The 56,675-nt window shown below is 70.0% G+C and carries 48 protein-coding genes and 1 pseudogene (2 of these 49 only partly in view); 27 read left to right on the forward strand and 22 right to left on the reverse strand.

Features of this window, described 5'->3' with window-relative positions:
• Positions 1-1,484, forward strand: partial view of a tetratricopeptide repeat protein gene (locus tag ABVN73_RS03415; RefSeq protein WP_353858934.1) — the 3' portion only. Its footprint begins 289 nt before the window's first position; 1,484 of the gene's 1,773 nt are visible here — the last part of the coding sequence; its start codon lies beyond the left edge, outside the window; it ends in the stop codon at positions 1,482-1,484.
• On the opposite strand, the gene ABVN73_RS03420 is transcribed toward ABVN73_RS03415, so the two are convergent.
• The 5 genes from ABVN73_RS03420 to ABVN73_RS03440 all read right to left on the reverse strand — a co-directional run bounded on the left by ABVN73_RS03420 (position 1,468) and on the right by ABVN73_RS03440 (position 6,459).
• Entirely contained in the window at positions 1,468-2,838 is a 1,371-nt protein-coding gene (locus ABVN73_RS03420) for a flagellar hook-basal body complex protein (RefSeq protein ID WP_353858935.1), read from the reverse strand. The genes ABVN73_RS03415 and ABVN73_RS03420 overlap by 17 nt on opposite strands.
• A 198-nt stretch (positions 2,839-3,036) precedes the next feature.
• Positions 3,037-3,729 carry a carbonic anhydrase gene (locus ABVN73_RS03425; RefSeq protein ID WP_353858936.1) on the reverse strand — a complete coding sequence of 231 codons (693 nt, stop codon included), beginning with the start codon at positions 3,727-3,729 and terminating at the stop codon, positions 3,037-3,039.
• Between the two features lie 57 nt (positions 3,730-3,786).
• On the reverse strand, positions 3,787-4,380 hold the full coding sequence (locus ABVN73_RS03430) for a UbiX family flavin prenyltransferase (RefSeq protein WP_041810970.1): 594 nt from the start codon (positions 4,378-4,380) through the stop codon (positions 3,787-3,789).
• A 145-nt stretch (positions 4,381-4,525) separates the two neighbouring features.
• The gene (locus ABVN73_RS03435; protein WP_014239918.1) at positions 4,526-5,143 is read right to left on the reverse strand and encodes a DUF1013 domain-containing protein; all 618 of its coding nucleotides are present in this window, start codon (positions 5,141-5,143) and stop codon (positions 4,526-4,528) included.
• Positions 5,144-5,451: 308 nt separating this feature from the next.
• Positions 5,452-6,459: an NAD(P)H-quinone oxidoreductase gene (locus tag ABVN73_RS03440; protein WP_353858937.1), complete on the reverse strand. Its 1,008-nt coding sequence runs from the start codon at positions 6,457-6,459 to the stop codon at positions 5,452-5,454.
• 200 nt (positions 6,460-6,659) lie between these two features.
• Here ABVN73_RS03440 and ABVN73_RS03445 point away from each other — a divergent pair, with 200 nt between their 5' ends.
• Complete coding sequence (locus ABVN73_RS03445) at positions 6,660-6,848, forward strand: DUF1192 family protein (RefSeq protein WP_353858938.1); 189 nt, start codon at positions 6,660-6,662, stop codon at positions 6,846-6,848.
• A gap of 54 nt (positions 6,849-6,902) precedes the next feature.
• Here the strand turns inward: ABVN73_RS03445 and ABVN73_RS03450 are convergent, their stop codons facing one another.
• Together ABVN73_RS03450 and ABVN73_RS03455 are read right to left on the reverse strand one after the other, a co-directional pair.
• The gene (locus ABVN73_RS03450; RefSeq protein ID WP_353858939.1) at positions 6,903-7,742 is read right to left on the reverse strand and encodes a DUF2189 domain-containing protein; all 840 of its coding nucleotides are present in this window, start codon (positions 7,740-7,742) and stop codon (positions 6,903-6,905) included.
• Between the two features lie 144 nt (positions 7,743-7,886).
• Complete coding sequence (locus tag ABVN73_RS03455) at positions 7,887-8,102, reverse strand: DUF4169 family protein (protein WP_353858940.1); 216 nt, start codon at positions 8,100-8,102, stop codon at positions 7,887-7,889.
• A 178-nt stretch (positions 8,103-8,280) separates the two neighbouring features.
• On the opposite strand from ABVN73_RS03455, the gene ABVN73_RS03460 reads away from it, so the two are divergent.
• From ABVN73_RS03460 to ABVN73_RS03510, 11 genes are all read left to right on the forward strand, one after another.
• Positions 8,281-11,781 carry an AsmA family protein gene (locus ABVN73_RS03460; protein WP_353858941.1) on the forward strand — a complete coding sequence of 1,167 codons (3,501 nt, stop codon included), beginning with the start codon at positions 8,281-8,283 and terminating at the stop codon, positions 11,779-11,781.
• A gap of 164 nt (positions 11,782-11,945) precedes the next feature.
• A complete protein-coding gene (locus ABVN73_RS03465) occupies positions 11,946-12,281 on the forward strand; it encodes an accessory factor UbiK family protein (RefSeq protein ID WP_353858942.1) in 336 nt (111 codons plus the stop codon).
• Positions 12,282-12,482: 201 nt separating this feature from the next.
• A complete protein-coding gene (locus tag ABVN73_RS03470; protein ID WP_109068036.1) occupies positions 12,483-12,986 on the forward strand; it encodes a YbjN domain-containing protein in 504 nt (167 codons plus the stop codon).
• 5 nt (positions 12,987-12,991) lie between these two features.
• Positions 12,992-13,819 carry a pyrroline-5-carboxylate reductase gene (gene proC, locus ABVN73_RS03475; protein ID WP_353858943.1) on the forward strand — a complete coding sequence of 276 codons (828 nt, stop codon included), beginning with the start codon at positions 12,992-12,994 and terminating at the stop codon, positions 13,817-13,819.
• 6 nt (positions 13,820-13,825) lie between these two features.
• A complete protein-coding gene (locus ABVN73_RS03480; RefSeq protein ID WP_353858944.1) occupies positions 13,826-14,308 on the forward strand; it encodes a YbaK/EbsC family protein in 483 nt (160 codons plus the stop codon).
• Between the two features lie 150 nt (positions 14,309-14,458).
• On the forward strand, positions 14,459-16,114 hold the full coding sequence (locus tag ABVN73_RS03485; RefSeq protein WP_353858945.1) for an acyl-CoA synthetase: 1,656 nt from the start codon (positions 14,459-14,461) through the stop codon (positions 16,112-16,114).
• Positions 16,111-17,343, forward strand: coding sequence for a GNAT family N-acetyltransferase (locus ABVN73_RS03490; protein ID WP_353858946.1), 1,233 nt, complete (start codon positions 16,111-16,113; stop codon positions 17,341-17,343). Before ABVN73_RS03485 ends, ABVN73_RS03490 begins: the two co-directional genes overlap by 4 nt.
• Before the next feature lie 181 nt (positions 17,344-17,524).
• Positions 17,525-19,867 carry a methyl-accepting chemotaxis protein gene (locus ABVN73_RS03495; RefSeq protein ID WP_353858947.1) on the forward strand — a complete coding sequence of 781 codons (2,343 nt, stop codon included), beginning with the start codon at positions 17,525-17,527 and terminating at the stop codon, positions 19,865-19,867.
• A 144-nt stretch (positions 19,868-20,011) separates the two neighbouring features.
• The gene (locus ABVN73_RS03500) at positions 20,012-21,235 is read left to right on the forward strand and encodes an O-antigen ligase family protein (protein ID WP_353858948.1); all 1,224 of its coding nucleotides are present in this window, start codon (positions 20,012-20,014) and stop codon (positions 21,233-21,235) included.
• A complete protein-coding gene (locus tag ABVN73_RS03505; protein WP_353858949.1) occupies positions 21,232-22,176 on the forward strand; it encodes a glycosyltransferase family 9 protein in 945 nt (314 codons plus the stop codon). The genes ABVN73_RS03500 and ABVN73_RS03505 overlap by 4 nt, the downstream gene beginning before the upstream one ends.
• Before the next feature lie 60 nt (positions 22,177-22,236).
• Positions 22,237-23,208: a lysylphosphatidylglycerol synthase transmembrane domain-containing protein gene (locus tag ABVN73_RS03510; protein WP_353858950.1), complete on the forward strand. Its 972-nt coding sequence runs from the start codon at positions 22,237-22,239 to the stop codon at positions 23,206-23,208.
• Here the strand turns inward: ABVN73_RS03510 and queG are convergent.
• The 9 genes from queG to ABVN73_RS03555 form a co-directional block, all read right to left on the reverse strand.
• On the reverse strand, positions 23,171-24,241 hold the full coding sequence (queG, locus tag ABVN73_RS03515; RefSeq protein WP_353858951.1) for a tRNA epoxyqueuosine(34) reductase QueG: 1,071 nt from the start codon (positions 24,239-24,241) through the stop codon (positions 23,171-23,173). The two genes, ABVN73_RS03510 and queG, sit on opposite strands and share 38 nt — an antisense overlap.
• A gap of 66 nt (positions 24,242-24,307) precedes the next feature.
• Positions 24,308-24,772, reverse strand: coding sequence for a preQ(1) synthase (queF, locus tag ABVN73_RS03520; RefSeq protein WP_353858952.1), 465 nt, complete (start codon positions 24,770-24,772; stop codon positions 24,308-24,310).
• Positions 24,765-25,967 (reverse strand): tRNA guanosine(34) transglycosylase Tgt, encoded by a 1,203-nt coding sequence (tgt, locus tag ABVN73_RS03525; protein WP_353858953.1) that lies wholly within the window; start codon positions 25,965-25,967, stop codon positions 24,765-24,767. The genes queF and tgt overlap by 8 nt, the downstream gene beginning before the upstream one ends.
• Positions 25,967-26,986 (reverse strand): tRNA preQ1(34) S-adenosylmethionine ribosyltransferase-isomerase QueA, encoded by a 1,020-nt coding sequence (queA, locus tag ABVN73_RS03530; RefSeq protein ID WP_353858954.1) that lies wholly within the window; start codon positions 26,984-26,986, stop codon positions 25,967-25,969. Before queA ends, tgt begins: the two co-directional genes overlap by 1 nt.
• A gap of 57 nt (positions 26,987-27,043) precedes the next feature.
• Positions 27,044-28,390 (reverse strand): AarF/UbiB family protein, encoded by a 1,347-nt coding sequence (locus tag ABVN73_RS03535; protein ID WP_353858955.1) that lies wholly within the window; start codon positions 28,388-28,390, stop codon positions 27,044-27,046.
• 72 nt (positions 28,391-28,462) lie between these two features.
• Positions 28,463-29,887 (reverse strand): FAD-binding oxidoreductase, encoded by a 1,425-nt coding sequence (locus ABVN73_RS03540; protein WP_353858956.1) that lies wholly within the window; start codon positions 29,885-29,887, stop codon positions 28,463-28,465.
• 179 nt (positions 29,888-30,066) lie between these two features.
• Entirely contained in the window at positions 30,067-30,468 is a 402-nt protein-coding gene (locus ABVN73_RS03545; protein WP_353858957.1) for a hemerythrin domain-containing protein, read from the reverse strand.
• A gap of 81 nt (positions 30,469-30,549) precedes the next feature.
• A complete protein-coding gene (locus tag ABVN73_RS03550; protein ID WP_353859455.1) occupies positions 30,550-32,355 on the reverse strand; it encodes a M3 family oligoendopeptidase in 1,806 nt (601 codons plus the stop codon).
• Positions 32,356-32,525: 170 nt separating this feature from the next.
• Positions 32,526-32,882, reverse strand: coding sequence for a hypothetical protein (locus ABVN73_RS03555; RefSeq protein WP_353858958.1), 357 nt, complete (start codon positions 32,880-32,882; stop codon positions 32,526-32,528).
• A gap of 295 nt (positions 32,883-33,177) precedes the next feature.
• Here ABVN73_RS03555 and ABVN73_RS03560 point away from each other — a divergent pair, with 295 nt between their 5' ends.
• Positions 33,178-34,239, forward strand: coding sequence for a PHB depolymerase family esterase (locus ABVN73_RS03560; RefSeq protein ID WP_353858959.1), 1,062 nt, complete (start codon positions 33,178-33,180; stop codon positions 34,237-34,239).
• Between the two features lie 183 nt (positions 34,240-34,422).
• On the forward strand, positions 34,423-36,345 hold the full coding sequence (locus tag ABVN73_RS03565) for a propionyl-CoA synthetase (RefSeq protein ID WP_353858960.1): 1,923 nt from the start codon (positions 34,423-34,425) through the stop codon (positions 36,343-36,345).
• A 76-nt stretch (positions 36,346-36,421) separates the two neighbouring features.
• On the opposite strand, the gene ABVN73_RS03570 is transcribed toward ABVN73_RS03565, so the two are convergent.
• On the reverse strand, positions 36,422-36,718 hold the full coding sequence (locus tag ABVN73_RS03570) for a hypothetical protein (RefSeq protein WP_353858961.1): 297 nt from the start codon (positions 36,716-36,718) through the stop codon (positions 36,422-36,424).
• Between the two features lie 325 nt (positions 36,719-37,043).
• Here ABVN73_RS03570 and ABVN73_RS03575 point away from each other — a divergent pair, with 325 nt between their 5' ends.
• The 5 genes from ABVN73_RS03575 (at position 37,044) to ABVN73_RS03595 (ending at position 41,975) form a co-directional block, all read left to right on the forward strand.
• Positions 37,044-37,553, forward strand: coding sequence for a sigma-70 family RNA polymerase sigma factor (locus tag ABVN73_RS03575; protein ID WP_014239953.1), 510 nt, complete (start codon positions 37,044-37,046; stop codon positions 37,551-37,553).
• Entirely contained in the window at positions 37,553-38,503 is a 951-nt protein-coding gene (locus tag ABVN73_RS03580) for an anti-sigma factor (RefSeq protein ID WP_353858962.1), read from the forward strand. The genes ABVN73_RS03575 and ABVN73_RS03580 overlap by 1 nt, the downstream gene beginning before the upstream one ends.
• 173 nt (positions 38,504-38,676) lie before the next feature.
• Positions 38,677-39,342, forward strand: a complete 666-nt coding sequence (locus ABVN73_RS03585) for a hypothetical protein (RefSeq protein WP_353858963.1) — start codon at positions 38,677-38,679, stop codon at positions 39,340-39,342.
• Positions 39,343-39,381: 39 nt separating this feature from the next.
• Entirely contained in the window at positions 39,382-41,052 is a 1,671-nt protein-coding gene (locus ABVN73_RS03590; protein WP_353858964.1) for a hypothetical protein, read from the forward strand.
• Positions 41,049-41,975: a hypothetical protein gene (locus tag ABVN73_RS03595; RefSeq protein ID WP_353858965.1), complete on the forward strand. Its 927-nt coding sequence runs from the start codon at positions 41,049-41,051 to the stop codon at positions 41,973-41,975. The genes ABVN73_RS03590 and ABVN73_RS03595 overlap by 4 nt, the downstream gene beginning before the upstream one ends.
• A 57-nt stretch (positions 41,976-42,032) precedes the next feature.
• Here the strand turns inward: ABVN73_RS03595 and ABVN73_RS03600 are convergent.
• From ABVN73_RS03600 to ABVN73_RS03610, 3 genes and pseudogenes are all read right to left on the reverse strand, one after another.
• Positions 42,033-45,551 (reverse strand): annotated as a pseudogene (locus ABVN73_RS03600) (indolepyruvate ferredoxin oxidoreductase family protein); the annotation flags it as partial.
• Positions 45,552-45,972: 421 nt separating this feature from the next.
• Positions 45,973-46,980, reverse strand: a complete 1,008-nt coding sequence (locus ABVN73_RS03605; protein ID WP_353858966.1) for a response regulator — start codon at positions 46,978-46,980, stop codon at positions 45,973-45,975.
• A 181-nt stretch (positions 46,981-47,161) separates the two neighbouring features.
• Positions 47,162-47,599, reverse strand: coding sequence for a CBS domain-containing protein (locus tag ABVN73_RS03610; protein WP_353858967.1), 438 nt, complete (start codon positions 47,597-47,599; stop codon positions 47,162-47,164).
• Positions 47,600-47,773: 174 nt separating this feature from the next.
• Between ABVN73_RS03610 and ABVN73_RS03615 the strand changes: the two genes are divergently transcribed.
• The 3 genes from ABVN73_RS03615 (at position 47,774) to ABVN73_RS03625 (ending at position 51,959) form a co-directional block, all read left to right on the forward strand.
• Positions 47,774-48,712 carry a cation transporter gene (locus tag ABVN73_RS03615; RefSeq protein WP_353858968.1) on the forward strand — a complete coding sequence of 313 codons (939 nt, stop codon included), beginning with the start codon at positions 47,774-47,776 and terminating at the stop codon, positions 48,710-48,712.
• 157 nt (positions 48,713-48,869) lie between these two features.
• The gene (locus ABVN73_RS03620; protein ID WP_353858969.1) at positions 48,870-49,490 is read left to right on the forward strand and encodes a cation transporter; all 621 of its coding nucleotides are present in this window, start codon (positions 48,870-48,872) and stop codon (positions 49,488-49,490) included.
• A 237-nt stretch (positions 49,491-49,727) separates the two neighbouring features.
• Entirely contained in the window at positions 49,728-51,959 is a 2,232-nt protein-coding gene (locus tag ABVN73_RS03625; RefSeq protein WP_353858970.1) for an anthranilate synthase, read from the forward strand.
• Between the two features lie 21 nt (positions 51,960-51,980).
• On the opposite strand, the gene ABVN73_RS03630 is transcribed toward ABVN73_RS03625, so the two are convergent.
• Complete coding sequence (locus ABVN73_RS03630) at positions 51,981-52,229, reverse strand: DUF2312 domain-containing protein (protein WP_014239966.1); 249 nt, start codon at positions 52,227-52,229, stop codon at positions 51,981-51,983.
• 423 nt (positions 52,230-52,652) lie between these two features.
• Between ABVN73_RS03630 and ABVN73_RS03635 the strand changes: the two genes are divergently transcribed.
• The 4 genes from ABVN73_RS03635 (at position 52,653) to ABVN73_RS03650 (ending at position 56,043) form a co-directional block, all read left to right on the forward strand.
• Positions 52,653-53,810, forward strand: coding sequence for a Re/Si-specific NAD(P)(+) transhydrogenase subunit alpha (locus ABVN73_RS03635; RefSeq protein ID WP_353858971.1), 1,158 nt, complete (start codon positions 52,653-52,655; stop codon positions 53,808-53,810).
• A gap of 29 nt (positions 53,811-53,839) precedes the next feature.
• A complete protein-coding gene (locus ABVN73_RS03640) occupies positions 53,840-54,262 on the forward strand; it encodes an NAD(P) transhydrogenase subunit alpha (protein WP_353858972.1) in 423 nt (140 codons plus the stop codon).
• Positions 54,263-54,264: 2 nt separating this feature from the next.
• Positions 54,265-55,659, forward strand: a complete 1,395-nt coding sequence (locus ABVN73_RS03645; protein WP_353858973.1) for an NAD(P)(+) transhydrogenase (Re/Si-specific) subunit beta — start codon at positions 54,265-54,267, stop codon at positions 55,657-55,659.
• A 96-nt stretch (positions 55,660-55,755) separates the two neighbouring features.
• Positions 55,756-56,043, forward strand: a complete 288-nt coding sequence (locus ABVN73_RS03650) for a DUF1330 domain-containing protein (RefSeq protein WP_353858974.1) — start codon at positions 55,756-55,758, stop codon at positions 56,041-56,043.
• Positions 56,044-56,113: 70 nt separating this feature from the next.
• Here ABVN73_RS03650 and panB read toward each other — a convergent pair whose 3' ends face one another.
• A protein-coding gene (gene panB / locus ABVN73_RS03655; protein ID WP_353858975.1) for a 3-methyl-2-oxobutanoate hydroxymethyltransferase crosses the window boundary here: on the reverse strand, positions 56,114-56,675 show its 3' portion. 263 nt of this gene lie beyond the right edge of the window; 562 of the gene's 825 nt are visible here — the last part of the coding sequence; its start codon lies beyond the right edge, outside the window — the gene reads right to left on this strand; the stop codon is at positions 56,114-56,116.

Consider the following 56,675-nt stretch of genomic DNA (forward strand, 5'->3'; position numbering starts at 1 on the left):
GCGCCCTGCGGCTGGACCCGCTGCTTGCCGACGCCCACGCCAGCCGGGCCGCCGCCCTGCGGGACCTGAACCGCGTGCCGGAGGCCGCCCGTTCGGCGCGACGGGCCTTGGCCCTGCTCCCGGCCTCGGCGGACGCCCTGGTGAATCTCGCCGAAACGGCGCTGGCCGGACAGCGGGTGGACGAGGCGGAGCGGGTGGCCCGCCGTGCCGCCGCGCTGGCGCCGGGATTGTCGGCGGCCCGGATGATGCTCGGCTCCGCCTGCGCGGCGCAGAGGCGCTGGGACGAGGCGGAGGCCGCCTACCGCGCGGCGCTGGACCGCGCTCCCGGCTATGGCGCGGCCTGGGGCAATCTCGGATCGCTGCTCGCCGGGCTGGGCCGCTTCGAGGAGGCGCTGGCGGCCTTCGCCAAGGCGGCGGAGCGCGGTCTCTCCGGGCCGTCCCTGTGGTCGGCGCGCGGCAACGCGCTGCTCGCCATGGCCTGCCCGGTGGAGGCGCTGGCCGACTTCGACCGGCTGCTGGAGGTCCGCCCCGACGACGCCGGGATGCGCTGGAACCGCGGCTTCGCCCGGCTTCTGGCCGGCGACTGCGAGGGCGGCTGGCCTGAGTTCGACTGGCGCCGGCACGACGCGCGGGCGGAGCCGCCCTGGCGCCGCTTCGCCCAGCCCACCTGGACCGGTGGCGACATCGCCGGGCGCACCATCCTGCTCTACGCCGAGCAGGGGTTGGGCGACACGCTGCAGTTCGTCCGCTACGTCCCGCTGGTGGCGGAGCGCGGGGCGCGGGTGATCTTGGAGGTTCAGCCGCCCTTGATGAGCGTCCTGTCGGGCCTGCCGGGGGTGGAGCGGCTGATCGCCCGTGGCGATCCGTTGCCGGACTTTGATCTCGAATGCCCGCTGATGAGCCTGCCCCGCGCCTTCGGCACAAAACTGGAAGATGTTCCCGCCGCCGTGCCCTATCTGCGCCCCGATCCGCAGCGCGTTGCCGCCTGGGGCGCGCGGTTGGCGCAGGGGCCGGGATTGCGGGTTGGGTTGGTCTGGGCGGGCAACCCGCGCTTTCCCGGCGACGCGCTGCGTTCGCCCCGGCTGTCCGGGCTGCGGCCGGTTCTGGACGTTCCGGGCTTGCGGTTCTTCGGGCTCCAGAAGGGGCCGGGGCGGGAGGATCTGGAACGGGTGCCGATGCCCGCGACCTTCACGGATCTCGGGCCGGACATCGCCGATTTCGCCGACACGGCGGCGATCATGGCCAACCTGGACCTCGTGATCTCCTCCTGCACCGGTCCGGCCCATCTGGCCGGGGCGCTGGGGGTGCCGCTCTGGGTGGTGCTTCCCCTGTCGCCGGACTGGCGCTGGCTGCTGGGGCGGGAGGACAGCCCCTGGTACCCCACCGCCCGCCTGTTCCGCCAGACGCGGGTCGGCGACTGGACGGCGGTGGCCGGGCGCGTCGCCGACGCGTTGCGTGCCGCGGCTCTTACGACTTCAGGGTGATCGTCGTCTGGGTCATCTCGTCGGCGGTGGACACCAGCTTGGAGGCGGCGGAGTAGGTGCGCTGCGCCTGGATCAGCGTGGTGAACTGTTCTTCGATCTTGACGTTGGAGCCCTCGACGCTGGCCGTGTTCAGCGACGCCCCGACGGTCTTCGGCGCGTTGGTGCCGGTCTCGTTGGTCAGGTTGCCGAAGGAGTTCAGGCGGATGGCGCCGGAATTGGCGGTGGTCCGGAACATGGTGCCGGACACGCTTTCCAGGTCGGTCGGGTTGACCACCGTCGCGTCGGGGATGCGGTAGATGTAACGCTGCTTCCCACCCTGGAAGTTCGCGGCGACGAAGCCGTCGGCGGTCAGCTCCGACCCCTGGTAGGTGCCGGCGCGGATGCCGTTGTTGCCCTGGACGATCCCCAGGTCCATGCCGGCGATGGTTGTGACGGAGTTGGTCATCTTCCCGTAGGATCCGAGATCCAGCGTCGTCTGGGCGAAGTCGCCGCCGGGGTTCAGGGTCAGGGTCACCGGGGCACCGGTGGGGCCGCCGGTCAGCGTGCCGTTGCGGGCGAAGTTCAGCGTGCCGAGCGACTTCCAGGTGGTCGGATCGTTCACATTGCCGTTGCCCACGGGCTTGCCGTCGGCGCCGATGACCCCGGCGTTGAAGACCTGCCACGTCGAGGTGCCGTCCTCCGCCTGCCCGGTCTTCAGGAAGCGCAGAGCCATCGCCCCGTCGGCGCCGTTCTTGTCCACCATGTTCAGAACGACGCCGGTGGTGTTGGCCGTGGTGATCTCGCCGGTCACCGGGGCCTGGTCGTAGGGCAGATTGAGGTTCAGCGACGCCTGGGTCGAGGCTTCGCGGTAGTCCTGCAGCCCGCTTAGCGAGACCGGGGTCATGCTGCTGAGGCTGCCGAAGGAGCCGGTGCCGCTGGCGGGGTCGAGCTTGAAGCCCATCAGCGCCTTGCCGGCGCCGTTCACCAGACGGCCCTCCTTGTCGGGGGAGAAGTCGCCCGAGCGCGTCAGGAAGACCGTGTCGTCGCTCGTCCGGGGGGCGGTCGCGGTCGTGCCGGTCTGGGCGTCCAGGTCCTGGACGAGGAAGAAGCCGTTGCCGACGATGGCCGCGTTGGTGGTGACATCGGTCCGGGTGATCGTGCCGCCGCTGTGATCCAGCCGTTCGAAGGCGCGCACCCCGTTGCCGGGATCCTTGTTGCCGGTGCGGTCGCTCAGCACGAAGTCGGCGAACTGGGTTTCCGACGCCTTGAAGCCGGACGTGGAGGCGTTCGCGATGTTGTTCGAAATGGTGCCCAGGGCGCGGTTCTGCGCCGTCAGCCCGAGAACGCCATTGTTGAAGATCGTGGTGATGCCCATGGTCCGGCCGCCTCATTCCCGTCCGTGCGCGTCCGCCGGAACGCGCCGAACTAGGAGTCTGCAACCATCGTGCCAAAGGGCGGGGTAGGGACTTGCCCAGGCCGCAGGGCGAAGGGATGGGCAGAAATTTCCCGGCGGATGCGGCTCCTCACCGTCCGCTGGGCAGCTTTCGCCCACCCGGCCCTCAGCCGACCGGTCTCAATCGACCGGTTCAAACATCTTGGTCTGGGAATTGATGGCCCACAGGTCGCCGCTGTCCAGGTCGAACCACCAGCCGTGCAGCTCCAGCGTCCCGGCCTCCACCCGCTCGCGGACGAAGGGGAAGGTCATCAGATTGTCGACCGAGGTGCGGACGGCGGCGCGCTCGATCACGTCGGGCTTCTGCTGGAGACGCTCGAACTCGGCCTTGCGCCGCTCGTCGTCGGTGTCCCCGCTGGCGGGCGGGATGTAGGGATCGAGCGCCGCGCTGGCGATGGACACCCAGGGCGACACGAAGTCGTTCTGGTCCGGCTCGCCCTTGCGCAGGCGGATCAGCCCCTGGATGCCGCCGCACAGGGCGTGGCCCAGCACGATGACATGGCTGACCTGAAGCACCCGCACGGCGTACTCGATGGCCGCCGAGGTGCCGTGGTAGCTGCCGTCCGGCTGGTAGGGCGGGACGAGGTTGGCGACGTTGCGGACGACGAACATCTCGCCCGGCTCGGCCTCGGTCAGCAGCGCCGGATCGACGCGGCTGTCGGAGCAGCCGATCATCAGGATCTTCGGCTTCTGCCCCTGCTCGACGAGCTGGCGCATGCTGTCGGGCCGGCGCTCGTAGTAGCGCGCTCGGAAGCCTTTCATCCCGGCGAGAAGCTGACGAATCGGAACGTCCTGGTCGCGGGTGTGTGGCATCGTTCTGATACCCCTCATCGGTCGGGATTTAGCGGATGCGGTATAGCCCAGGCCGGGTCATGTTTCCAGAACCTCCGCAGGCGCCGGCTCGCCCCAGCGGCGGACGATGCCCGCGTCCAGCCCGAACAGGTCGAGCGCGCGCCCCACGGCGTGGTCGACCAGATCGTCGATGGTCTGCGGGCGGCTGTAGAAGGCGGGGACCGGCGGGGCGATCACCGCGCCCATCTCGGCCAGCTGGGTCATCGTGCGCAGGTGCCCGAGATGCAGCGGCGTCTCGCGCACCATCAGCACCAGCGGACGGCGCTCCTTCAGCGTGACATCGGCGGCGCGGGTCAGCAGGGTGGAGGTCACGCCCGTGGCGATCTCGCTCATCGTGCGGACGGAGCAGGGGGCGACGATCATGCCCATGGCGCGGAAGCTGCCGCTGGCGATGGCCGCGCCGATGTCGGCGGCGGCGTAGGACACGTCGGCGAGAGCGCGCAGCTCCGCCACCTTCATGTCCGTCTCATGGGCCAGGGTGACCTCGGCGGAGCGGCTGACCACGAGGTGCGATTCGACGCCGATCCGGCGCAGCACGGACAGCAGCCGGATGCCCAGGATCACGCCCGAGGCTCCGCTGATGCCGACGACAAGACGGGAGGGTGCAGTCATGGCGAAGAAGTAGCGCGCGGGCGGGGTGTCGTCCAGAGCGCGGTCTTCGCGGCCCGGACGCCGGGGATGGAGGGACGGCCATCCCCGGGGGCGCACAAGCGAAAAGCCCCCCTCCCGCCGGGGGAGAGGGGCCGGGACAGCGGCGTCAGCGCGCCTCTTCCTGTTCCGAATAGGGCGACTCGTCGCCGTAGCCGTCCTCGCCGTCCTGGGCCTCGCGTTCCTCCTGCGACAGCGGGACGCCGCCGCGGCGCACGGCCAGGGCCAGGGCCTCCTCCAGCTCGCGCTGGGTGCACAGGCCGAGCAGAACGGGGTTGCGCGGCTTGATGTTCGGGGCGTTCCAGTGCGTGCGGTCGCGCACCGCCGCGATGGTCGGCTTGGTCGTGCCGATCAGGCGGCAAAGCTGGGCGTCCGACAGCTCCGGATGGTGCTTCAGCAGCCAGGCGATGGCGTCCGGCTTGTCGCCGCGCTTGGTGATCGGGGTGTAGCGCGGCCCCTTGGACCGGGCCGCCGGCAGCGGCAGGTCGGGGACCAGCAGCTTCAGGCGCAGATCCTGGTTGCGCTCGCAGCGTTCGATCTCGCCCTTGGTCAACTGACCGTTGGCCACCGGGTCCAGCCCGACCATGCCGACCGCCACCTCGCCATCGGCGATGGCCTGGACCTCCAGAGAATGCAGGCCGCAGAAGGCGGCGATCTGCTCGAAGGTCAAGGATGTGTTCTCGACCAGCCAGACGGCCGTCGCTTTCGGCATCAAGGGCAGTGCCATCGTCCCTCCTGACAACTCCAACCCGACCGCACCCGCTGGCGGGTGGCGCGATCGGCCATACTTTACCGGATGGTCCCGAGCTTCGCCCTCCATATAGGGCCGGAACCGGTCGATGTAAGCGTGCTCGGGCAGGCGGCCGGGAAAACCCGGACGCCGATCCTTCTGCTAACCGTCTTGGCGCGCTTTAGCAAGCCCACCCGGCTGTCCGGGAGCAGGAATGAAGCGAAAAAAATGCTTGAAAGGGAATTCCAGGCTGTGCTGCCGGGGAATTCCCTTCGCAATCCAACGGTTCGCAGCGGCGTTGACGATCAGCGGCCGACCGTCATGACGATCTTGCCGATGTGCGCGCTGGATTCCATCAGGGCGTGCGCCTCGGCCGCCTGCTCCAGCGTGAACACCTTGTGGATCACCGGCTTGACGGTGCCGCCTTCCAGAAGCGGCCAGACCTTCGCGCGCAGAGCGGCGGCGATGCGGCCCTTCTCCTCGACCGAGCGGGCGCGCAGGGTGGAGCCGGTGAGGGTCAGCCGCTTGGTCATCACCGGGAACATGTTGATGGAGACCTTCGGCCCCTGCAGGAAGGCGATGGAGACGTGCCGCCCGTCCGGGGCCATGATTCCGATGTCGCGGGCGATGTAGTCGCCGCCGACCATGTCCAGCACCACGTCGACGCCGCGCCCGCCGGTCTCCTTCTGGATGACCGCGGCGAAATCCTCGGTCTTGTAGTCGATGGCGCGGTCGGCGCCCAGCTCCTCGCAGGCGCGGCACTTCTCGGCGCTGCCGGCGGTGGTGAAGACCCGTGAGCCGAAGGCCTTGGCGAGCTGGATGGCCGTGGTGCCGATGCCGCTGGAGCCGCCATGGACCAGCAGCGTCTCGCCGGGCTTCAGCGCGCCGCGCTCGAACACGTTGGTCCAGACGGTGAAGAAGGTCTCCGGCACCGCGGCGGCCTCGACCATGCCGTAGCCCTTCGGCACGGGCAGGAGCTGGGGCGCCGGGACCACGCAATACTGGGCGTAGCCGCCGCCGGAGATCAGGGCGCAGACCGCGTCGTCGGCGGCCCACTCCGTCACGCCCTCGCCCAGGGCGACGACGCGCCCGGCGATCTCCAGGCCGGGCAGGTCGGAGGCGCCCGGCGGCGGGTCGTAGCGGCCCTGGCGCTGCAGCATGTCCGGACGGTTGACGCCCGCCGCCTCTACCGCCACCAGAACCTCGCCGGGGCCGGGCACCGGGGCGGGGCGCTGCGCGGTGCGCAGGACCTCCGGGCCGCCGGGTTGCGAAATCTCCACGCAGGTCATGCTGTCCGGCAGGGCGATGCCCATGGTGTCTCCCCCATTCCTCGTTGACGCGGCGTCTGCCAATCCGGCCGTCGCCGCTCCGGGCGGCCGGGCCGTTTGTGTCCGCAGGCGTCCAAAGTTAGAATTCCGCACCGGCGCTGACAAGCACGCCCCGCCGGCCTTTCCGACGGGCGGGAAGCGGACGGCGCGGGGCAGGGATGCGCGGAAGCGGGAGGAGAAGCCCTATGGACATCGACGATCTGGAGCCGCGCAAGGCCAAGCCGGCGCTGAAGGACCTGACCGCGCTGGGCGTGGCGGAGTTGAAGGACTACATCGCCGGGCTGGAGGCGGAGATCGCCCGCGCCCGCGCCGCCATCGCCGCCAAGGAGGCGCAGAAGAACGCCGCCGAAGCCTTCTTCCGGAAGCCGTCCTGAGAACGGAAAACGCCCCTCTCCCGGATGGGAAGAGGGGCGTCCGGCCGCGAAGCCTCAGTCCGCGCCGACCAGATCGCGGTAGCAGTGCCAGGAGGCGTGGCCGATCAGCGGCAGGGCCAGCGCCAATCCCAGGAAGCCGGTGACCATCCCCGCCGCGGTGAACAGCACGATCAGGAAGGCCCAGCCGGCCATCGTCCGCAGATTCTCGCGCAGCACGGCGACGCTGGTCGCCATGGCGGTGAAACTGTCGGTCTCGCGGTCGAGCAGCATCGGGATCGACACCACGCTGATGGCGAAGACCGCCGTGGCGATGACTCCGCCGACAAGGGTGCCGGTCAGCAGGAACGGGATCGTCTGCGCCGAGAAGAAGATGCGGTCGACGAGCTGGTCGAAGGCCGGCGGCTCGGTCGCGAAGAACAGCGCGAACAGCAGGAAGGCGATGCGGATCCAGGCCAGCATGGCCAGCATCAGCGCCAGCCCGATCCCGGCGATCTGCACGCCGTTGCGGCGGTAGGCCCCGGCGACCTTCATCAGCGTCGGCGTCTCCCCCCGCTCCAGCAGACGGCTGGTCTCGTAGAGGCCGACGGCGAACACCGGCCCCAGCAGCATGAAGCCCGCCGCCATCGGCAGGACGAGATACTGCATGTCCTGCATCGACAGCACCGCCACCAGGGCGAGGCTGGACAGCACCGCCAGCAGGCCGTAGGCGGCGCTGATCGTCGGGCTGGCGCACATGTCGCGCCAGCCGGCGCTCAGCCACATCCAGGGGCGGTCGACGTCGACGCTGCGGATTCGCGGAAGATAAGGGGCCGGCTTGTGGAACTCGGACGGTTCCTTGCGCCGGATCGGCCGATGGAATTGGGACACACCGCGGTGAGACGACATGTCGACCATGATGATGGTCCTCCCCTTTGCCCATTGCGCCTCTCGTGAGGGGAACTGTAGCAAAGCGGTCCGCAGCGATCCAGATTGTCTTATGGACGAATTGTTAGAGTACCGAATTGTCACAAAAGCGATACCAAAGCACGGGCTCGGCCGTCACTCGTCCCGCTCGCCCTCAACCTTCTTGCCGTCCAATTCGGCCGCGCGGCGCTCGGCCTCCTGGCGGTCGCGCAGCTTTTCGGTCTTGGTGCGGCCGAAGCGGATGCGGTTCGCCTCGGCGTTTTTTTCACGCTCTTCCTTCTGGCGCATCTTCCGGAAGCGGTTCAGGTTGACGACATCGGCCATGGGGGAGATCTCCGCAGGGCGGGGCATTTCATCCTTCGCTCAACGCGGCCGTTGGAATGCCCAAATTGCTTGTTTTCTTTCGTGACGATAGTTTAGCGGAACCCCGTGCCACCCGGAAGACCGGAGCGGGCGCCAGCGGTTCTCGCGGCTTGTGGCGGCAACACGGCGATTCAACAGCCGAACGGTGGGGAAGGCGCGTCAACCGGTGAAGAGATTCCTGATCGCAGCTCTGATACTCGTCGGTCTGCTGGTGGCCGCGGTGCTGATCGTGCCCAGCGTGGTCGATTGGAACGCCTACAAAGCCCAGATCGCGGAGCGGGTGTCCGCCGCCACGGGGCGCGAGGTGGAGTTGAGGGGCGACATCGGCCTGTCGCTGCTGCCGGCTCCGGCGCTGACGGTGCGCGACGCCCGTCTGGCCAACGCGCCCGGCGGGTCGGAGCAGGACATGGCCCGCCTGAAGGAACTGGACGTCCGCGTGGCGCTCGGCCCGCTGCTCAGCGGCCACATCCAGGTGCAGAGCATCCGCCTGATCGATCCCACCTTCCTGTTCGAAACGCTGCCCGACGGGCGCTTCAACTGGGACCTCTCCGGCGCCGGACGCCCGGCCGACGGCGGGCGGAGCGGGTCCGGCGACGGGCTGGCCTCGGCGGTCAGCTTCGATCAGGTGACGGTGCAGAACGGCACCATCCAGTACCGCGACGCCCGCACCGGCCAGTCGGAGGTGATCGACCAGATCGACGCGCGCATCGTCGCCGGCAGCTTCACCGGGCCGTTCCAGGGGCAGGGCAGCTTCCGGGCGCGCGGCGTGCCGCTGCGCGGGGAGATGTTCGTCAGCCGCCTGATCGACGGCGCCGCCGTCCAGGTCCGGGCGGCTCTGTCGATGGCCGACACCGACGCCACGCTGCGCTTCGCCGGGATCGTGACCAACCCACCGGGCAACGGCGGGTCGCGCGCCCAGGGCGACCTGCGCGCCGAGGGCAGCGACCTGTCCCGCGCCCTGGCCCTGGTCCGCAACGGCGCGGCGGGCGGCGAGGACAAGAAGACGAACGCGCTTCTCGCCCAGTCCTTCGGCATCCGCACGGCGGTCGAGGCGTCGCCGACCACGGCGACCTTCACCAATCTGGAGGCGCAGCTCGGCGACACGCGCGCCACCGGCACGGCGACCCTGCGCAGCGGAACGCCGGCGCGGGCGGAGCTGACCCTGGCCCTGAACCGGCTCGACCTCGACGCCTGGCTGGAGCGTGCCCGGTCGAGCGGCGGGGCGGAGACCGGCACCCCGCCGGCCGGCCGCAACGGCAACGGGGGCAAGGGCGCGGTGCCCGGCGCCCCGTCCGGCGGCGCTCCCACGGCTGGCGCCCCTTCCGGCGGCGCTCCCTCGGCCGGCGGGGGGCAGCCGGGCGGGTTCGCCCTGCCGGACGCGCTGGACGCCAAGCTCGACCTCGCGGTGGACGGCATCACCTACAACGGCGGCGTGATGCGCCAGGGGCGGGTGGAGGCCAGCCTGACCGGCGGCACGCTGAACATCGACCGTGTGAGCGCGCTGCTGCCCGGCGGGTCCGACATCGTGGCGGCGGGCGAGCTGGCGGCGGCCAACGGCCAGCCGAACCTCAACCTGCGGATGGAGGCGAACGCCGACAATCTGCGCGCCCTGCTGGAATGGCTGCGGGTGGACGTCCGCGCCGTGCCGGCGGACCGCCTGCGCCGGGCCTCGATCGCCGCGCAGCTGCAGGGACGGCCGGGGCGGCTGGACGTGAACGGGCTCGACCTGCGGGTGGACGCCAGCCGTCTGACCGGTGCCGTCGCCTATGTGGACCGCGGCCGGCCCGCCTTCGGCGCGCGGCTCGACCTCGACCGGCTGAATCTCGATGCCTATTTGCCGCCGCCGGGCGGCGACACCGGGACCCAGGCCGCGAGCGCCGCGAACGGGGCGGCCGCCCCCGCCCCAGCGCGCAACGGGAATGCGACCGCGAACCCGGCGACGAACCCCGCGGCGACCCCGGCCCGGCTGCTGGCCGGCGTGGACGCGAACCTGGAATTGTCGGTCGGTCAGTTGACCGTGCGCAACACGCCGGTGCAGGGGCTGCGGCTCGACGCCACCGCCGCGGGAGGCGCCCTGTCGATCAAGGAGGCGACGGTCCAGGACGCCGCCGGGGTGAAGCTCCGCCTGGATGGGCAGATCGCCGGGCTGGAACCGCTGCGCGGCGCCCATCTGACGCTGAACGCCGAGGCTCCCAGCCTGGCAGGGGTGGCCCGCGCCGTTCCCTGGCCCGAGGGCGCCCCCGCGCCGGAGAGGCTGGGCGCGGTGAAGGCGCAGGCCCGCCTGTCGGGCGACGCCGGCCGTCTCGCGGTCGAGCTGGGCGTCGAGGCGGTCGAAGGTTCGCTGGAGGCGGGCGGCACGCTGTCGAACGTCGAAAAGGACCCCAGCGCCGATCTCAAGCTCCGCGTCAAGCATCCGGAGCTGGCCCGGTTGGCGAGCCTGTTCGCCGATAATCTGCCCGCCGGCGGCCCGATGCCGGGCTCCTACGGCCCCATGGACCTCTACACGGAACTGGCGGGGACGCGGAAGGCCTTCACCCTGGGCAACATCCAGGGGACGGTGGCCGGAGTCACCGTCAAGGGCAAGGCCGGCGCCGACCTGAACGGCAGCAAGCCGCGGGTGGAGGCCGACCTGCAGACCGGCGACCTGGAGCTGGACCGTCTGGCGGCGCTCCCCGCCGCGGCCTCCCGCCCCGCGGGCGCCGCGTCTCCGGCAGCCGGCTCTTCTTCGACGGCCGGCTCTTCTTCGACGACTCAGCCGTCGCCGGGGGCTTCCGACGCCGCGACGGGCGATTTCAGCGGGCTGCGCCGTTTCGACGGGCGCTTCACGCTGACCTCCTCGGCTCTCGTCAAGGGCGGCACGCGGATCGAGAATCCGGCCCTGCGCGCCACCGTGACCAACGGCGTGCTGACGGTGGAGCGCTTCGACGGCACCCTGATGGGCGGCCAGCTCGGCGTTACCGGGCGGCTCGCCGCGCCGGGCAACCAGACGCCGACCGCCGAGGCCACCATCACCCTGTCCAAGGCCAAGCTGGCCGAGGCCGTGGGCGGCGGTCTGGGCGGCGGCGCTCTGGAGATCGCCGGGGGCGTGCTGGACGCCGAGGCCAACCTGACGACCAGCGGCGCCGGCGGCGACGCCATGCTCATGGCGCTGGCCGGCCAGGGCCGGATCAGCGCCCGCGACGGGCTTCTGCGCGGCTTCGACCTCGGCGCCCTGCGCGACCGGCTGACCAAGCTGGAGCGCCCGCAGGAGCTGCTGGGCGCGGTGATGGGCGGACTCCAGGGCGGTGAGACGCGCTTCGCCCGGCTGGACGGCAGCTTCGCCATCGACAAGGGCGTGGCACGCACCGAGGACACGCGCCTGACCTCCGACCTGGGCGAGGCGGTGGCGGTGGGTCAGGTCAGCCTGCCGGCGCAGACCATCGACATGCGGGTCCGCCTGACCGTGCGCTCCGACCAGTCCTTGCCGCCGCTGACCGTCCGCATGACCGGCGCGCTCGACAAGCCGACCCGCTCCTTCGAGATGCAGGAGGTGCAGGAGTATTTCGCCCGGCGCGCCGCCGAGGGGCTCTTGAACAAGGTGGTGCCGAAGGATCTGCCGATTCCCGGCGGCAACGCGCCGAAGCCGGACGCGCTGTTGAAGGGGCTGATCGACGGGCTGCGGCGTTGAGAGCGGGGATGCCCAGGATGCATCGCGTCCACTCTCCGCGGCGCTTCGCGTCCAGGTCTCGTGACGCTTCGCGTCCAGGCCCCGTGACGCTTCGCGTCCAAGCCCGTTGAAGTTCCGTGGGGCGGGTCCCATAATGCGGCAGACAAGAAGCGGATTTTGAGTCGATGCAGGTGGACAATAAGATTCTGGACGATCTGGCCCGCGTCGCGGGCGGCGCGCTCGGCGCGCTGTCGTCCCTGCGCGAGGAAGCTGAAGCGCAGATGCGCCAGCAGTTCGAGCGCGTTCTGTCGCGGATGGACGTGGTGAGCCGCGAGGAGCACGAGGCCGTCCGCGCCATGGCCGCCAAGGCCCGCGAGGAGCAGGAGGCCATGGCCGAGCGGCTCGCCGCTCTGGAGGCCACGGTCGCGACGCTCAAGGCCGAACACGAGCCGAAGCCGGCGACGGGCGCCTCCGCCCCCGCCGTCGGTCCCATTGCCGGAGGGGGCCGCGGGCCGGTCTGATCCGGCCCCCGCGACGCCTCCAATCCTTCACGGATGCAGTGCCGAAAACCAGTTGCGCCGGCCAGACCCTTTTGGCACGGTGCCCTGGGTGGTATTCATCCGTCTGCCAGCCACAACATCTCGGGGCTTCTCCTTCCTGCACGAAGGCGGACCGGCCCCGGGGCGGTTCCGTCCACCGCGCCTTCACAGGAGGACGCCGACATGTCGGCTGTTGCCGTCGACACCCCCTCATCCGCGCACAATCCCCTGGACATCGTCGAGGAGATCGTCACCGCCAACGAATGGCCCTTCGAGCGGGCCGGCGAGGACGAGCTGATCGTCGAGATCGGCGGGCGCTGGTGCGATTACCGGCTTTATTTCGTCTGGCAGTCCGACGTCAGCGCGATGCAGTTCTCCTGCCAGTTCGACATGAAAGTCCCGGCGGCGCGCCGGTCCTCGGTCAACGACCTGCTGGCGGAGGTGAACGCGCGCATGTGGCTCGGCCATTTCGACGTCTGCTCCGAGGAGCACACGCCGATGTTCCGCCAGACCATGCTGCTGCGCGGCTCGCGCGGCGCGACGGTGGAGCAGCTTGAGGACCTCGTCGAGATCGCCCTGTCGGAGTGCGAGCGGTTCTACCCCGCCTTCCAGTTCGTGATCTGGGGAGGCAAGTCGGCGTCCGAGGCGGTGTCCGCCGCCATCCTCGACACCGCCGGGGAGGCCTGACCGTCATGGCGAATGGTGGGACGCAGGGCTGCACTTTGCTTCTGGCCGGCTGCGGCAAGATGGGCGGCGCGATGCTCGACGGCTGGCTGACGGCCGGAATCGCCTCCAGCGTCGCCGTGGTCGAACCGTCGGGCCTGCCGGAGCCGCTGCGCGGCAACCCCGCCGTCGTCCTGGCGGACGGTCCGAACGCTCTGCCCGTCGGCTTCACGCCCGACGTGGTGGTCCTTGCGGTGAAGCCGCAGGTGATGGACTCGGTGCTTCCCGCCTACCGGGCTCTGGTCCGCCCCGGCACGGTGTTTCTTTCGGTCGCCGCCGGAAAGACCATCGCCTCCTTCGAATCGGCGCTGGGGGAAGGGGCGGCCATCGTCCGCTCCATGCCCAACACGCCCGCCGCCATCGGCCGCGGCATGACCGTCGCCGTCGGCAACCCGGTGGTGACCGGGGCGCAGAAGACGCTGTGCGACTCGCTGCTGCGCGCGGTCGGCGACGTGGCCTGGGTCGAGGACGAGTCGCTTCTCGACCCGGTGACCGCCGTTTCGGGCAGCGGCCCCGCCTACGTCTTCCTGATGGTCGAGGCCATGGCGAAGGCCGGCGAGGCCGCCGGTCTGCCCGCCGAGCTTGCCATGCGTCTGGCGCGGGCCACCGTTGCGGGGGCGGGCGAACTGCTCCACCGGTCCCCGACCGCCGCCGCCGACCTGCGCAAGGCGGTGACCAGCCCCAACGGCACCACCCAGGCGGCGCTCGACGTCCTGATGGCCGGGGACGGCATGCAGCCGCTGTTCGACCGCGCCGTCGTCGCCGCCGCGAACCGCTCCCGCGAACTGGCGAAGTGAGACGCCATGGCTGACCTCAGCCCCTCCGCCCGACGCGTCCAGGCCTTGCTGGACGGTCTCGGCCACGGCCACAACGTGGTGGAGCATGAGGGCAGCACCCGCACGTCGGAGGACGCCGCGAACGCCATCGGCTGCGCCGTGGCGCAGATCGCCAAGTCCTTGATCTTTCGCGCGAAAGACAGCGGGCGCCCGGTGCTGGTGGTGGCCAGCGGGGCCAACCGGGTGGACGAGAGGGCGGTGGGCCGGCTGATCGGCGAGAAGATCGAGCGGGCCGATCCCGACTTTGTCCGGGAGAACACCGGCTTCGCCATCGGCGGGGTTCCGCCCATCGGCCACGCCGTTCCGCCGCTTGTCCTGATTGACGCCGACCTGCTGGCCCTCGACGCCATCTGGGCCGCCGCCGGCACGCCCAACGCGGTCTTCCGCCTGACCCCGGCGCAGCTCGTCGCCATCACCGGCGGGCGGGTCGAAACGGTCCGCAAGGGCTGAGTCGGCACGGCGAAACCCGGTCAAGCGGTCAGGATGCCGCAGCGCGGCATGATCGCGCATCGCCGGGCCACCCCTCTTCCAAGCCTCTGGATTCTCTGGCAAGACTCTTCGCAACGAGTTCTTGAACAGAGACGCATCAGGGAGGCCCCCGTGACCGACGCCCGGCACAACCCGTACGAGACCGACCTCGACCAGAACGCCGCCAACACGGTGCCGCTGTCGCCGCTCTCGTTCCTGCGCCGCACCGCCGCCGTCTACCCGCAGCGCACCGCCGTGATCCACGGCCCGGTCCGCCGCACCTGGGCGGAAACCTACGAGCGTTGCGTGCGCCTCGCCTCGGCCCTCGCCAAGCGCGGCATCGGGCTGGGCGACACGGTCGCGGTGATGGCCCCCAACACGCCGGAAACTTTCGAGGCGCATTTCGGCGTCCCGATGGCCGGCGCGGTCCTGAACGCCCTGAACATCCGCCTGGACGCCGAGGCGCTGGCCTTCATCCTGGAGCATGGCGAGGCCAAGGTCCTGCTGACCGACCGCGAGTTCTCCGGCGTGATCTCCAAGGCCGTCCACATGCTGGAGCCGAAGCGCCGCCCCATCGTCATCGACATCGACGATCCCCAGGCCAAGGGCGGCGAGCTGATCGGCGAGCAGACCTACGAGCAGTTCCTGGAGACCGGCGACCCGGCCTATGAGTGGGCGATGCCGTCCGACGAGTGGCAGGCCATCGCGCTCAACTACACCAGCGGCACCACCGGCAACCCCAAGGGCGTCGTCTACCACCACCGCGGCGCCTATCTGAACGCCATGGGCAACGTCCTGACCTGGGCGATGCCGCACCATCCGGTCTATCTGTGGACGCTGCCGATGTTCCACTGCAACGGCTGGTGCTTCCCCTGGACGGTCACCGCCATGGCCGGCACCAACGTCTGCGTCCGCACCATCACCGCCAAGGGCATCTACGACGCTCTGGCCGACCTCGGCGTCACCCACATGTGCGGCGCGCCCATCATCATGGGGCTGATCGTCAACGCGCCGGAGGACCAGAAGCGCGAGATCCCGCGCGGCGTCAAGATGATGACCGCGGGCGCCGCCCCGCCCGCCGCGGTGATCGAGAAGATCGAGCGGATGGGCTTCGACGTCACCCACGTCTACGGCCTGACCGAGGTCTACGGCCCGGTCACCATCTGCGCCTGGCACGAGCACTGGAACGACCTGCCGCTGGAGGAGCGCGCGGCGCTCAAGGCGCGGCAGGGCGTGAACTACGCCACCCTGGAAGGGCTGATGGTCGCCGACCCCAACACGCTCCAGCCGACCCGCAAGGACGGCGTGACGATGGGCGAGATCTTCATGCGCGGCAACACCGTCATGAAGGGCTATCTGAAGAACCCGCGGGCGACGCAGGAGGCCTTCTCCGGCGGATGGTTCCACACCGGCGACCTCGGCGTCTGGCATCCCGACGGCTACATCGAGCTGAAGGACCGCTCCAAGGACATCATCATCTCCGGCGGGGAGAACATCTCGACCATCGAGGTCGAATCGGTCCTCTACAAGCATCCGGACATCGTCGAGGCCGCCGTGGTCGCCCGCCCGGACGAGAAGTGGGGCGAGACGCCCTGCGCCTTCGTCACCGTGAAGGAGGGCAAGCAGCTGACCGAGGCGGAGGTGATCGCCTATTGCCGCGAGCATCTGGCGCACTTCAAGTGCCCGCGCACGGTCGTCTTCACGGCCCTGCCGAAGACCTCGACCGGCAAGATCCAGAAGTACGTGCTGCGCGACCAGGCCCGCGCGCTGAACGGAGCGAAGGTGTGACCGCTGCGACCGGGGGCTTCGGCCCCCTTCTGCCCGAGGAGCGGGCGGACGCCGCGACCCTGGTCCGCCAGGGTTTCGGCATTCCCCGGGAGTATTTCGACCGGTCGGTGGAGCTGTTCGGGTCTGGCGTGATGCGCGGCCTGCGCGCCGGGCCTGAAGCGGGCCGTGCCGGTCAGCTTGTCGCCTGCGCCGCCGTCTGGCCGATGGACCAATGGTTCGGTGGGCGCCCCGTGCCGTCCTGCGGCGTGGCGGCGGTCGCCGTCGATCCGGGGGAGCGTGGGCGCGGCTACGGCAGCGCGCTGATGCGCGGCCTTCTGGAAGAGGCGCGGGCCGGGGGCGCCGCGCTGTCGGTGCTCTACCCGGCGACCTTGCCGCTCTACACCCGCCTGGGCTTCGGACGGGGCGGCGTGTCCTTCGATTGGAGCGCGCCGCCGGCCGCGCTGTCCGCCGGGCCGCCGCCGGCGGACGGCTGGATTCGCCGCACCGACACCAGCGACGCCAGCCAGCTTGCGGCGCTACGCCGCAGCCTGCTCGCCACGGCCAACGGCCCGGTGGAGCGCAATGAGGGACTGTGGAGCTTCGCCCTCTGCCCGGACGGCGTTCCGTCCGACGTTTACACTTTGGGTGGCGCTGCCGGCCCGGAAGGATACGTCGCGGTGGCGCCACCGGCCGACAGAAAACTCAATGTTGCGGATCTCTGCCTTCTCAGCCCGCGGGCGGTGCGTCTGGCGCAGAGCTTCCTGGCCGGCTACCGGGCCCAGATCGACCGTGTGACGTGGCGCGGCGGACCCGACGACCCTTTGGTTCTGATGGCGCCGGAGCGCGGGGTGCGCGCCGACGCGTGCGACGAATGGTTGTTGCGCATTCTGGATCTGCCGCGTGCTTTGGAAAGCCGGGGATACCCACCTGGGGTTGCGGGCGAATTGACGCTCGAGGTGGCGGACGCGCTGATTCCGGAGAATTCCGGCAGCTTCCGGTTGCGTGTTTCGGAGGGAAGGGCCTCCGTGCGCCCGTTGCCGAGGGCGCTGGACGGCGCTGAAAAGGCGGGTGGGAAGACCGACGAAGCGGCTCTGTCGCTGTCCATCACCGCTCTCGCCAGCCTCTACAGCGGGCATAAGGGCCCTTATGTTCTCCGGCAGGTTGGCCTTCTCCGTGGTGGGGAAGACGCGGTGGCTCTGGCGGCGCGGTTTTTCTCGGGGCCGGCGCCCTGGATGCCGGACCGGTTCTGAAGCGGTGTTACCAGTCGCGTTTATCAAACCAGAAATTAACCCTTTCTGCTGTATCCCTTAGCGACAAAGGCGTGACGACGGCCGGCGAACAAGGCCGTACGATCCGGGGGAGCCCGATTTCATGACGATTGGAACGCGGATTGCGCTCGGTTTTGCAGCGGTCCTTCTGATGACGGTTGGCGTGGCGTTCGTTGGTTGGAACAGCCTGCGCACCTACGCCGGACGTGTCGATCTGGCGGCTCACACCGCCGAACTGGACGCCCGGCTGAAAACCGTGCGGATCGAGGAAGCCCGCTTCGTCACCGAGCGCGACTCCAAGGCCGCCGACAATGTGCCCGGCATGCTGGACCGGCTGCGCGACGAGGCGCAGGGCACGCGGTCCGCTCTGGAGGACGCCGGCAGCGTCCGTCTGGTGGACGAGATCCTGGCCGGCATCGCCGGCTACCGCAGCGCCTTCGCCAACTTCGTCGCCCAGGACCAGGAGGCCCGCGCCCGCACCCAGAGCATGGAGACGCGCGCCCAGGCCCTGCGGGAGATCGCGGAGAAGATCGGCAAGCAGCAGTCCGACCGCTACGACCAGAACATGGTCAGCCTGAAGGACGCGGAGCACGCGGTGCGGCAGAGCCGCGACACCTCCGATCGCGCCGACCGGCTGATCGAGATGGTGCTGGAGGCGCGGCGCCTGCAATCCGACTTCGCGCACACCCGCAATCCGGCGACGATGGCCGCCGCCGGGGAAGCCATCGCGGCGCTGCTGGCCAACGCGGAGGCCATCGAGAAGGATCTCCTCGGCACCAACGACGAGGAACTGGCCCAGCGGATCGTCACCATCGCCGGCGCCTACCGCATGGTGTTCGACCAGGCCCGCGCCGAAGGGGCTGGCGAACCGGCCAGCGGCCGCATCCAGGCGCTGGATCGCCACGCCCTCGAGATCCAGAACCTCGCCCATGAAATGCAGGAGAACCAGGCGATGGTCTCCAGCGCGCTCCAGGAGGCCGCGAACTTCGCCCAGAGCGAGGTGAACGAGGCCGTCCAGCTGCGCGGCATCGCCATGCGCCTGATCCAGGGCGCGCAGTCCGCCATGCTGGGGCAGCGCGACTTCGTCCTCATGAACGGCGAGGAGGCCCGCGGGCGGGTGCATGGCGCGGTCAAGGAGACTCTGGCCCTCGCCACCCAGGCCGGCGCCGTGCTCGTCGATTCGGAAGGCCGCGCCCTGATCGCCGCCATCACCGAGGCCGCCCAGGCCTTCGACCGGGAGTTCGCCGCCCTCGTCAGCACCAGCGAGAGCCAGCGCGCCGCCTCCAGGACCATGGCCAAGGCCGCCGGCGACGTCAGCGAGCAGGTGGCCCGTCTCGTCTCCATCCAGCGCGACGACCGCGAGAACGGCCGCAGCGGGGCGGAGCTGATCATCATCATCGGCGCCGCCGTGGCGCTGGTGCTCGGCGTGCTGATGGCCTGGATCATCGACCGCGCCATCACCCACCCGATGCACGCCATGACCAAGGCGATGGGGCGGCTGGCCGAGGGCGACCTGACGGTGGATATCCCCGGCGGCAACCGCAAGGACGAGCTGCGCGCGATGGCCGAGGCGCTCGGCGTCTTCAAGGAGAACGCCCTGGAGATGCAGCGCATGGAGGGCGAACGGGAGGAGATGCGCCGGCAGATCGACGCCGACCGCCGCCGCACCATGAACGAGTTCGCCAACGGCTTCGAGCAGGCGGTGTCGGGCGTCGTCCAGTCGCTGACCGAATCCGCCGGCAACCTGGGCCGCGACGCGCAGGAGATGTCGTCGGACGCCGCTCTGACCACCGCCAAGTCGAGCGCCGTCGCCGCGGCGTCGGAGCAGGCGTCGAGCAACGTGCAGACCGTCGCCGCGGCGGCGGAGGAGCTGTCCTCCTCCATCGCCGAGATTTCCCGCCAGCTCAACAGCAGCTCCGAGGTGGCGGTCGGCGCCGCGGCCAAGGCGACCGAGACCAACGGGATCGTCGAAGGGCTGGCCGAGGCGGCGCAGCGCATCGGTCAGGTGGTCGATCTGATCGGTGAGATCGCCGAGCAGACGAACCTGCTGGCCCTGAACGCCACCATCGAGGCGGCGCGCGCCGGGGAGGCCGGCAAGGGCTTCGCCGTCGTGGCGACGGAGGTCAAGAACCTGGCCGGCCAGACCGCCAAGGCGACCGAGGAGATCTCCAGCCAGGTGGCACAGATGCAGGCGGCGACGGGCGGGGCGGTGGGCGCCATCCGCACCATCTCCGACGCGGTCGGCACCATCAGCAGCACGGTGACCGAGATCGCCCGCGCCATGGAGCAGCAGGGGCTCGCCACCCGCGAGATCGCCCAGAACGTCAACCAGGCCGCCGAGGGCACGCAGGAGGTGATGCACCACATCGCCGAGGTGACCAACGCCGCCACCAAGACCGGCGGAGCCGCCGACGCGGTGCTGGACGCCAGCCGCACCTTGACCCGGCAGGCCGAGCATCTGCGGTCCGAGGTGCAGGGCTTCCTCAACAAGGTGCGGACCGCCTGACGGCCGTCCATCCGGGAAGCCGGGTCCACAGTGGGGCAGGGGGGCGAGGCCGAATTTTCGCCCGCCCCGTCCCCGTTGCTTTCGCGCGGGGCATCTGTTAAGCCGCGCCGTGCCCCACGGACGTGAGATCTCATGGCCTTCCCCTTGTCACAACGCGACTCCACACGGGGAATTCCCGACGCGATTCTTGCGGGAACGGCCGGTCTGCTCATCGCTCTGCTCGGGCCGCTGGCCGCCATGGCGCCGCGCGGCCTGCCGGTGTGGGTCATCCTGATCGCCGTCCTGTCGCTGGCCGGTCTGCTCCGCCGCGGCGCCCTGGGGCGTCTTCAGCGGGCGATGCCCGGCACGGCGGTCGTCCTGGCCTTCCTGGCGCTGGCCGCCCTGTCCATCCTGTGGAGCCCGTCGCCGCGCGCCGGCCTGACGGTGGTGGAGATCGGCTATGTCGGTTTCGGGGCGCTGGCCGGCGGGGCATGGCTGTCCTCCCTGCCGGCGGTGGAGGCGCGCCGCCTGACCAGCCTGTTCCTTCTGGGCGTCTTCGCCGGCGTGCTTCTGTTCACGGTGGAGGCGGCGCTGGACTTCCCGCTGCACCGCTGGTGGAACCATGTGCCCGCCAACGCGGAGATCGCCGAAAGCAACGTGCCGAAGCGGACGGCGGTGCTTCTCTGCCTGCTGGTCTGGCCGGCGGCGATGGCGCTTGACCGGGCCGGACGGCGGGGGATGGCGATCGCGCTTCCCGCGGTCTTCGCCGTCGCCTGCCTGCTCTTGACCAGCCGGTCGGCCATGCTGGGGATCGCCATCGGCGGGGTGGCCTTCGCGCTGGCCGTCCGGTCGCCGCGGCTCGTCCGCGGGGCGCTCGCCGCCGTCCTCGGCATCGCCTTCGCCTTCGTGCTCCCGCTGGTGCTGCTGTTCGACCGCGTGCTGAACCTGGACGGTGCGGACTGGCTGTTCCGGTCGGCGCAGCACAGGGTTGAGATCTGGGGGATGGCCGCCGGCCGGGCGCTGGAAACCCCGGTCCTCGGGCAGGGGATCGACGCCTCCCGCGCGCTGGACCCGGAAGGGGCGGTGTCGCGGTTCGGCACGCTGACCGACAGCCTGCTGCCGCTGCACCCCCACAACGCCTTCCTCCAGGTCTGGCTGGAGCTTGGCGCGGTCGGCGCGGCGCTGGCCCTGGCGGCGGCCCTGCTGCTCCTGTTCGGCACCGGGCGGATGGAACGGCGCCTGCAACCCTTCGCCCTGGCTTTGTTCGCCTCCGGCCTCGCCATGGCGAGCACGGCCTATGGAATCTGGCAGGCGTGGTGGATGGGCGGGATGCTGGCCGCCGGCCTGATGCTCCGGCTGGCCGCGCGCACCCCGGCGGGGGGCGAATGACGGGGACGTTCGGCAACCACCGCGGCCGCATCCTGATCATCAAGCTGGGGGCCTTCGGCGATTTCTTCCTGGCCCAGACCGCCTTCGCCGCCATCCGGCGTCATCACGCCGCCGACCATCTCTCGCTGCTGACCCTGCCGTCCCTGGCCCCGCTCGCCCGCCTCAGCGGCCTGTTCGACGAGGTTCTGGAGGACCCGCGCGGACGCTCCCTCGGCGCCTATCTGCGCATCCGGCGGCTGCTGCGCGCCGGGCGTTTCGACCGGGTCTACGACCTCCAGGCGCAGCCGCGCACCGACCGCTATTTCTGGCTGCTCGCCCCCGGCCCCTGGCCGGAATGGTCGGGCACGGCCTGGGGCGCCTCGCACCGCGACCAGTATCCGGGCCGCCGCAAGGTGCCGGTGATCGAGCGCTACACCCGTCAGCTCGCCCCCTTCGGCATCGCGCCGGACACGGTGCCGGATCTGTCCTGGCTGGACGCCGACACCCGCGGCTTCGGCCTTTCGGAGCCTTACGCGCTGCTGATCCCCGGCTCATCGCCCGGACGGCCTGACAAGCGTTGGCCTGCCGAGCGCTACGGCGAACTGGCACGGGCGCTGGCCGCGCGCGGCGTTACCCCGGTCGTGCTGGGCACCGCCATCGAGGCGGACATCGCACGGGCCATCGTCGCCTCCTGCCCGCAGGCCGTGGACCTGACCGGCCGGACCAGCGTGCCGGAGATCGCCGGCTTGGCCCGCCGGGCCTGGGTAAGCGTCGGAAACGACACCGGCCCCACTCATCTGGTCGCCGCCGTCGGGTGCCCGATCCTGGGCCTCTTTTGCGACGCTTCGGTTCCCATCCACGTCAACGGACCGCGCATGGTCGTCCACCACCGTCCCTCCTTCGTTGACATGGACGTGGCGGGCGTGCTGGCGGCCATGGACGCTCTACCGCCGACCCGGTAGAGTGGAGCCGTTGATTTCACAGGAGTCGCGCAGGTTTTGACCAGCCCGGACATCAGCGCCATGCCCACCGACGCACAGACCCTTCCCGCCGGAAAGTCGGGCGGGCGGCTGATGCTGCTGGCGAAGCTGGCGGTCACGCTGGCGGTCCTCGGCGTGCTGGGATTCAAGGCGGATTGGCCGTCGCTTCTGGCGCGCGTCGCCGACGCCGAACCGGTCTGGATGGCCGCCGGCTTCCTGGCGAAGCTGCTGGCCGTGGTCTTCGCCGGGGAACGATGGCGCGACGCCCTGCATGCCGCGGGCGAGCGGGTGTCGCGGTGGCTGGCGATCCGGCTGATGTTCACCAGCCTGTTCTTCGGGCAAGTGTTGCCGGGGGCGCTGGGCGGCGACGTGGTGCGCGGCTGGTTGACCTACCGCGGCGGGGCCTCCTCAACCGCCGTGGTGGTGGCCCTGGTTCTGGACCGGCTGCTCGCGCTGACCGGCTGCATCCTGCTGCTGTTCCTCGGCTTGCCGCATCTGGTCGCGACGGCGCCGCCGTCGGTCGCCTGGGCCGGTCCCGCGGCGGTGTTCCTGCTCGCCCTCGGCCTCGTGGCGGGGCTTCAGGTGGACCGCATGCCGTTGCCGGACTTCCTGATGCGCCCGCCGGTGCGGGCGGCGCGGGCGCAGGTGGCCCGGCTGCGCGGCGCCCTGCTCAGCCGAATGGCGCTGGTCGGGCTCGCCCACAGCGCGGCGGTGCATCTGTGCACGATCGTCGCGGTGATCGCCTACGCCCACGCGCTGGACATCCCCATGCGGCCGCTGGACGCGCTCGCTGTGGTGCCGATGACCATCTTCGCGGCGGCGTTGCCCATCTCGCTGAACGGTTGGGGTGTGCGGGAGGGGGCTTTCGTCGCCGGCTTCGCGCTCTATGGCCTCGGCGCCACCGAAGCGCTGGCCCTGTCGTTGATGATCGGCCTGTCGGTCACCGTGTCGTCCTTGCCCGGCGGCCCGCTCTGGTTCAGTCTGAAGGGGCGGAGGGAGGTGGGGCGGCCCTGAGCCGCTCCAGCGCCCAGCCCGCCGCGTCGCGCACCACGTCGCTGGGGTCGTCCAGCAGGCGTTCGGCTGTTGCGGCGTGGCGGGCGTCGCCGCTGTTGCCCAGGGCCACCAGGACGTTGCGCACGAAGCGGTCGCGGCCGATCCGCTTGATCGGCGATCCGCTGAAGACCTGCCGGAACCCTGCGTCGTCCAACTGCGCCAGATCGGCCAGCCGCGGCGCCGTCAGCTCCGCCCGCGGCAGGAAGGCCGCCTCGCGCGAGCGTTTGGCGAACTTGTTCCAGGGGCAGGCGGCCAGGCAATCGTCGCAGCCGTAGATGCGGTTGCCCATCAGCGGGCGCAGCTCTTCCGGGATCGGCCCCTTGTGCTCGATGGTCAGATAGGAGACGCAGCGCCGCGCGTCCAGCTGGTTGGGGGCGGGGAAGGCGGCGGTGGGGCAGGCGTCCAGGCAGCGGCGGCACTGGCCGCAGCGGTCCACCCCCGGCGGGTCCGGCGGCAGCTCCAGCGTCGTGTAGACCTCGCCCAGGAACAGCCAGGAGCCGTGGGAGCGCGACACGAGGTTGGTGTGCTTGCCCTGCCAGCCCAGCCCGGCCTTCTCGGCGAGCGGCTTCTCCATGACCGGGGCGGTGTCCACGAAGACCTTCAGCTCCGCCTTGTAGCGATGGGCGAGCCATTGGCCCAGCGTCTTCAGCCGGCCCTTGATGAGGTCGTGATAGTCGCGGTTCTTCGCATAGACCGATACGACGCCCCGGTCGGGATGGGCGAGCAGGGCGCGCGGGTCCTCCGCCGGGGCGTAGCTGGTGCCGAGCGCGATGACGGTGCGCGCCTCCGCCCAGAGGGCTTGGGGATGGGCGCGCTGGTCGGCCCGGTCGGCCATCCAGCCCATGTCGCCGTGCCGGCCCTGGCGCAGGAACTCGGCCAGCCGCTCCCTGGCCTCACCACCCAGCTCCGCCCGCGCGAAGCCGACCGCGTCGAAGCCCAGCGACAGGGCGCGGTCGCGGATCGCTTCGCGGGTGGAGGTCGCTGGATCGGACATGGTGGTTGTGAGCTGCTTGCCCCTCTCCCCGGAGGGGGAGGGAACGTCTGCGAGGGATGTTCCGGATCAGCCGCGGCCGCGGTAGGTCTGGACGTCCTGCGACGGAATCCACACGCCCTTCGGCGGCTCGCCGGTGGCGTAGAAGACGTCGATGGGGATGCCGCCGCGCGGGTACCAGTAGCCGCCGATGCGCAGCCACACCGGCTTCAGCTCATCCACCAGACGCTTGCCGATGCCGACGGTGCAAGCCTCGTGGAAGGCGCCGTGGTTGCGGAAGCTGGTCAGGAAGAGCTTGAGGGACTTGGATTCCACCAGCCATTCGCCCGGCACGTAGTCGATGACCAGATGGGCGAAGTCCGGCTGGCCGGTGATCGGGCAGAGCGAGGTGAATTCCGGCGCGGTGAAGCGCACGACGTAGTTTTCGCCGGGGTTCGGGTTCGGCACACGCTCCAGCACCGCCTCTTCCGGCGTCTTCGGCTGGATTGTGGCGCCGCCGAGCTGGGTCAGGCCGGCGTAGATGGTCTCAGACATCGATCGGCTCCTTCTTCGTGGGCTTCGCCAGCTTGGCCGGCTTCGCCTTCAGGGCGGCCAGAGGGTCTTCGGTGGCCGGGATGTCGCCCTCGTTCAGGCGGGCCTCCAGCGCGCCCGCGACCTCTTCGAAGCGGCCGTCCTCGATGGCCTGCCGAAGCTCGGCCATCAGGTCCTGGTAGTAATGCAGGTTGTGCCAGGTCAGCAGCATCGGCCCCAGCATCTCGCCCGCCTTGAACAGGTGGTGCAGATAGGCGCGACTGTGGTTGCGGCACGTCGGGCAGCCGCACTCCTCGTCGAGCGGGCGCTCGTCGTGGGCGTGGCGGGCGTTGCGGATGTTGATGGTGCCGCGGCGCACGAAGGCCTGCCCGGTGCGGCCCGAGCGGGTGGGCATCACGCAGTCGAACATGTCGACGCCGCGCCGCACCGCGCCGATCAGGTCGCTGGGACGGCCGACGCCCATCAGGTAGCGCGGGCGGTCCGTGACCATGAGCGGCTCGGTGAAGTCGAGCACGGTGAACATCGTCTCCTGGCCCTCGCCCACGGCCAGCCCGCCGATGGCGTAGCCGTCGAAGCCGATGTCGGTCAGGGCCGCCACGCTCTCCGCCCGCAGGTCGGCGTAGACGCCGCCCTGGACGATGCCGAACAGGCCGTAGCCGGGCCGCTCGACGAAGGCGTCCTTGCTGCGCCTGGCCCAGCGCATCGACAGGCGCATGGAGCTGGCCGCCTGCGCCTCCGTCGCCGGGAAGGGGGTGCACTCGTCCAGGCACATGGTGATGTTGCTGTCCAGCAGGTGCTGGATCTGGATCGAGCGTTCCGGCGTCAGGTGGTGCTTGCTGCCGTCGAGGTGGGATTTGAAGGTCACCCCCTCCTCGGTCATGGTGCGCAGGTCCGACAGGGACATGACCTGGAAGCCGCCACTGTCCGTCAGGATCGGCTTGTCCCAGTTCATGAAGCGGTGCAGCCCGCCCAGCTGCCCGACGCGCTCCGCCGTGGGGCGCAGCATCAGGTGGTAGGTGTTGCCCAGCAGGATTTCGGCGCCGGTGGACTTCACCGCGTCGGTGGTCATCGCCTTGACGGTGGCGGCGGTGCCCACGGGCATGAAGGCCGGGGTGTTGATGACGCCGTGCGCGGTGGACACCCGCCCGCGCCGGGCGCGCCCGTCGGTCTTCAGAAGCTCGAACCCGATCCCGGTCATCACACCCTCCGGAGCAGCGACGCGTCGCCGTAGCTGAAGAAACGATAATTCTGGGCGATGGCGTGCGCGTAGGCCGCCTTCATCCGGTCCATGCCCGCGAAGGCGCAGACCAGCATGAACAGGGTGGAGCGGGGCAGGTGGAAGTTGGTCAACAGCAGGTCCACGATCTTGAAGCGGTAGCCGGGGGTGATGAAGATGTCGGTGTCGCCGCTGAAGGCCCGGATGCTGCGGTCGTCCAGCCCCGCCGTCTCCAGGACGCGCAGCGCGGTGGTGCCGACCGACACGATCCGTCCGCCGGCGGCGCGGGTGGCGTTGATGGCCTCGGCCGTCTCGGCGGAGATCTCGCCCCACTCGCTGTGCATGCGGTGGTCGGCGATGTCGTCCACCTTGACCGGCAGGAAGGTTCCCGCCCCGACATGAAGCGTGACCGGAACGCGGCGGATGCCGCGGGCGTCGAGCGCCGCCAGAAGCTCCGGCGTGAAGTGGAGGCCGGCGGTGGGGGCGGCCACGGCGCCCTCGCGCGCGGCGAAGACGGTCTGGTAGTCCGCCGCGTCCTGCTCGTCCGCCTCGCGCCGGATGTAGGGCGGCAGCGGCATCCGGCCGTGGCGGTGCAGCGCCTCCATCAGCTCCGGCCCGCCCTTGGAGAAGCGCAGGCGCACCTCCATCCCGTCCTTGGCGACCACCTCCGCATTGAGGTCGTCGGCGATGGCGATCACGTCGCCGGGCTTCAGCCGCTTGCCGGGGCGGGCGAAGGTCGCCCATTCCCGTTCGCCCTCGCGCTTGTGGAGCGTGATCTCGACCCGCACCTCGCCGCGCCGGCCGTCCAGCCGGGCGGGGATGACGCGGGTGTCGTTAACGACCATCAGGTCGCCCGGCTCCAGCAGGGCGGGCAGGTCGCGCACGGTGCGGTCGTGCAGACGCTCCGCCACGTCGAGCAGACGGGCGGCGTCACGCGGCTTGGCCGGATGCTCGGCGATGCGGTCCGGCGGAAGGTCGAAGTCGAAATCGGCGGTCTTCATGGGAGCCGCTCGTATAGACCAAAGCGGTGGGACGGGGGAAGCATTACGAGTCGGGCTTCACTCGGGCAAAGGGAGGGCCTGGGCGGACAGGGCGGCGGTCTGGCGGGCGTGCAGGACGTCCACGTCGAAGCCCTGGATCATCTCCTGGAACAGCCGGTACCAGTTCACCTCGGCCTGGAGATGCAGGAAGACGGAGCCCAGCCCGATGGCCGCGCGGTCCATGAAGACGAACTCCCGCGGCACCTCCACCCCGCCGACGCGGCGCAGCTCGGCATGGACCTTGGCGGCGGTCTCGCGGCCGTAATGGCCGGAGTTGGTCTCCTCGATGCGGCGGGCACGGTCGTCCATGATCGGGGCGTAGACGAAGCGCGCCCAGATGTTCAGCACGTCCACCAGCTCCTTGGACGGGTTGGCGAAGCCCCAGGTGCGGTAGGCCTCCACCGCCTTGTCCTGGTTGCCGGTCTGCAGCGCGTCGTAGAGGTCGATCACCCCCTTCACGAAGCGGGCCGGGAAGACGCGGACGCAGCCGAAATCCAGCAGGTTGATCCCGCGGTCGGGCCGCACCGTGTAGTTCCCCAGATGCGGGTCGCCGTGGATGATGCCATAGCCATAGAAGGGCACGTACCAGGCCCGGAACATGTTCATCGCCAACGCGTCGCGGGCGTCCGGATGGTCCTTGACGAAGTCGAGGATCTTGCGCCCCTCCACCCATTCCAGCGTCAGCAGGCGGCGGGTGGACAGCTCCGGCACCACCGCCGGCACATGCACGCCGGAGGTGTCGGCCAGCATGGCGCGGTAGAGGCGGGCGTGCTTGGCCTCGCGCTCATAATCCAGCTCCTCGCGCAGCCGGGCGCCGATCTCCGCCTGGATCTGCTTGGTGGAGATGGCGCTGTCGGTGCGCTCGAAGATGGCGAAGATCAGGCCGAGCTGGCGCAGGTCCGCCTCCACGGCGGAGGCCATGTCCGGGTACTGGAGCTTGCAAGCGAGGTTGTGCCCGTCCAGCCCGACGGCCCGGTGCACCTGCCCCAGCGAGGCGGCCGCGGCGGCGGTCTGCTCGAAGTGGCGGAAGCGCTTGTGCCAGGCGGGGCCCAGCTCGCTCGCCATGCGGCGCTTGACGAAGGGCCAGCCCATCGACGGCGCGTCGGCCTGGAGCTGCGACAGCTCCTGCACATACTCGCGGGGCAGGGCGTCGGGGATGGTGGACAGCAGTTGCGCCACCTTCATCAGCGGTCCCTTCAGCCCGCCCAGCGCGGCGCGCAGTTCGGCGGCGTGGCGATCCCGCTCCAGGGGGATGCCCAGCACCCGTTCTCCGGCGAAACGGGCCGCAAGGCCCCCCACGGCGGTTCCGACCCGCGCATACCGCGCGATCCGGCCGCCAAGCCTGTTCTCATCCGTGTTCGGCATGCCGAATAGGTGGGTGCGGCGAGGCCGAAAGGCGAGTCCCAGGCTGGACGAAACCGGAACGCACCGGCACCGTCACCCGCTCGGCGCGATGTTCTGGTTCACGCAGAACAGGTTGGCCGGGTCGTATGTGGCCTTCAACGCCCGCAGGCGTTCGTAGTTCGGCCCGTAGGCGGCCTGGACGCGCTGTTCGTCGTCCGTGACGAAGTTCACATAGACGCCGCCCGTTGCGTAGCGGGCGGTGCGGTCGGAAACGCCGCGCGCCCACTGGATGCAGGCGCTGTCCTCCGGCGGGGTGTTCCAGCGCGCGTGGACGTTCATGACGAACAGGGCGTCGCGGTGCGGGTAGGCGGTGGCGTCCGCCGGCACGCGGTTAGCCGCCGCGCCAAGCAGGCCGACGAAAATCTCGCACTGGTCGGAGGGAAGACGTCCGGCCTCCTCGACCAGCAGGTCGATCAGCCCGTCCTCCAGCCCGGTGAAGTTCTGCGATTTCCAGTAGTTCCGCGCGCCCGGCACCAGAAGCGGATCGAAGGCCGCCTGCCACGCCGCGTAGGGCATGAGTCCGATATGTTCGCCGACCGGCGTGCCCAGCGACAGCACCGGTTCCAGCGCCTTGCGGGCCGCCGCCTCGTCCTCTCCGGCGTAAATCACCGGCATGACCACCACTTCCCTGCCGTGCACGTCCGGCGGCAGGAAAGGCAGGGGCGGTGCCTTGCGCAGCACCATCCAGGCGGTGGCCTCGTCCGGCAGGGCCGCCGTCGCGTCGCGGTAGCGGCGCATCAGGTCACCGGCCCCCGCGAAGGGATGGACGACCAGCCCGGCAAACACCATCGGTCCCACGGGGTGCAGGCGGAAGGTGAAGGAGGTGACGACCCCGAAATTGCCGCCGCCGCCGCGGATGGCCCAGAAGAGGTCGGCGTTCTCGTCGGCGCTGGCCCGCAGGAACTTGCCGTCGGCGGTGACCACGTCGGCGCCCAGCAGATTGTCCACCGTCAGCCCGTATTTTCGGGTCAGCCAGCCGAATCCGCCGCCCAGCGTCAGCCCGGCGATGCCGGTGGTCGAGTTGATGCCGACCGGCACGGCCAGCCCGAAGGCCTGCGTCTCCCGGTCGAGATCGCCCAGCGTGGCGCCCGGAGCCACCCGCGCGGTCCGGCTGACCGGATCGACATGGACGAAGCGCAAGGCGCCGAGGTCGATCAGCAGACCGCCGTCGCACAGGGAGTTGCCGGCGATGTTGTGACCGCCGCCGCGCACCGAGACCAGCAGCCCGTTCTCCCGCGCGAAGCGCACCGCCTGCATGACGTCGGCGGCACCGGCGCAGCGGGCGATCAGGCCGGGCCGGCGGTCGATCATGGCGTTCCAGATCGTCCGGGCCTCGTCATAGCCCGGCGACTGCGGGGTCAGCAGCGGGCCGCGCAGACGGGCGGCAAGATCGTTGACGGCCTCCTCGGAAAGGGTCGCGTCCCGCCGGTCGGCGGTGCGAAGCGTGAATTCGCCCATCAAGCACCTCCCACGTCAAAGCAGCAATTTTCGCGAATATCCGGAGTGGATCGGCGCAACAAGGGTAAAGTTTCGCCCATGTTCAGGCCATCCGGGAAAGGACTCCCTCCGGTGTTCTTCCGGACGGAGCCACCCCTCAATTCGGTGTCTGCGCGGCTTTGACGGTGGAGGACAGCGGCTCAGCCGCCCTGGCTGCGGATCCAGGCGGCGGTGGCGCTGTCCATGGTGTTCTTGTGGTTGATGAACCACTTCGGCACGACTTCGGTCAGATAGCCGCGGACCAGAGCCAGATTCCCGGCGTCCAAGCGCTTGGCGATGCCTTCCAGCTCCAGGCGGACGCGGTTGTGCTCGTGCACGTGAATGGGAGTCGGCGGGAAGCCGTACTGGTGCATCAGCTCCTCCTCGCGGGCCAGATGGTCGCGGAGATGCTGGGCGAAGGCGGTGAAATGGGCGGGCAGGTCGGCGTCCGACGCCTTGGCGGCGTCGTTCAGCAACTCGACGGTTTCCTTGTGGTCGGCATCGATGATGGCGTTGCCGACTTCCAGGGACGGGCTCCAGGCGGGGATCGAGAGGGTGGGCATGGTGCTCTCCGAAGGGATCATTGGAGGCCACCATACCCATCCCCCGATTGGGGATTCTTGACGTCCGTCAAGAAAGCCCGGTCAGGACTGATTTTCCAGCTCGTCAACAAAGCCGCGGATGACGTTCAGCCCCTTCTGCCAGAAGGCCGGGTCGCTGGCGTCCAGCCCGAAGGGGGCCAGAAGCTCCTGATGCCTCAGCGTGCCGCCCGCCGACAGCATCGCCAAGTACTTCTCCGCGAAGCCCTTCTCCGACTCCTGGTAGACCGCGTAGAGCGAGTTCACCAGACAGTCCCCGAACGCGTAGGCGTAGACGTAGAAGGGCGAGTGGATGAAGTGCGGGATGTAGGACCAGTAGTTCCGGTAGTCCTCGTCGAAGCGCAACGCCGGGCCGAGGCTTTCGGTCTGCACCGCCATCCAGATTTCGCCCAGCCGCTCGGCGGTCAGTTCGCCCTCGCGGCGCTCGGTGTGGACGCGGCGCTCGAAGTCGAAAAAGGCGATCTGGCGGACCACCGTGTTCAGCATGTCCTCGACCTTGGAGGCCAGCATGATCTTGCGGCGTTTCGGGTCGGTCTCGCGGTCGAGCAGGGCGCGGAAGGTCAGCATCTCGCCGAACACCGACGCGGTCTCCGCCAGGGTCAGCGGCGTGTCGGACAGCAGGTGCCCCTGGCCGCCGGCCAGGATCTGGTGCACCCCGTGGCCCAGCTCATGCGCCAGCGTCATCACGTCGCGCGTCTTGCCCTGGTAGTTGACCAGGAGATAGGGGTGGACGCTGGGCACCGTGGGGTGGGCGAAGGCGCCCGGCGCCTTGCCGGGGCGCACCGGCGCGTCGATCCAGGCGTTGTCGAAGAAGCGCTTGCCGAGCGCCGCGAGATCCGGCGAGAAGCGGCCATAGGCGCCCAGAACCAGATCGCGCGCCTCGTCCCAGCGGATGCTGCGGTCGGTGTCGTCGGGAAGCGGCGCGTTGCGGTCCCAGTAATCCAGATGGTCCTGGCCGAACCACTTGGCCTTCATCGCGTAGTAGCGGTGGGACAGGGCCGGGTAGGCGTCCTTCACCGCCGTGGCCAGCGCGTCCACCACCTCGTCCTCGACGCGGTTGGACAGGTTGCGGGCCGACGTGGGCGCCTTATAGTTGCGCCACTTGTCGTCGATCTCCTTGTCCTTGGCCAGCGTGTTGGTGACCAGGGCGAACAGGCGGATGTTGTCGCCCATCACCCGGCCGATCACCGTCCCGGCCTCCTTGCGGACCTCCGGACGGCGGTCGGACAGGCGGTTCAGCGCCTCCGCACAGGTCAGCTCCTTGCCGCCGATGGGGAAGCGCAGGCTGGCGATCGTCTCGTCGAACAGGCGGTTCCAGGCGGCGCGCCCGACCACATGCTTCTCGTGGAGCAGGCGCTCCACCTCGTCGGAGAGCTGGTGCTCGCGGAACAGCCGGACGTCGCGCAGCCAGGGGGCGTAGCGGGCGAGGTCCTTCGACGCCTTCAGCTTGGCGTCCAGAACCTTGTCCTCCAGCCGGTTGATCTCCAGCGTGAAGAAGACGAGGTGGGTGGAGATGCCGTTCACCCGCTCCTGCGCCGACTGGTAGAACTTGGCGATGGCCGGGTCGGTCATGTTGCCGTTGTAGACCAGCCCGGCATAGGACATCACCCGCGACAGCACCTCGTCGATGTGCTCGTACGCGCGGATGGCGGCGGCGAAGGCGTCGCCGTCCAGCCCGGCCAGCTTGGTCGCGTATTTCTCATAGAAGTCCTTGGACGCGCGTTCCATCCGCTCCAGGTCGGCCTTCAGCTCCGGCGAGTCCATGCCCGGATAGAGGTCGGTCAGGTCCCAGGAGGGCAGGGTGCCGAGGTCCGGGCCGTCCCCCGTGGCGGCCAGGGCGGAGTCGGGCATCGTGGTCTGGGGAGCGCCAGGAAAATCGCCAATCGGGTGCCGGGTGGCGCTGCGGGTCATCTGTCCCTCCGTTCTGGGCTTTGGCCGTTCTGAGGATTGGCTGTTCTGAGCTTTGGAACGGGATATAAGCGCCGGGCGGGTGCGGGGGAAGGCTGCGCTGCGGCGTCCGCTCAGCGGGCCTGGCTTTCCTGCGCGCGGCGGATCGCCGCCTCCACGCATTGCAGGTGCAGCTTCTTGCGGGCGAGCTGGCGGGTCCGCCGCTCCTCGAGGTCGGTGGTGGGCATCGCCTCGATGGCGCAGCCGCGCCAGCCGTTGGCGTCCAGCGCGCGGGCGACCTCCGCATAGCCGAAATAGCCCTTGTCCGGCTGCTCCCAAGGCGCGCGGAAATCGGCGCGGCGCAGGACGAAGCGGTTGGACTGGCTGGACCCGCCGAGACTGGTCAGCCGTGCCACGATCAGCCGTTCGCCGTTCGGGTGGACGACGGTCAGGATCGGGCGGATGCCGAAGACGGGCGGGTCGCTGCTCATGGGACCATGCATAGCGCTCCGGTCCGCATTAGGCCAGAGACAAGGCCGCCAGCGACGGGGAGGATGCGGGACAGCAGGTCGCGGCCTGCGAAAAATGAACGCAGCCATACGCAAGTATGTGGTTGGACAGACATCAAGAAAATTACCAGTTCACAAGTGATTGTTGCGCGTCTTCCATAGGTAAGTGTGGGATGACTTGCAGCCTTGCGAATCAAACCGCCGGATCGGGAAAGGGAGGGCGGCGATGACATTGTTGGTGCGCTTACGAAAGCCGGTTTTGGCGGCGTTCTTCCTCTTGTCGTGGCTTCTTCCCGTCGCCGCGGCGCCGGTCCCGGTCGAACTGCCCGCCAGCGCCTACGACGCGCAGGGCACCGCCCTGTCGGCCCTGGTCTATGTGCCGGACAGCGCGCGGGCTCGCGGCACGGTGCCCCTGCTGGTCCTGCTGCACGGCTGCGAGCAGGACGCCCGCACCTTCTTCGAGGATTCGGGCTGGAAGGACTTGGCCGAGGCCCATGGCTTCGTCGTCCTGCTGCCGGCGCAGAAGCACAACCTGTTCTCGATGGTGGGGACGGGAGGCTTCGGGCGTTACGGCAACCCTCTCGGCTGCTTCAATTTCGCCGACCGGCTGAACAGCCCGCTGAAGGGCTTCGTGCCGCGCGAGGCGGCGGCCATCGCCTCGATGGTCGGCGCGGTCGTCTCCGGCAAGGAGCTAGGCGCCGACGGCCCGGCGGTGGACGCGGACCAGGTGTCGGTCACCGGCCTGTCGGCGGGGGCGGGCATGGCGGCAACCCTGCTGGCCGACTTCCCGCAGGTCTTCGCGGGCGGGGCGCTCTTCGCTGGCGTTCCGGCACTGTGCGCCCAGAGCATGCAGTCGGCCGCGTCGCTCTGCGGCATCTCGGTTATGCGCGCCTGCGCCGAGGTGAAGGCGCGCTCCGGCGGCTACGACCGCGGCGACTGGACGAAGGCGGTCCAGCGCGCCCGGCACCCCGTGGGGCGTCCGCGCGTGCTGATCGTCCAGGGGACGGCGGACTGCACCGTCGACCCGCAGAACGCCCTCTACCTGACCAACCAATGGACGGCCTTCCATGGGCTGAAGGCGGATGCCCCCGTGGTCATCGGGCAGGAGCCGTCCTGGCCGGCGCGCGCCGTGCGGCAGGGCTACGCCCCGGCGGGCGCCAACGCGCTGTGGGTGAAGACGGTTCTGCTGAAGGACGTCGGCCACGTCATGCCCATCGACACCGGCAACCCGCAGCGCCCCTGCGGGCGGGTGCGGGTGTCGGAGACGAAGACCTACATCGAGGATGTCGGCTTCTGCGGCGCGGCACTGGCCGCCGGCTTCCTGCAACTGGAACGGTAACACCCGCCGAAAGGGCGGCGGGCGGGTCCGGCACTCACCAAAGTGGTGCGACAGCCCGCCGCACCTTCCGGAATGCCGTTTGCCAAACGATGCAGATTTGACGCAGATTGGGGCCGCTGCGTGAACGTTCATTGCGCGGCTGCGGAGAAACGCGAACCAAACAAAATATAAGGGACGCCCCCCATGAGCCAAAGCTCGGCCGATCGCTACAACCAGATCCACGCCCGTTCCCTGTCCGACCCCGACGGATTCTGGGGCGAGGCGGCGGAAGACATCACCTGGATCAAGCGCTGGGACAAGGTGCTGGACGACAGCAACGCGCCCTTCTACCGCTGGTTCACCGGCGGCGTCCTGAACACCTGCTACAACGCCGTCGATCGTCATGTGGAGGCCGGACGCGGCGCCCAAGCGGCGATCATCTACGACAGCCCGGTCACCAAGACCGTGCAGACCATCACCTACGCCGAGCTTCAGGATCAGGTCGCCCGCTTCGCCGGCGCGCTGCGCGCCCAGGGCGTGGAGAAGGGCGACCGCGTCATCCTCTACATGCCGATGATCCCGCAGTCGCTGGTCGCGATGCTGGCCTGCGCGCGTCTCGGCGCCGTGCATTCGGTGGTGTTCGGCGGCTTCGCCCCGCACGAACTGGCGACCCGCATCAACGACTCCCGGCCGAAGGCCATCGTCTCGGCCTCCTGCGGCATCGAGCCGAACCGCGTCGTCAAGTACAAGCCGATGCTCGACGCCGCCATCGAGCAGGCGGAGCACAAGCCGTCCAGCGTCATCGTCTTCCAGCGCCCGCAGGAGACCGCGACCCTGGTCGAGGGCCGCGACGTGGATTGGGCGGAGGCCGTCGCCAAGGCCGAACCGGCGGACTGCGTTCCGGTGGCCGCGACCGACCCGCTCTACATCCTCTACACCTCCGGCACCACCGGCCAGCCGAAGGGCGTCGTCCGCGACAACGGCGGCCACGCCGTGGCGCTGAAATGGACGATGAAGAACATCTACAACGTCGAGCCGGGCGAGGTGTATTGGGCGGCGTCGGACGTGGGCTGGGTGGTCGGCCACTCCTACATCGTCTACGGCCCGCTGCTGCACGGCTGCACCACGGTGGTGTTCGAGGGCAAGCCGGTGGGTACGCCGGACGCCGGCACCTTCTGGCGGGTGATCGAGCAGCACAAGATCGGCACGCTGTTCACCGCCCCGACCGCCTTCCGCGCCATCAAGCGCGAAGACCCCAACGCCGAACTGCTGAAGAAGTACGACCTGTCGCACTTCCGCGCCCTGTTCCTGGCCGGCGAGCGGTCGGACCCTGACACGCTGCATTGGGCCGAGGACAATCTGAACGTTCCGGTCATCGACCACTGGTGGCAGACCGAGACCGGCTGGGCGATCTCCGGCAACCCGCTGGGCGTGCAACTCTTCCCGATCAAGTACGGCTCCGCCACCCGCCCGATGCCGGGCTGGGACGTGCAGATCCTGAACGCCGAGAACAAGCAGGTGCCGCGCGGCGACATCGGCGCCATCTGCGTGAAGCTGCCGCTGCCTCCGGGCACGCTGCCGACGCTGTGGAACGCCGACGACCGCTACAGGAAGTCGTACCTGTCCGACTATCCCGGCTACTACCAGACCGGTGACGCGGGATTCATCGACGACGACGGCTACGTCTACATCATGGCCCGCACCGACGACATCATCAACGTCGCCGGCCACCGCCTGTCCACCGGCGGCATGGAAGAGGTTCTGGCCAGCCACAAGGACGTGGCGGAATGCGCGGTCATCGGCGTCGCCGACGATCTGAAGGGGCAGGTGCCGCTGGGCTTCCTCTGCCTGAAGGCCGGCGTGACCCGTCCGCACGAGGAGATCGTCAAGGAGGTGGTGCAGCTGGTGCGCGAGCAGATCGGCCCGGTCGCCGACTTCAAGCGCGCCGTGGTGGTGGAACGCCTGCCGAAGACCCGCTCCGGCAAGATCCTGCGCGGCACCATGCAGAAGATCGCCGACAACCAGGACTACAAGACCCCGGCGACCATCGACGATCCCGGCATCCTGCCGGAGATCGCCGAGGCGCTGCAGTCGCTCGGCTACGCCAAGGCGCATCAGACCAACTGAGCGCTTTCGCCGGCATCGGCGCGGCGTTCCAAACCCCTCTCCCGGCACCGTCCGGGGGAGGGGTTTTCCTTTTCGGCTAAGCCTTGCCCAGCGCGGCCAGGGAGTCGTCCAGCTCGTCCAGCCGGGCCTGTTCGGCCTCCAGTTCGGCCAGGGCGCGGCGGGCGTTGGCAATGTCGAGATCGAGCTGGTCGCGCCGCCGCCGGATCAGCTCTTCCAGAGGGGTCAGCTCAGCCATGGCCAGCGCCTGGGCGATGGCCGCGTTGCTGCCGCCGCCCAGCGCCAGCCGCAGCATGCGCGTGGTCGGACGGATGCCCTGGGCCTCCAGATGGCGGGCGGTGACCAGGATCTCGATGGTGTCGTGATGGCGTGCCATGGCCCCGCCCTTATGACGCAGTGCGGCGGATTGTGCCAAGAGGCGCGCCGGAACAGGCGGCTCATCCGCGCGCAGCGGCGATTTGCCACAAGGCGGCGCTTCAGGCTGATCGTTTTCGGTACCGCCACCTTTCCGCCGAATTTTTGCTGCACGGGCATCAAAGTCTGGAATAAACGATGAGCGGGGGGCGTTCATCCTGGCGTACCGGGTCCTTGCGAGGGGGCTCGGCCCTGGGAGGGCGCGCCACCCGTTCCTACCTGAAGGAGTGCCATGATCCGCCACCCGGCGGTCCGTGGAGCCTTCGAGGCAACAATCGGGTGCGCGTTTGAGCACGTTCGGGGTCGAGCTGGAAGTCCACATTGCGTCGCTGCGCCGCTACGCGCGCGCGTTGCTGCGCAACCGTTCGGATGCCGAGGATCTGGTGCAGGAGGCGTTGACGCGGGCGGTGGCGCGCGCCGACACCTTCAAGGCGGGGACGAACCTGCGGGCGTGGCTTTTCACCATCCTGCACAACGTCCATGTCAATCAGGTCCGCTCCAAGGCGTCGCGGCCCGACGAGGTCGATGTGGACAGCGTCGAGTCGAAGCTGGTGACCCCGGCCCGGCAGGAGGAACGTGTGGAGTTGCGCGAGATGATGCGCGCGCTCGACGATCTGCCGGAGGAGCAGCGCAAGGTGCTGCTCCTGGTCGCGCTGGAAGGCCTGAAATACGAGGAGGTCGCCGAGACGCTCGGCGTACCGATCGGGACCGTCATGTCGCGCCTCTCGCGGGCGCGCGAGGCGGTCAGGGCGAAGCTGGCGAACGAGGGCTCCGTGGCTCTCAGGCGGGTGAAGTGATGAACGCGCATTGCGTAACGGACGACGAACTGCACGCCTACGTGGATGGGCAACTGGCTCCGGAACGCCGGCTCTTCGTGGAGCGATGGCTGGCCGACGATCCCGATGCCGCCCGCCGGGCCGAGGACTATCGCGCCCAGGCCGCGCTGCTGCACGAACTCTTCGACCCCGTGCTGCGCGAACCGGCCAGCGGCCCGGTCGAGGAGCTGACGGGCAAGCTGCGCGGGCGCATGCCGGGCAACGACAACGCCGCCCCCTGGCACGCCCGCTCGTGGGTGCGCATGGCCGCGGCGGTGATGCTGATCGTCGGCGGGGCCGGCGGCGGCTGGCTGGGCCGCGGCGCCGTCGACCAGTCGCCGGTCGTCCAGCAGCGCCAGACGCTCCAGACCTTCGCCGAGGAGGCCACCCAGGCCCACCGCTTCTACACCTCCGACGAGCGCTTCCAGGTCGAGCTCGGCGCCGACAACCAGGACGAGCTGAACAGCTGGCTGTCCAAGCGCGTCGGGCGCGACGTCTTCGGCCCGGACCTCGGCAAGGTCGGCCTGCGGCTGATCGGCGGGCGGTCGCTGCCCACCGAGCTGGGGGCCGGCGCCCAGTACATGTACGTGAACGAGGCCAACAAGCGCGTCACCCTGTTCGTCGGCGCCCCGCGTTCCGGCAACCCGGCGAAGTTCGGCTTCTCGCAGAACGGCGACGTGGCGACCATCTACTGGGTGGAGGGCCCGCTGGCCTACGCGCTGGCCGGCCGGATGTCCAAGGAGGACCTGCTGCGCGTCGCCGAGGCCGTCTACAACGACGTCAAGGCCGGCCCGCGCCGCCCCGAGCCGCAATCCCAGCAGAACCAGCAGCCCCAGCAGCAGCAAGAGCAGCAACCCCAGCAACAGCAGCAGGACCAGCCGCCGGCCGGGGTCCAGCCGATCAGCGACACGCACAAGCCCAAGGACAGCTGAGCCGGGACGGGAACCGATGCGCGAGGGGCGCCCGCCGCCCCTCGCGCATCCTGGCGGGATGACGGGCCCCTTGCGGGCGTCGGGTTGAGACAACGCCCCGCGCTTCGTTTCCCGGTTTACTCCGGCCCCGCCGCCGCTCCACAATGCGCCGGTGGCGGCGTGGATCGCGGGGCATGCGGGACTGGTTCTTCATCGGCGACAGCCATGTGCAATCCTTCGAGATCGCCGCGACGATCCGCCTGCTCGACCGTCCGGCGCGCTGTCTGCTGGTTCCCGGGGCGACCTCGGTCGGGCTGCGCAACCCGGAAAGCCGGACCCACGCGGTCGCTCTCTTCAAGGACGCCTTGCTGCCCGCCGATCCGAACGCCATTCCGGTGATCCAGCTCGGCGAGGTCGATTGCGGCTTCGTCATCTGGTGGCGGGCGCAGAGACACGGCGATTGCGTCGAGCGGCAGCTGGAGGAGTCGGTGTCCGCCTGCGCCGCCTTCGTGGACGAACTGCTGGAGGGCGGCTATCCCACGCTGGTGCTGACCGGGGCGGTGCTGCCGACCATCCGGGACGGCGAGACCCGGGGCAAGGTCGCGCGGGCCCGGCACGAGGTCACCGCCACGTTGCGCCAGCGCACCGAGCTGACCCATCGCTACAACGCCCGCCTGCGGTGCGAGGCGGAGGCGCGCGGGCTGCCCTTCGTCGACATCACCCCGTGCATCACCGACCCGGACACCGGGCTGGTCGCCGAGGCGTTCCGCAGCCCGAACCCCGCCGACCACCACCTCCACCTCATCCGCGCCGCCGAGGTCTGGGCGGAGGCCCTGAACGCGCTGGACCTGCCGTCATGATCCGCCCAACATGATCCGATTCCCATCCCAGGAGGCCGCGTGACCGACGCGATGGAGCTTCTCCGCGCGGGTGCCGCCGCGCTCCAGCGGGGCGACCGGGCGGGGGCGGAGCGCCGGGTCGTCCGCGCGCTGGCGCTGGTACCCGGCCACGGCGAGGGCTGGAACATCCTGGGCGTGCTGGCCGTCTCCGCGGGCGACCCCGCCGGAGGGGAGGCGCGCTTCCGCCGGGCCTCCGCCTGCGCGCCGGAGAACCCCGCCTACGCGCGCAGTCAGGCCGAATGCCTGAAGCGGCAGGGGCGGGCGGAGCGGGCGGCGTCCCTGCTGGACGGCGCCGCGCGCCGCGGCGTGCTGTCGCCCGACCTCGCCTGCGACCTCGGCGACCTGCGGCTCGGCATGCGGGACGTCGCCTCGGCGATTGCGCTCTACCGGCTGGCTCTGGCGCTGGCCCCCGGCCACGCCCGCAGCCAGAACAACATGGCGGAGGCTCTGGGCAAGGCGGAGCGGCTGGACGCGGGGGCCGACGCCTTCGCCCGGCTGGCGGTGCTGCGCGGCACGGCGGCCGCCTGGGGAGCGGCGGGGGCGGCGCTGTTGGCGGCGTGGCGGCAGGACGAGGCGCGGGCGGCGCTGCGCCGGGCCGTCGCGCTCGACCCGTCCACGGCCGAGCACTGGGCCAACCTGGGCTTCGCCGGCTTGGGGCGGCACGCGGTCGTTCCGGCCGAGGCCGCCTTCGACCGCGCCTTGCGTCTGGCGCCGGAAATGGAGACGGCGCGGGCGGGGCGGGGGACGCTGCGGATGCTCGCCGGGCGCCTGCGCGACGGGGCGGCGGATTACGAGGCGCGGCTGAGCCTGCCCGCCTTCGCGCCGCCGCGATCCTACGGCCGGCCCCTATGGGACGGCCGGGTCCGGCCGGGCCGGACGCTGCTGATCCACGCCGACCGCGGCCATGGCGACGCCATCCAGTTCATCCGCTACGCCCCGCTGCTGCGGGCGCAGGGCATGCGGGTGGTCTTCCACGGTCCGGAAGGGCTGCTCGACCTGTTCCGCGCGTCGGAACTGTTGGACGACCTGTCCGGGCTCGACGGACCGCCGCCGGCCCACGACGTCCACATCCCCATCATGAGCCTGATCCATCGGATGGGCACCGATCTGGACAGCGTGCCCGCCGCCGTGCCCTATCTGCGGGCCCCCGAGGCGGCGGCGCGGCGTTGGGCGGATCGGCTGGCCGGGCTGCGCGGGGTGAGGGCGGGGATGGTCTGGCACGGCTCGGTCGCCTTTCCCTACCATCGCCAGCGCTCGCCGGGCTTTGAGGCGGTGCGGCCGCTGACCGACGTTCCCGGCGTGACGGCGGTCCTGCTCCAGGTCGGCCATGGACGCTCGGACCTGGAGCGCGTCCGCCCGCTCGGCCCGGTCCTCGACATCGGGAGGGAACTGCGCGATTTCGCGGATACCGCCGCGGCGATCCAGGCGCTGGACATCGTGATCAGCCCCTGCACCGCCGTGGCCCACCTCGCCGGAGCGCTGGGGAAGCCGGTGGCGGTGCTGCTTGACCAGGGGGCGGAGTGGCGCTGGATGTGCGGACGGACGGATTCGCCCTGGTACCCGACGGCGCGCCTCTACCGCCAATCCGTGTTCGGCGACTGGACGGAGCCGGTGGAACGGCTGCGCCGCGATCTGGCGGCGCTGAACGGACCCTTGCAGGATGAACCATGACGACACTGTGCGTGACCGGCGCCAACGAGCGCTACTTCATCACCACGCTGGCTTTCCTGGAGGGGCTGACGGGGCGCTTTCCGCTGGAGCAGGTGCGCGTCTGCGATTTCGGCCTGACCGATGGGCAACGCGATTACCTGCGCGCCGCCGGCCTGCTGTTGGATCGCCCGAAGATCCTGCCGGCGGACGCGCATCCCTATCTGTGCAAGGGGCATCTGTCGGAATACTGCTCGGGCGAGGCGTGGGACAGCCTGCTGTGGCTGGACGCGGACATCATGCTGGGTGCTCTCGACCTTGCCGTGGCCGAAGGGCTGGCGGAGGGTCTCCAGCGCTCCGGCAAGGCTCTTGCGCTCACCGGCACGGTGGACCGCATGACCGTGGGCGGGATGATGGAGGAACTGCGCAGTGGCGGCAATTACGTTGCCCCGGCGGAGCGTTTGCTGCGGGAGCGCGGAGTCGAGCCGGAAATGCCTTACCTGTCGTCGGGACTGATGCTGTGGGTTTCCCGCGGGCTGCCGGCGCAATGGGCTATGACCTGCCGGAGCGTGGCTCAGCACGCGCTGTGGGAGCAGAATGTGCTGAATGCGCTGATCCTACCCGATCCTGCCTGCGTGGAAGTGCTCGACGCGCGCGTGTGGCAGGTCTACGACGCGCCTCTGGCCGATGTGGGAATGCCGGAGCCACGGACCCGCAACGGCTTCGTGCTCGACGGGCGCCCTGTCATGACGGTTCATGCCTCATCCCGGAAAGGGCATCACCTGGACGCCGACCTCGCGCTGAACTTCGGGGAGCATGTGCTGAAGGGCTATCTGCGCACCTTCGCCAATCCGGTCCTTCAGCAGCAGCACCTGCGCCATCTGGCCGCCGCGGTCACCCGCAACCGCGCCGCCCTGGCGGAGATCGGCGTCCTGCAGCCGCGATGAGGGTGCGGGAGGCCAGCCGCCTCCCGCACCCGGTCGCTTCGGTCGCAAGCCTTGCGGTCACTCCGCGGCCATCGGCTGCGGCGCGGCGGGCTGGCGGAAGCCATCCAGCAGGGCGGCCTCCTTCGCCTTGGCCGCCTCGACGTTGCGGGCCTTCACCGGGCCGTAGCCGCGCATCTCCTGCGGCAGGCGGGCGATCTCCACCGCCGTGGCGTGGTTGTCGCGGGTCAGGCCGTGCAGGATCTCGCCCATGACGGCTTCGTACTCCGCGATCAGGCGGCGCTCCATGCGACGCTCGGCCAGCCAGCCGAAGGGGTCGAGCGGGCTGCCGCGCAGGCGCTTGCCCTTGGCGAGCAGGCGCAGGGCCTTCAGCATCCACGGGCCGAAGCGCTTCTTCTTCGGCTCGCCGCCGTCCTCGCCGGTCTCGCCCATCACCGGCGGGGCCATATGGAAGACCAGCTTGTAGTCGCCCTCGAACATCCGCCCGACCTGCTCGATGAAGCCGGTGTCGGTGTAGAGCCGGGCGACTTCGTACTCGTCCTTGTAGGCGAGCAGCTTGAAATAGCCCTTCGCCACGGCCTCGGTCAGGGCGGTGGAGCCGGGGAGCCTCTGCCCCTCGACGCGCCGCGTCCAGTCGACCAGCGCGTGGTAGCGGCTGGCATAGGCCGCGTCCTGATAGTCGGTCAGGAAGGCGGTGCGGCGGGCGATGGCCTCGTCCAGGCTGGTCGAGGGGCGGCGCTGGTCGAGGATGAACAGGTCGTGGCCATTGGCGTTAGCGGCGGCCTGCTCCTGCGGCGGGTTGGCGGCGGCCTCCACCGCGGCCAGATCGACGGCGGCGCGGCGGCCCCAGTTGAAGGCGTCGGTGTTCATCTTCACCGCCACGCCGTTCAGCTCGATGGCCTTCAGGATGGCTTCGGCGGTGATCGGGATCAGCCCCTTCTGCCACGCGTAGCCCATCAGGAAGGGGTTGGTGGCGATGCTGTCGCCCATCAGCGCGGTGGCCAGCTTGGTCGCGTCGAAGGCGTTCACCGCCCCTTCGCCGCAGGCCTTGCGGATGTCGGCCACCAGATCGCGGACCGGCACCGTGAAATCCGGCTTCTTCAGGAAGTCCACGGTGATGGTGTCGTGGGTGTTGATGACCGCGCGGGTGTGGCCGTGCGCCATCTTCGACAGGGCGTCGCCCGCCCCGGCGACGATCAGGTCGCAGCCCACCACCGCGTCGGCCCCGCCCGCCGCGATGCGGACGGAATGGATGTCCTCCGGCGTGGCGGCGATGCGGATGTGGCTGGTCACCGCGCCGCCCTTCTGGGCGAGGCCGGTCATGTCGAGCACGCCGACGCCCTTGCCCTCGATGTGGGCGGCCATGCCGAGCAGGGCGCCGATGGTCACCACGCCGGTGCCGCCGACGCCGGTGACGTAGATGCCCCAGGGCCGGTCGAGCGTGGGCAGGGTGGGCGTGCGCAGGTCGGACGGGTCGGCCCCGGCCTTGGCCGCGGCCGGCTTCGGCTTGCGGAGCTGCCCGCCCTCCACCGTCACGAAGCTGGGGCAGAAGCCCTTGGTGCAGGAATAGTCCTTGTTGCAGCTCGACTGGTCGATCTGGCGCTTGCGCCCGAACTCGGTCTCCAGCGGCACCACCGAGACGCAGGAGGACTTGGCCGAACAGTCGCCGCAACCCTCGCAGACCAGCTCGTTGATGACCACGCGCTTGGCCGGATCGACCATCCTGCCGCGCTTGCGGCGGCGGCGCTTCTCGGTGGCGCAGGTCTGGTCGTAGATCAGGACGCTGACGCCGGAAACCTCGCGCATCTCCTTCTGCACGCGCTCCAGGTCGTCGCGGTGCTCGATGGTGGTGTACTGGGGCAGGCCGTCGCCGATGCCGTACTTCTCCGGCTCGTCGGAGACGACGACGATGCGGCCCACGCCCTCGGCGCGGAGCTGGTTGGCGAGCGACTGGACGGTCAGCGTGCCGTCCACCGGCTGGCCGCCGGTCATCGCCACGGCGTCGTTGAACAGGATCTTGTAGGTGATGTTGGCCTTCGCCGCGATGGACTGGCGGATGGCCAGGATGCCGGAATGGTAGTAGGTGCCGTCGCCGAGGTTGGCGAAGATGTGCTTTTCCTCGGTGAAGGGCGCCTGGCCGACCCAGGGCACGCCCTCGCCGCCCATCTGGGTGAAGGTGTCGGTCTTGCGGTCCAGCCAGGTCGCCATGTAGTGGCAGCCGATGCCGCCCAGCGCGCGGCTGCCCTCCGGCACATGGGTGGAGGTGTTGTGCGGGCAGCCGGAGCAGAAGGTCGGCTTGCGGATGACGCGGGCCTGATGGGCCTTCTGCTTCTCCTGCGCGTCCAGGAAGGCGACGCGGCGCTTCAGGTTCTCGTTGTCGACGAAGCGCTCCAGCCGGCGCCCGATGACCACGGCGATCTGGGCCGGGGACAGTTCGCCGGCGGAGGGAAGGATCCACTCGCCGTGCTCGTCGAACTTGCCGACCACCTTCGGGCGCACGTCGGGGTGCCAGTTGTAGAGCTGCTCCTTGAGCTGGTTCTCGATGACCGCGCGCTTCTCCTCGACCACGACGATCTCGTCCAGCCCCTCGGCGAAGTGGCGCACGCCGTCGCGCTCCAGCGGCCAGGGCATGCCGACCTTGTAGACGGTCAGGCCCCAGTCGGCGGCCATCTCCTCGGTGATGCCCAGCTCGTCGAAGGCCTGCCGGACGTCCAGATAGCTCTTGCCGGTGGTGACGATGCCGAAGCGCGGGCGCGGCGAGGCCATCATCACCTTGTCCAGCCGGTTGGCACGCGCGAACGCCAGGGCGGCGTACAGCTTGTGCTTCATCAGCCGGTATTCCTGCTCCAGCGGCGGGTCTGGCCAGCGGATGTTCAGGCCGCCCGGCGGCATCGCGAAGTCGGCGGGGACGATCGGGCTGACGCGGTGCGGGTCGATGTACACCGAGGCCGAGGTGTCCACCGTCTCGGCGATCGTCTTCATGGCGATCCAGCAGCCGGAATACCGGCTCATCGCCCAGCCGATCAGGCCGTAATCCAGAATCTCCTGCACGCCCGACGGGTTCAGCACGGGGATCATCGCGTGCATGAAGGCGTGTTCGGACTGGTGCGGGAAGGTGGAGGACTTGGCGTTGTGGTCATCGCCGGTCAGCACCAGCACGCCGCCGTTGCGCGAGGTGCCGGCGGCGTTGGCGTGCTTGAACACGTCACCGGAGCGGTCGACGCCCGGACCCTTGCCGTACCACATGGAATAGACGCCGTCGTACTTGGCGCCGGGGAACATGCCGACCTGCTGGCTCCCCCAGACCGCGGTGGCGCCCAGCTCCTCGTTCACGCCGGGCTGGAAGCGGATGTGGTTCTTCTCCAGGAACTTGCGCGCGTTCCACAAATTCTGGTCGAAGCCACCCAAGGGCGATCCGCGGTAACCCGAAATGAAACAGGCGGTGTTCAGCCCAGCGGCAAGGTCGCGCTGGCGCTGCATCATCGGAAGGCGCACCAGCGCCTGGGTTCCCGTCAGGTACACGCGCCCTTGTTCAAGCGCGTACTTGTCGTCCAGGGTCACGGTTGCGAGAGCCATTGTTCCATCCCCTTTATGGCGCCCTGAAAAGCGCTGTTCGGGGCGCGTTCGCCGCGCCGCTTCTTGTGTTTGTTCGACCAGCAAAAAGGTAACGAAGGCTGTCTTATTCGGCAACCGGCGCCGGGGCTGCTCCTGCAAAAAGCAAGGAACGGTCCGGCGCTCGCAGCGCTGTGAAACGGACAGGCGGGAATCGCCCTCCGGCGGGACATTCCCGCTCGCGTTCCAAAGCGTTCGACCGCTGCCCTCTCCCTAACCCTCTCCCGCTTCGCAGGGGAGGGGACTGCCGCCGCTTCGCAGACGGCACCCTCTCCCGCAAAGCTCTCGCGCAAACCAAAGGTTTGCGCTGACGCGGCAGGCGGACCTTTGGTCCGCCGAGAGCGGTGGAGGGCTGGGGTGGGGGCCACTTATCGGATATGGGACGTCTTCAGGCCGGCGGGAGGGGAGGATGACCGGACGAATGACCAGCGTCGCCCCCGTGGTCCGGCGCGCCGAAGGCGCCGTCCGGCCACAGGCTGGGGCCGTTGCCGTCGCGCAGGCTGAGGCTGCGCACCATCGCGCGCAGGGCGCCGATCATGACGCGCAGGGCGGCGGTCGATTCGGTCCCGCCGCCGATGCTGACGGTCCAGCGCAGGGCGTCCATATGGGCCTGCACCGCCTCCTGGAAGCTTTCCCCGTCATGGTCCACCCAGGTGACGCAGGTGGACAGCGACGCGACGATGGCGGTGGCCGCGGCGTTGCCGGCCGCGGCGAGTTGAAGGTCGGAGACCGCGTGGCGCAGCCGCGTGCCAAGCGCGTCGGGGCAGGCCACCGCCCGCTCCATCCGGTCGAGCGCCAGCACCAGACGGACCATCTGCGGATCGGTGGAACGCAGCGGACCCGTTCCGGACGGGCCGGGCGGGCGCGGCGGCGGCAGGCGCAGCGGGGCGGGCGCGGAGGCGATCGCCGGACGGGCCGGCGCCGGGTGCGCGGCGGGAGGCGTGTTGTTGTTCGTCGGCTTCGCCGTGGCCGACTCGCTCTGGGAACGGCCGCCGCGGCGCGGGTTGTTCAGCACGGTTTCGATCCGCCGGGCGATGGTTGCGGCGGAGGCCGGCTTGGCGAGGACGGTGTCCGCCCCGGCGTCCCAGGCGGCGCGCACGGTGGCGACGTCGGCGTTGGCGGTCAGCACGATGATCGGAAGATCGGGGCTGAGGCAGCTGACCGAGCCGCGCACCCAGCGGACGAGCTGCCCGCCGCCCACCGGTTCCATCACCCAGTCGGTGACCATCAGGTCGTAGGGCTCCCGGCGCAGCAACTCCATCGCCTCCTGCCCGTTGGCGGCCGGGGCGACCTGACCCACGCCCCAATGCTCCAGCATGTCCCGCAACGCCCGCAGCAGCAGCGGGTTGTTCTCGACGACCAGGATCTTCAGGTGGGTCGGGTAGCGGCGCGGCATGTCGGGTCCGAAGGTTCGGGAACGAAGCGTTACCGAATATCCGAACGCCGCCCTGGGATTTCAGGACGCGGAGACGTGTTAGCGCCAATCGGCGCGCGACCGGGGGAGCCTTTTCGCCTCATGGAGTGCGCTTGGTCTTCGGCTCCCCCGTCCGGTGACTTGGTCGAGGTCCGGGGTGCCTCTAGCGGACCAATGCGAGATCCTTCAGGACGGCCACCTCGTGGGCCTGCTCGTCCAGGCGGGCCTTCACGGCGTCGCCGATGGAGATCACCCCGGCGAGGTCGCCCGCCTCGTTGCACACCGGCACATGGCGGTGGCGGCGCAGCGTCATCATCTGCATCAGGTCCTTGATCGTGTCCTCCGGCCGGCAGGTCTTGACCTGGCGGGTCATCAGATCCTCCACCGGCATGTCCAGCGCGTCGGCGCCATGCATCGCCACGGCGCGGACGATGTCGCGCTCCGACAGGATGCCGGCCAGCCGGCCCCGGCGGTCGCACACCACCAGGGCGCCGATGCGCCGGTCGGTCAGCGCGCGGGCGGCGGTCCGGATGGATTCGGACGGCAGGATCGATGCGACGGTGTGGCCTTTGCGGTTCAGAACCTCGGAAACGACGGTCATGTCCACCCTCCCTCTTTGGGATTGGCGAATCGGCGGGGTCCGATTCGGAATGAGCGTGGAGCGGCTGGCGGTTCCGGCAAGGGCGTTACGGCCCGGATCGGAAAATCGGTTTTGCCGCCCCGCCGGGGCCGCTATGCATGAGAGCGACGTGTGGACGGGGAAGGGAGAACGCGCATGACCACCGAGCAGAAGGTTCTTCGCCTGTCCATCGCCGTCACGGTGCTGCTGGCGGGTGCCGGCATCCTGTTCGGCCTGCTGTCGGGCTCCTTCGCCATCGTCTTCGACGGCATCTATTCGCTGGTGGACGCCAGCATGACGACGGTGACGCTGCTGGTGTCGAACCTGATCGCCGCCTCCACCGCCGCCTCCACTGCCGGCGGTCCGCGCCGCGGCAAGCTGGCCGAGCGTTTCACCATGGGCTTCTGGCACCTTGAGCCCATGGTCCTCGGGCTGAACGCCACGCTGCTGATGGGAGCGGCGATCTACGCGCTCATCAACGCCGTGGGCAGCCTGATGACCGGTGGCCGCGACCTCGCCTTCGACCACGCGATCGTCTACGCGGCGGTAACCGTTCTCGTCGCGGCCGGCATGGCGGTCTTCGCGACGCGGGCGAACCGGACGGTCCGCTCCGATTTCCTGGCGCTCGACGCGAAGGCCTGGATCATGTCGGCGGCGCTCACCGCGGCGCTGCTCGTCGCCTTCGTCTTCGGGTACCTGATCCAGGGCACCCGGCTTCAGTGGCTGTCGCCCTACATCGACCCGGCGGTGCTGGCCCTGGTCTGTCTGGTGGTCATCCCGATTCCGGTCGGCACGATGCGGCAGGCGCTGGCCGACGTCCTGCTGGTCACCCCCGCCGACCTCAAGCGGCACGTCGACGCCGTCGCCTCGGACATCCTGCGGCGCCACGGCTTCTCCTCCTACCGCGCCTATGTCGCGCGGGTGGGGCGGGGGCGGCAGATCGAGCTGTTCTTCATCGCCCCGAGCGGCTGGCCGCCGCGCAGGCTGGAGGAGTGGGACAGGATCCGCGACGAGGTCGGCGCGGCCATCGGCGGCGAAGGCCCCGACCGCTGGCTCACCATCGTCTTCACCAGCGACGCGGAATGGGCGGAATGACGGCCGGTCCTGTGGACGGTCCGGGATGCGCATATTAGAGTGTCCTTGACAAACGGAGCGCGTGGCGCGGGCGGAGGGTGACGGGATGGCCGGCAATTGCTGTGGCGGGTCTTGCGGAGGCGGTGGCGGAAACGGACGCCCGAACGTCGGGCGGCCCATGGGAGGGCAGCAGGCCGACTACCGCCGCACCTTGCGCATGGCGCTGCTCGTCAACGGGTTGATGGCCGCCGTCGCGCTGGCCGCGGGGCTGGAGACCCAATCCATGGCCCTGCGGGCGGGCGCGCTGGATTTCATGGCGACCGCGATGACCTACGGGGTCAGCCTGTGGATGATGGGGCGCGGGCTGGAGTCCCGTGGCTGGGCCACGCTGGCGAAAGGCTTGGCGTTGACCGTCCTGGGGCTGGGGGTGCTGGCCGCCACGGCGTGGAGCGCCTATGCCGGAACCGTTCCCGACGCGCCGGTGATGAGCCTCGTCGCGCTTCTCGGGGTGGGGGCGGCCCTGTCGGTGGCGGTCCTGCTGTTCGCCGGACGGCGCGGCGGATTGACGCTGCGCGCGGTCTGGCTGTGCGTCCGTAACGGCGTGCTGGCCAACGCCGCGGTGATGCTGGCGGCGGCGGGGGCCTGGGTGATGGGGCAAGGCTGGCCGGACCATCTGGTCGCCGCGGTCATTGCCGCCACCGTGCTGTCCGGCGCGGTGACGGCCCTGCGGCAGGCGGTGGCGGAACTCCGCGCGTGGCACGCGCCCGCCGACCCGACCGGTTTGGGGAAGGGGGCTTGACAGAGGCGCATCCCTGTGGCGAACTCGATGCCATGATTTTCGTTGCGCCCTCCCTGTCGCGTCGTTGGTGGTGGCCCGTCTAACCGGGCCGGCCAGCCGACGCGCGTGAGCGCACACAGCATCGAAAGGCCGCCCGGAGCTTCCGGGCGGCCTTTTTCCTGACCAGGGAATCCAGGTGTCGAGCAAGGGAACTCCGGGTGTCCGTCCGCCAACGGATCGACCACCGGAGACCCCACCATGTATCCCGCCGATCTCCTCGCTTCGCCCACCTTTCTCGAACCGCTGCGTTTCCGGACGCGCGGCGGCGTGACCGTGACGCGGCGCGCCACGGCGCTCGACCCGCGGAACGCGCTCGATCCGGTGATCGACGCGCTGGACCGCCGCCGCGGCCTGCTGCTGGCCGGTGGGGTCGAGGCGCCGGGCCGCTACCGCCGCCACGCGCTGGGCTTCACCGACCCGCCGCTGGCGCTCACCGCGCGCGGGCGGACGCTGCGCATCGATGCGCTGAACGCGCGGGGCCGCGTGCTGCTGCCGGCCGTCGCCGAGGCCCTGCGCGGCCTGGAGGCGCTGGCCGGGCTTGAGGAGGCGCCGTCGCGGGTCACCGCCCTGGTCCGCAAGCCCCGCCACCCCTTCCCGGAGGAGGAGCGGAGCCGCCAGCCGTCGGTCTTCTCGGTCCTGCGCGCGATGCTGGCCCTGTTCGCCACCGACGACGACCCGCTGCTCGGGCTCTACGGGGCCTTCGCCTACGATCTCGCCTTCCAGTTCGAGCCGATCCGCCTGCGGCTGGAGCGGCCGGACGATCAGCGCGATCTGGTGCTCTACCTGCCGGACCGGCTCGTCGCCCTGGACCCCGTGACGGGCCTCGCGCGGCTCGTCGCGTACGAGTTCGCCACGGCGGCGGGAAGCACCGAGGGGCTGGAGCGCGGCGGGCGCGATCACCCCTACCGCCCGGAGATCAACGGCCCCGACATCGAGGCCGGGACGGGCTGCGATCACGCGCCCGGCGAGTATCAGCGCGTCGTCGAGAGCGCCAAGGCCGCCTTCCGCCGCGGCGACCTGTTCGAGGTGGTGCCCGGCCAGACCTTCGCCGAGCCCTGCGCCGACGCGCCCTCGGCGGTGTTCCGGCGGCTGCGCGCCGCCAACCCGGCGCCCTACGAGGCCTTCGTCAATCTCGGGCGGGGCGAGTTCCTCGTCGCGGCCAGCCCGGAGATGTACGTGCGGGTGTCCGGCGGGCGGGTGGAGACCTGCCCGATTTCCGGCACCGTGGCGCGCGGTGCCGACGCGCTGGGCGACTCTTCCCAGATCCTCCGCCTGCTGACCTCGGCCAAGGACGCGGCGGAGCTGACCATGTGCACCGACGTCGACCGCAACGACAAGGCGCGGGTGTGCGAGCCGGGGTCCGTCCGGGTGATTGGGCGGCGGATGATCGAGCTGTACTCCCGCCTGATCCACACGGTGGACCATGTGGAGGGGCGGTTGCGGCCCGGCCTCGACGCGCTGGACGCCTTCCTCACCCACACCTGGGCGGTGACGGTGACCGGGGCGCCCAAGCGCTGGGCCATGCAGTTCCTGGAGGACACGGAGCGGTCGCCGCGCCGCTGGTACGGCGGGGCCTTCGGCCGGCTGGGCTTCGACGGCGGGATGGACACCGGCCTGACCCTGCGCACCATCCGCATGGCCGAGGGCGTCGCGTATGTGCGGGCGGGGGCGACACTGCTGGCCGACAGCGATCCGGACGCGGAGGACGCCGAATGCCGCCTGAAGGCCGCCGCCTTCCGCGACGCCATCCGCGGGACGACGGCGGGTGCGGCGCCCGCTCGTCCGGCGGCTGTCAAGGGCGGGCGGGGCCGGCGGGTGCTGCTGGTGGATCACGACGACAGCTTCGTCCACACGCTGGCCGATTACCTGCGCCAGACCGGCGCGTCGGTGACGACGCTGCGTCACAGTCACGCGCGGGCGGCGCTGGCCGAACAGTCATCGTCCCAGTCGGGGCCGGATCTGGTCGTGCTGTCCCCCGGTCCGGGCCGCCCGGCGGATTTCGACGTGGCCGGCACCATCGACGCGGCGCTGGCGCTCGGCCTGCCGGTGTTCGGGGTCTGCCTGGGCCTGCAGGGGATGGTGGAGCGGTTCGGCGGGGCGCTGGACGTGCTGCCGGAGCCGGTCCATGGCAAGGCGACGGAGGTTCGGGTGCTGGGTGGCGCGCTGTTCGCCGGCCTGCCGGAGCGGCTGACAGTCGGTCGCTACCACTCGCTGGTGGCGCGGCGCGACCGGCTGCCGGCGGATCTCAGGGTCACCGCCGAGACCGCCGACGGTCTGGTGATGGCGGTCGAGCACCGGCGGCTTCCGCTCGCCGCCGTGCAGTTCCACCCCGAGTCGATCCTGTCGCTCGACGGTGGGGCCGGTCTCGCCCTGCTGGACACTGTGATGGACCGGCTGGCCGCCGGCATCCTGGCGGACGCGGCGGCGTGACGGGGAAGGGGCCGGGGGTGGTTACTCCACCATCCCCAGCGCTTCCTTGTAGAGTTCCAGGATGGCTTCCTGCTCCTGACGGTCGGCCTTGTCCATTTTGCGCAGCCGGATGATCTGGCGGATGATCTTGGTGTCGAATCCGGTGCCCTTGGCCTCGGAGTAGACCTCCTTGATGTCCTCCTGCAGGCCGCGCTTCTCTTCTTCCAGGCGCTCGATGCGCTCCACGAAGGATTTCAGGCGATCCGCCGCAATGCCGCCGACGTCGGACATGATAAGGGTAACCTCAAATTGGGTGCTTCCGGGGAATCCGGCGCGGACGATATCGGCGGGCGCCGTCGATGGCAAGCGACTCCCGGCGTCGTCGGCGCGGATGCCACAGGGCCGGCCCATCGGCGGCACGCCATGGCCGGGTGTGCCCGGATAGTGGGATACGCCCGCGGCGGGGACCGCCGCCTCGGATGGACGCCTGATGCGAAAGACCGATGGCGGGACCTTGCGAAAGCGGCGACCTTGCACTTTCCGTTGCACGCGGGCGTGCCAACCCTCTCCGGGCTGTTGCGCCGCACCCGTCACCGCTGGTAATACCATCGACGCTCTAGAGCTTCACAAAGTCACATAAATCCGGCATTGATGCCGACGGTCTAGGCCGATTGCACGCAAATCGGCCACTTGCGGCAGGGGAGATAAACAACCATGAAAATCGCCATACCCAGGGAGCGGCGCGCGGGCGAGAATCGCGTCGCGGCTTCTCCGGAGACGGTCAAGAAACTCAAAGCCCTCAGCCTGGAAGTGGTCGTGGAGACCGGGGCCGGTCTGGGCTCGAACCTGCCGGACCGGGTCTATCAGGACGCCGGCGCGGAGATCGCGCCGGACGCCGCGTCGGCGTTGGCCGACGCCGACATCGTGCTGAAGGTGCAGCGCCCGCTGCTGGCCGGGGAAGGGGACCTCGACGAGCTGGCGCTGCTCAAGCGCGGCGCGCTGCTGTTCGCCATCCTCAACCCCTACAACAGCCGCGACCATGTGGCGGCCTACGCGGCGGCCGGGGTCAACGCGTTTGCCATGGAGTTCATGCCGCGCATCACCCGCGCCCAGGTCATGGACGTGCTGTCCTCGCAGGCCAACCTCGCCGGCTACAAGGCGGTGGTGGACGCCGCCAGCGAGTACGGCCGGGCCTACCCGATGATGATGACCGCGGCGGGCACGGTGCCGCCGGCGCGCGCCTTCATCATGGGCGTCGGCGTGGCCGGCCTGCAGGCGATCGCCACGGCCAAGCGGCTGGGCGCCATCGTCTCGGCGACCGACGTGCGTCCGGCGGTCAAGGAGCAGGTGCAGAGCCTCGGCGGCAGCTTCGTCGCGGTGGAGAACGACGAGTTCAAACAGGCCGAGACGGCGGGCGGCTACGCCAAGGAGATGTCCGACGACTACAAGCGCCAGCAGGCGGCGCTGGTGGCCGAGCACATCAAGAAGCAGGACATCGTCATCACCACGGCGCTGATCCCCGGGCGCAAGGCGCCGATCCTGGTGACGCGCGAGCATGTCGCCTCGATGAAGCCGGGCTCGGTGATCATCGATCTGGCGGTCGAGCAGGGCGGCAACGTCGAGGGCTCGGAGCTGGGCAAGGTCGTCACCACGGAGAACGGGGTGAAGATCGTCGGCCACACCAACTACCCCAGCCGCATCGCCGAGAGCGCCTCGCTACTCTACGCCAAGAACCTGCTCGCGCTGCTGCAGTCGCTGCACGACAAGGAGAAGGGCGTCACGCTCAACTGGGACGACGAGATCGTGAAGGCCATCGCGCTCACCCGCGATGGGCAGGTCGTCCATCCCGCCTTCGCCGGCCAGACGGTCTAAAGGCCGGACGGAATTAGGGAGAGACACTTATGGATCAGACTCAATTGTCCAGCCGCGTCGCCGAGCTGAAGGCCCAGCTCGCCGCGGCCAGCCAGCAGATCGACGCGCTCGCCGCCCAGGCCGCCGCGCTCGGCCACGCCGCCCCCGTCGCGGACGCGGCGAGCCACGGCAGCTTCTTCATCACCGGCCTGACGGTGTTCGTTCTGGCCTGCTTCGTGGGCTACTACGTGGTGTGGCGGGTGACGCCGGCGCTGCACTCGCCGCTGATGGCGGTGACCAACGCGGTGTCCTCGGTGATCATCGTCGGCGCCCTGATCGCCGCCGGCCCGGCCGGCTTCGGCTTCTCCAAGATCATGGGCTTCCTCGCCGTCATCCTGGCCAGCGTCAACATCTTCGGCGGCTTCCTGGTCACCCAGCGCATGCTGTCGATGTTCAAGAAGAAGGGCAAGTAACCATGGAAAGCCTCTCCGCCCTTCTTTACCTCGTCGCCTCGGTCTGCTTCATCATGGCCCTGCGCGGCCTGTCCAGCCCGGAGACCTCCCGCCAGGGCAACCTCTTCGGCATGGCCGGCATGACCATCGCCGTGCTGACCACGCTGGCCCTGCCCATCGTCCAGTCCTACTGGATGATCGTGCTCGGCATCGCCATCGGCGGCGGCATCGGCTACGTCATCGCCAAGAAGATCGAGATGACCGCCCTGCCGCAGCTCGTCGCCGCCTTCCACTCGCTGGTCGGTCTGGCCGCGGTGTTCGTGGCGCTGTCGGCCTTCTACTCGCCCGAGGCCTACGGCATCGGCGTGCCCGGCGCCATCGCCAAGGGCTCGCTGGTCGAGATGGCGCTGGGCACCGCCATCGGCGCCATCACCTTCACCGGCTCGATCGTCGCCTTTGCCAAGCTGCAGGGCCTGGTCACCGGCAAGCCGCTGGTCTTCCCCTACCAGCACCACCTCAACGCCGGCCTCGGCGTCCTCACCGTCCTGCTCATCATCTGGCTGGTGCAGTCGAATTCCGGCGCGGCGATGTGGATCATCGTGCTGGTCGCGCTGGCGCTGGGCTTCCTGCTGATCCTGCCGATCGGCGGCGCCGACATGCCGGTGGTGATCTCGATGCTGAACAGCTATTCCGGCTGGGCGGCGGCGGGCATCGGCTTCACGCTGCAGAACAACCTGCTGATCGTCACGGGCGCGCTGGTCGGCTCGTCGGGCGCGATCCTGTCCTACATCATGTGCAAGGGCATGAACCGCTCGATCTTCAACGTTATCCTGGGCGGCTTCGGCGGCGACAGCGGGGCGGCGTCGGCGGCGGCCGGCGGCGGCGAGCGCGGCACGGTCAAGGCCGGCTCGCCGGAGGACGCGGCCTACATCATGAAGAACGCCCAGTCGGTGATCATCGTGCCCGGTTACGGCATGGCGGTGGCCCAGGCCCAGCACGCGCTGCGCGAGATGGCCGACCTGCTGAAGAAGGAAGGCGTCGAGGTCAAGTACGCCATCCACCCGGTGGCGGGGCGCATGCCGGGGCACATGAACGTGCTGCTGGCCGAGGCCAACGTGCCCTACGACGAGGTGTTCGAGCTGGAGGACATCAACCGCGACTTCAGCACGGCGGACGTGGCCTTCGTAATCGGCGCCAACGACGTGACCAACCCGGCGGCCAAGACCGACCCGCAGTCGCCGATCTACGGCATGCCGATCCTCGACGTCGAGAAGGCCAAGACGGTGTTCTTCATCAAGCGCGGCATGGCCGCCGGCTACGCCGGCGTCGAGAACGAGCTGTTCTTCCGCCCCAACACCATGATGCTCTTCGGCGACGCCAAGAAGGTCACCGAAGAGGTCGTGAAGTCGATGGAGTGACCCGCGCCCTCATGGCTGTGGGTTAAGATGAACCCCCGGGGCAGGCTCGCCCCGGGGGTTTCTTTTTTTGCCCCCAGGAAACGGAGAGAGGACGCCATGCCCGCCTACATCATCGCCGACGTGAACGTGACGAATCCCGCGGCCTATGAAAATTACAAGAAGCTGACCCCGAACGCGGTCGCCAAAAACGGCGGGCGCTTCATCGCCCGCGGCGGGCAGGCGGAGGAGCTGGAGGGCGGCTGGCAGCCCGACCGCGTGGTCATCCTGGAATTCTCGGACTACGCCGCCGCGAAGGCCTTCTACGACAGCCCCGAGTACCGCGAGGCGCGCGAGGCCCGGAAGGACGCCGCCGACTTCCGCATGATCGTGGTGGACGGCGCCTGACGCTCCCCGGAACAAGAAAAAAGCCGTGCGGGGCCGCACGGCTTTTTCTTCCGGAAAGGGAAGGGTGCCCTTACGCCTTCTTGATGCCGAAGCAATGCTCCGGACCGGGGAAGCTACGGGCCTTCACCTCGGCGGCGTAGGTCGCGGCGGCGTCGCCGATGGCGGTGCCGAGCTGGGCGTAGCGCTTGACGAACTTGGGCTGGAACTCGCCGAACAGGCCGAACATGTCGTCGGACACCAGGACCTGCCCGTCGCAGGCGGGGGAGGCGCCGATGCCGATGGTCGGGACGGTCACATCCTCGGTGATCTGGCGGGCCAGCGACTCCATCGTGCCCTCGATGACCAGGGAGAAGGCGCCGGCCTCGGCGATGGCGCGGGCGTCGGCGCGGATGCGCTCCGCCGCCTCCGGATCGCGGCCCACCGCCTTGTAGCCGCCGAGCGCGTTGACCGACTGCGGCAGCAGCCCGACATGGCCCATCACCGGGATGCCGCGGGTGGTCAGGTAGGCCACCGTCTCGGCCATCTCCAGCCCGCCTTCCACCTTCACCGCCTGGGCGCCGCTCTCCGCCATGACGCGGGCGGCGTTGCGGAAGGCCACCTGGGGGCTTTCCTGGTAGCTGCCGAAGGGAAGG

It is taken from the genome of Azospirillum formosense (genome assembly GCF_040500525.1).
Classification (GTDB): Bacteria; Pseudomonadota; Alphaproteobacteria; order Azospirillales; family Azospirillaceae; genus Azospirillum; species Azospirillum formosense_A.

What these genes read in the sequence shown, in the direction of transcription:
- ABVN73_RS03420 (WP_353858935.1), bottom strand. Translation starts at nt 2,838, where the DNA reads ATGGGCATCACCACGATCTTCAACAATGGCGTTCTCGGGCTGACGGCG.
- ABVN73_RS03425 (WP_353858936.1), bottom strand. Translation starts at nt 3,729, where the DNA reads ATGCCACACACCCGCGACCAGGACGTTCCGATTCGTCAGCTTCTCGCC.
- ABVN73_RS03430 (WP_041810970.1), bottom strand. Translation starts at nt 4,380, where the DNA reads ATGACTGCACCCTCCCGTCTTGTCGTCGGCATCAGCGGAGCCTCGGGC.
- ABVN73_RS03435 (WP_014239918.1), bottom strand. Translation starts at nt 5,143, where the DNA reads ATGGCACTGCCCTTGATGCCGAAAGCGACGGCCGTCTGGCTGGTCGAG.
- ABVN73_RS03440 (WP_353858937.1), bottom strand. Translation starts at nt 6,459, where the DNA reads ATGGGCATCGCCCTGCCGGACAGCATGACCTGCGTGGAGATTTCGCAA.
- ABVN73_RS03445 (WP_353858938.1), top strand. Translation starts at nt 6,660, where the DNA reads ATGGACATCGACGATCTGGAGCCGCGCAAGGCCAAGCCGGCGCTGAAG.
- ABVN73_RS03450 (WP_353858939.1), bottom strand. Translation starts at nt 7,742, where the DNA reads ATGGTCGACATGTCGTCTCACCGCGGTGTGTCCCAATTCCATCGGCCG.
- ABVN73_RS03455 (WP_353858940.1), bottom strand. Translation starts at nt 8,102, where the DNA reads ATGCCCCGCCCTGCGGAGATCTCCCCCATGGCCGATGTCGTCAACCTG.
- ABVN73_RS03465 (WP_353858942.1), top strand. Translation starts at nt 11,946, where the DNA reads ATGCAGGTGGACAATAAGATTCTGGACGATCTGGCCCGCGTCGCGGGC.
- ABVN73_RS03470 (WP_109068036.1), top strand. Translation starts at nt 12,483, where the DNA reads ATGTCGGCTGTTGCCGTCGACACCCCCTCATCCGCGCACAATCCCCTG.
- proC (WP_353858943.1), top strand. Translation starts at nt 12,992, where the DNA reads ATGGCGAATGGTGGGACGCAGGGCTGCACTTTGCTTCTGGCCGGCTGC.
- ABVN73_RS03480 (WP_353858944.1), top strand. Translation starts at nt 13,826, where the DNA reads ATGGCTGACCTCAGCCCCTCCGCCCGACGCGTCCAGGCCTTGCTGGAC.
- ABVN73_RS03505 (WP_353858949.1), top strand. Translation starts at nt 21,232, where the DNA reads ATGACGGGGACGTTCGGCAACCACCGCGGCCGCATCCTGATCATCAAG.
- ABVN73_RS03510 (WP_353858950.1), top strand. Translation starts at nt 22,237, where the DNA reads ATGCCCACCGACGCACAGACCCTTCCCGCCGGAAAGTCGGGCGGGCGG.
- queG (WP_353858951.1), bottom strand. Translation starts at nt 24,241, where the DNA reads ATGTCCGATCCAGCGACCTCCACCCGCGAAGCGATCCGCGACCGCGCC.
- queF (WP_353858952.1), bottom strand. Translation starts at nt 24,772, where the DNA reads ATGTCTGAGACCATCTACGCCGGCCTGACCCAGCTCGGCGGCGCCACA.
- tgt (WP_353858953.1), bottom strand. Translation starts at nt 25,967, where the DNA reads ATGACCGGGATCGGGTTCGAGCTTCTGAAGACCGACGGGCGCGCCCGG.
- queA (WP_353858954.1), bottom strand. Translation starts at nt 26,986, where the DNA reads ATGAAGACCGCCGATTTCGACTTCGACCTTCCGCCGGACCGCATCGCC.
- ABVN73_RS03535 (WP_353858955.1), bottom strand. Translation starts at nt 28,390, where the DNA reads ATGCCGAACACGGATGAGAACAGGCTTGGCGGCCGGATCGCGCGGTAT.
- ABVN73_RS03540 (WP_353858956.1), bottom strand. Translation starts at nt 29,887, where the DNA reads ATGGGCGAATTCACGCTTCGCACCGCCGACCGGCGGGACGCGACCCTT.
- ABVN73_RS03545 (WP_353858957.1), bottom strand. Translation starts at nt 30,468, where the DNA reads ATGCCCACCCTCTCGATCCCCGCCTGGAGCCCGTCCCTGGAAGTCGGC.
- ABVN73_RS03550 (WP_353859455.1), bottom strand. Translation starts at nt 32,355, where the DNA reads ATGCCCGACTCCGCCCTGGCCGCCACGGGGGACGGCCCGGACCTCGGC.
- ABVN73_RS03555 (WP_353858958.1), bottom strand. Translation starts at nt 32,882, where the DNA reads ATGAGCAGCGACCCGCCCGTCTTCGGCATCCGCCCGATCCTGACCGTC.
- ABVN73_RS03565 (WP_353858960.1), top strand. Translation starts at nt 34,423, where the DNA reads ATGAGCCAAAGCTCGGCCGATCGCTACAACCAGATCCACGCCCGTTCC.
- ABVN73_RS03570 (WP_353858961.1), bottom strand. Translation starts at nt 36,718, where the DNA reads ATGGCACGCCATCACGACACCATCGAGATCCTGGTCACCGCCCGCCAT.
- ABVN73_RS03580 (WP_353858962.1), top strand. Translation starts at nt 37,553, where the DNA reads ATGAACGCGCATTGCGTAACGGACGACGAACTGCACGCCTACGTGGAT.
- ABVN73_RS03585 (WP_353858963.1), top strand. Translation starts at nt 38,677, where the DNA reads ATGCGGGACTGGTTCTTCATCGGCGACAGCCATGTGCAATCCTTCGAG.
- ABVN73_RS03595 (WP_353858965.1), top strand. Translation starts at nt 41,049, where the DNA reads ATGACGACACTGTGCGTGACCGGCGCCAACGAGCGCTACTTCATCACC.
- ABVN73_RS03605 (WP_353858966.1), bottom strand. Translation starts at nt 46,980, where the DNA reads ATGCCGCGCCGCTACCCGACCCACCTGAAGATCCTGGTCGTCGAGAAC.
- ABVN73_RS03610 (WP_353858967.1), bottom strand. Translation starts at nt 47,599, where the DNA reads ATGACCGTCGTTTCCGAGGTTCTGAACCGCAAAGGCCACACCGTCGCA.
- ABVN73_RS03615 (WP_353858968.1), top strand. Translation starts at nt 47,774, where the DNA reads ATGACCACCGAGCAGAAGGTTCTTCGCCTGTCCATCGCCGTCACGGTG.
- ABVN73_RS03620 (WP_353858969.1), top strand. Translation starts at nt 48,870, where the DNA reads ATGGGAGGGCAGCAGGCCGACTACCGCCGCACCTTGCGCATGGCGCTG.
- ABVN73_RS03625 (WP_353858970.1), top strand. Translation starts at nt 49,728, where the DNA reads ATGTATCCCGCCGATCTCCTCGCTTCGCCCACCTTTCTCGAACCGCTG.
- ABVN73_RS03630 (WP_014239966.1), bottom strand. Translation starts at nt 52,229, where the DNA reads ATGTCCGACGTCGGCGGCATTGCGGCGGATCGCCTGAAATCCTTCGTG.
- ABVN73_RS03635 (WP_353858971.1), top strand. Translation starts at nt 52,653, where the DNA reads ATGAAAATCGCCATACCCAGGGAGCGGCGCGCGGGCGAGAATCGCGTC.
- ABVN73_RS03640 (WP_353858972.1), top strand. Translation starts at nt 53,840, where the DNA reads ATGGATCAGACTCAATTGTCCAGCCGCGTCGCCGAGCTGAAGGCCCAG.
- ABVN73_RS03645 (WP_353858973.1), top strand. Translation starts at nt 54,265, where the DNA reads ATGGAAAGCCTCTCCGCCCTTCTTTACCTCGTCGCCTCGGTCTGCTTC.
- ABVN73_RS03650 (WP_353858974.1), top strand. Translation starts at nt 55,756, where the DNA reads ATGCCCGCCTACATCATCGCCGACGTGAACGTGACGAATCCCGCGGCC.